Source organism: Desulfogranum marinum, from assembly GCF_963675105.2.
Lineage (GTDB): Bacteria > Desulfobacterota > Desulfobulbia > Desulfobulbales > Desulfobulbaceae > Desulfogranum > Desulfogranum marinum.
Genome location: NZ_CAXXRO010000002.1, coordinates 122,843 through 180,513, shown reverse-complemented (window position 1 = coordinate 180,513; position 57,671 = coordinate 122,843). Strand labels below are relative to the sequence as shown.

Sequence of the window (57,671 nt, the reverse complement as noted above, 5' to 3'; positions counted from 1 at the left end):
AAAAGGTTGCTGTATCGCCCTCGTGGTCAAGTATTTCTCTAAAACTCACACCTGAAAGAGCCTTGGCACAATTTTTCAAAAGAGCCTTGTTCGCTTTCTGGCCGGCAATCATATCATCAAGCTTTGCTAACTGTGCCAGGCCGATAGCTCCCTGCAACTCCATCATACGAAAATTAAAGCCAACAAAGGACCGTCCTTCGCCACCTCTTCCACCAGGGTTGGGAATATGATCGTGTCCATGATCATGGTACTCGGACATGCAACGCCACGTCTGTTCGTCGTTGGTGATACACATCCCCCCCTCGCCAGTGGTCATGGTTTTGACGGAGTCAAAGGAGAATGTCCCGCAGGCTCCAAAGGTGCCAAGATGCTTGCCGTGCAAAGTGCCGCCCGCAGACTGCGCAGTATCTTCTATGACCGGGATATTGTGGGCATCGGCAATGGCTTTAATTTGCTCAATCCGGGCCTGAGCACCAAGCATATGTACGACTATAATCGCTTTGGTATCTGCCGTTATCTTCTTTTCCAGATCAACCGGATCCATATTCAAGGTAGTGTCAATTTCAGTAAATACGGGTACCGCGCCAATATCAAGGATCGCCTCCCAAGTGGCCACAAAGGTAAATCCCTGTGTAATAACATGATCACCGGCTCCAACGCCCAAAGCTGTTAAGGCAACCTTCAAAGCTGCGGTCCCTGACGTCACAGCCTGCGCGTATTTCGCACCGGTATATGTGGTAAAAGCTTTTTCAAATTCCAGAACCTTATAGGTACCCTTGCGCTGGGCATCGAACTCATATCGAAACAGAACCCCGGTGTCTAACACATCCAGAACCTGTTTTTTTTCTTCCTCACCAAAAACTTCAAAGCCAGGCATATGCCCTCCTTATTTCTTTCACCATTAAAGCTGCCTCAAATCCACCTGTAAATAGACACGTTCTCAATGCTTTTTTATCAAAACGTATATTTCAGGCGACCAAGAAGCAGGTACACTTTCCGTACTAATGGGATTTTTTTTATCAGTTTGTTTGCAGCATTTTTAAACGAGACTCTATCACCTCTCGTGCCGGATCATCCTGTCCATTTAGCTGTGATACTTTCTGCTGCTCAATATATTGCTGGTACATGGACACAGCCTGGTCTTTATTACCAAGTGATTCTTGCACTCTGCCCATGGCTTTATATGCGTCCGCTTCAAATCCCTGCATTCCGGAAAGTACAGTATAAGCACCAAGCGCTTTTTCCATGGCTCCCTGTTCTTCATAAAGAGCTGCAAGTTTATATGTGACCAAAGGTTTTACCAATGAATCAAGGGAGGAGTCTGCCTCTATCTCAACCAGTAATGCAACGGCCTTGTCATATTGCTTTTGCTCCTGATACAGTTTTACCAGCGCAATTTTCGCCCAGGTTGCAGAAGGAGTGGAACTGAACTCTTCCACCACGCCTTTCAACATTTGCTCTGCATTCTCTGTATTTTGAAGCGCCGCATCAAGACTTGAAGCTGCCTTGTCTAATGTATGGGCTCTGTAGGTATCGTATAAAGAGGCAGCCACCACCACGACCGCCACACATGCAATAATGATCCAAATTATCTTACTGTTATTGCGTAAAAATTTAATAAAAGCAGGCGGCAAATTAAATTGTTCCAGCAGACCTTCACTTTCGGTCATTGTGTTCATTTCAATTGTCTTTCTATCAAAGGCGTTTTGCTCTGCCATATTTTTTCTCTCAATTTGAACTTAGAACGTATTTGGGGATGAATTGACATTACCATAATGTAAGCCTAACTCATCGACATAAAAGACCATAAGAATACGATTATACTGTAGGACAAAAAAATTGCATCAACCAATCATGATGGATCCGTAAAAAGTCCACACCATTCTGAAAGGCAATAAACCTGGATATATCAACCGTTCAGACGGTGCCATGCTCATTTTTTTTAATTGTGAATGGGAAAACAAAGAATCCAGGTAACCGGAGACTCCAATAATAGATTATATCCATAGGCGAAATACTGCACAAAATGATGCCGGATGGAGCCACCTGTATAAAAAAGTATTAAGAAAATAGAGGCAAACGATGATCAGGTCTTATAACAAAACGTCACAGACTCCTGGATCATTGGATTTATGATTCTATCAATCATCTTTCAACAAACGAAACAAAATCTGCTTTATAGAGCTCTAAAAAAATGGTAGGGACGCCTTACCTTCTCAATTCAAGGTTAGCCCGAGACATCCAGGTTCGCCTGCCTACAGGAAATATCCCTTTGGCCTATTGGCAGGTAGAGAAAAACACGCCACATCAAGCAAAAAACAGCGCACTCTATTTTCTTACTATTTTCAAAATGTATTATGGACAGACCTTCACATATTTACACAGTCTCAGAACTTAACAAACAGATCCGCTCCCTCCTGGAAGGTCGTTTTCCATTTATAAGCGTCTCAGGAGAAGTTACGGACCTGCGTAAACCCTATTCCGGCCATATCTATTTTACTTTAAAGGACGGACAAGCGCAGGTAAAAGGCGTGCTTTTTAAAATGCAGCAAAGATACCTTGCAGAACCATTGCAAAATGGAAAACAGGTTATCTGTCGCGGCAGAATCTCTGTGTATGAGCCTCGTGGAGATTATCAACTTATGGTTGATGCCGTTGATTTTCATGGAGCAGGTAACCTGCAAGCTGCCTTTGAGCAACTTAAGAAAAAACTGGCAACAGAAGGACTGTTTGACGAAAAGGTAAAAAAAGAACTTCCTAAATTCCCAAACAACATCACTCTGATCACATCACCTGATGGAGCTGCTGTCCATGACTTCATCAAAATTGCAAAACGGCGATATCCGAATACCACTCTCACAATCGTTCCCGTGGCAGTACAAGGACACCAGGCCCCAGCTGAAATAATAGAAGCACTCAGCACTGTCAACAATCTTAAAGCAACGGATATTGTAGTTCTGTGCCGAGGTGGAGGTTCCATAGAAGATTTATGGTGCTTTAATGATGAGCAGCTTGCTCGAGCAATACGCCGGTCATGCATTCCGGTGGTCAGCGCAGTGGGGCATGAAATTGATTTCACCATTGCAGATTTTGCAGCTGACCTCCGTGCTCCTACTCCTAGTGGGGCAGCTGAAATGCTTTTACCGGATGCAATGGAGTTACAAAAAAATATAGCGGCCTTTAACAATGCATTGTTGCAGGCTTTACAGAGAACTATCAGGGAATCTGAACATCGTTTCCGTTACAGTCGCCAAAGGCTGAGCCATATGGCCCATCCTGTCGACACATTACTCCTCAAGGTAAGTCAGTTAGGCATGACCCTTGAAAACAATATTTTCACGGGGTTGGAAAGGAAAAGGCTGGCTCTGCAGGAACAAAAAACTCGCATAGAACGTCACAACCCTACGTCGGTATTATCTGCTCATAGCCAAAGAGTCGCTTTATTAGAGCAACGCATGACGCATGCTGTATTCATGTTGCTTCAGGCAAAAGATTTACAGTATAAAAATCTAGTGGGTGTTCTTGATGCAATCAGCCCTCTTGCTACCCTTGCCAGAGGCTACGCGATAGCCCGTAAAAAGGATAGAGCAAGAACTATTATTACCGATGCCGGTCAAGTAACTGGAGGGGAAAAAATAGAATTACAGGTTCAACATGGCCACATTCTTTGCCGTGTTGAACCTGCAATTGAAAACGAGGAGACTGTAACCAAATAAATGTATCAATATTGCGCCGAATTTTGTTTATTTTCAAGGCGCAAAAAGACTTGCGTGCATTGCCTAGGTTAGTTTTTCGCTACACAGAAAAAAGGCGCCAAGGCAAACGCGATGTGAGTAAAAATTTATTCGCTATTGATTGAGCGAATCCAGTTCATTACTGATTGCGACCAGAACAGTCTCAAGATGGTCAGGATTCTTCTTCGCTGTATTTTTCAGCTGTTTACCCCATATTTTAAGCATGTCGGTATCAATTTTACGAATATCGTTGTCTTTACACCATTCAGTCCCGATTTTATTACCTAATTCGGCTAGCAGTTTTTTTTGTTTCGGTTGCTCGGCAACAGGGGTTTTTTCTAAAATGCTTATAGTGATATCCTGCCACCCATCAACAAAAAAATTCCCTTCCTGAAATTTAATAAACCACTGCCGTTCATTTTTTGTCAAACCAGCCGGGATAGTGTACTGCTTTTGGTCCATGGCTGAATCCAGCAAGGATGCTTGAGCATCCTGTGCATCAGCACCAGAGATTCCAAAAGTTGTCAGCGATAAAAGAAAGAAAAGGAATAAAAATATTTTTTCCACGTTGGCACCATTCAATGCGATTCAAATATAGTAATTTTTCTTATTAAAATAGCATTTTGATTTTAAGGTGTCAAGAGTGCCTTGTTTATAAGTACAATTTTTTGTACAAAATGACCCGGCTACTCTTTTTGACTCACTCCTGCTTCTGCAAAAGTGCTCACATCGGTAAGAATAGCTGTTGCTGCTTCTAATGCATGCATAGCGAATGCTGCACCTGTTCCTTCGCCTAATCTAAGATTAAGATCAAACAAGGGCCTCAAATGCATTTTCTGCTGCATAAAGCTATGACCAGGCTCTACGCTTTTATGGGCACAAATTATATAATCACGAACAAAAGGTTCTATCAAATAAGCGATTAACGCTCCTGCAGTTGAAATAAACCCATCCACCACCACTGGCTTTTTCAACGCAGCTGCACCAAGAATTAAACCAGCAATCCCACCGATTTCATACCCACCTAATTTTGTCAACACATCGATACCGTCTTTGGCATCCGGTTTATTGACAGCAATTGCCTGTTTGATAACACCTACCTTGTGCGTCAACTGTTCATCGTCAATACCAGTCCCTTTACCAGTAACCTCCTCAACAGTTTTCCCCGTAACGACCGCTGCAATAGCACTGCTCGGTGTTGTGTTGCCGATTCCCATTTCTCCTGTACCGAACACATCAACATCTACGGCAAGTGCAGAAGCTATTTCAATACCTGCTTCAACAGCCATAACTGCCTGGGTTTTGGTCATGGCTGGGCCTACCATTATATTCTGTGTACCTTGAGCAATCTTCTTGCTTAAAAAACCTGGAGCGTTTTTGATTCCTTCAAATGTATCCATAGCTCCCATGTCAACCACCAACACCTCAGCCCCTGCCTTGTTGGCCAACGCATTAATGCCTGCCCCTTTGTTCATAATGTTGTGCACCATCTGGGTAGTTACTTCTGCAGGGTAGCCTGACACTCCCTCCGCAGTCACACCATGATCCCCTGCCATAACCACCATTTTTTTCCTGGCAACAGGCGGCGTCATGCTCCTGGTCATTCCCGCAAGATCTACGGCCAGATCCATAAGATCTCCCAACGCCCAGTGCGGCATGGTCAGTTGATCTAAACGAGCCTTTGCTTTATCTCTATAAGATGAATCCTGGGGATATATATTGCGGCAAGTAGATTCCAAATACCCAATTTTCTCTTTTTCCTGCATTCTGCTGTCCTCCTGACAGTATGTATACAAATTTTATGCGTTGCCCAGGCGATACACCTCGGGAATTTTTTTACAATTAAACACCTTCAACCAATGATCTATCATACAACTTGCCAACTCCATACTCACGGCGACGTTGAAATTTTTCAAGGGGTGGCCCAATGAGCTGCATTTCAGGATTTTGCTGGAGCATCTCTATGGCTATATCCATTTCCTTGGTACACCCGGTAGAGTAGGTAGCATCTTTACCGCTCCATTCCGGGGGTACCATTTTCTCCATGAGGGCAAAGGATTTTTCCACATCAGCAACACTTTGAAAACGCCAAATGTCTATGGTCCCTGATCGCTGAAAAATCTCCCACATATACATGATGTCATCAGCATCCATCCCTTCTTCAAAATGTTCTGCCGGGTTGATTATTATCACATTGTGGAGGGTCGCACGAAGATGCTTAACAAACACGCTCAAAATGTCTTTTGCTGTTTGCAGTTGACCGGGAATAGAGCCGACTATGGCTGAATAAAACATCACCTTCTTCCCCTGTTCTTTTTCTTTTTTCACCATACTGACCATCTCCTCTGCTTTCCTTCGCAGAGCAGACTGGGGAAAACGAATTGTCGCGGCATGGTGTGGCTTCAGCTGCATGTCAATATGTCCATCATCTCCAGGAATTATGGAAATAATATCGCGTGTAAACTGAAACCTGTTATTGATAGTTTCTCGGCAACCAGGACTGCGACTGATCAAAAGGTCAGCCTCTTTAAACGACCGCGCAAAGGTAACCGACATTAAAAGCGGATTAAATGGCTCACGAGTCCCATCGGAAACCACCAGTAACCTGTTATCGCTGTCAAGATGCTTAAGTAGCTGATTTTTTGAAATAGCCGAATCATAAATAAAAGTAGCGTCATCCAACAAACTTTCAAGGGTAGTGTCTTCCAGGAGATCGATGAATGAAACTCGGTGGTAATAAAAATCCTGCTTCACAGCCAAGATAATCCGTATCCCCAATTTCATGAGATTTCTGATAATCGCTAAATCAAAAACTATCTCCCCAGACCTGCCTGCGAGCCATAGTATACAGGGACGCCGTCTTCCGGAAAGTACATCCCGAAGCCAATGCTTTAGCCAATCCCATTGACTCCCCTGCAGAGCTTTATTCATGACCTTTTTCAACGTCTGTTCATCCGGCGGCGTATCATGTTTCCAGATAGTGCGCATAGATGACAATAATAGAAGACGTTTTAGGCGCAGCAGGTGAAGCTGCAAGTCGATATCAAAAAGCGTGGTTTCTTTCTCGATTTCAAGCCCTTCAAGGGATTCAAAGGCTGTCTTGAAAGCTGCTGATTCCATAAAAGCCAATACCCGCTTATTTTCAACCTCCTTTACTTCAGCTAATGGACGATCAATCTCACTGATGGTGGTGAAAATACCCAGCAACCGTTTTTCAAGCCTTCCTGGAAGGTGGACTTTGTTGGAAATTTCGTTGTTGTATTTTATAGAAAGAAGGCTCAACAGATATTGTTGTTTGTAAGAATCCGTTATAACCTCACGCACCAACCGCTCCAGCCTGCTCCAGATAGTGATGTATGCCGAGGTCAGCATTGTCTCGGCACGTTTTTCAATAATCGCGCTAAAAAGAGCATCTGAACAAGGGTAATAGAACTGTTCGCGCTCGAGGTGAACCATAAAATTCAACTGCTCGGGAGACGCGACCATGTCGGGAAAAGTTTCGTATGCCAGGTGGTTCTCCGTATAAAAATTTGTCACCCATGCGTCTCTGTCGGCATTCAAGCCCCTCTGATAAGGGATCATTTCCGTCATTACCCTCTCCTTTCCAGCTTGAGCAATCTTATAATTTCACTAGATATTTGCGCAACACTCTTGCCTTCAACATCGATAATGTGATCTGCCGACTTGCGATACTGCGGCAGCCTACTGTCAAATAGTTCTTTGGCCTTTTTTATATCGCTTAACAATGGCCGTTTTTTTATTTTTTTGGTTGCATTTGGATGCGCCATAATTTTCTCCACAATGTATTCAACGCGCCCATGAAGATAAATAACAATTCCAATATCACGTAAATTTTCAACTTGATGGAAGCCGCCACCAGTTGAAATAAGAGTGCCGGTAACGTGTTCATTCAGCCAATCAGCTACCTTCTGTTCAAGTCCCCGAAAAACGGGTTCCCCTTGATCGGCAAAAATTTTGCGTATTTTCTTTTTTGCCATGGATTCGATGAGATCATCTGTGTCAATGGCAACTAAACCTGTATCCTCGGCAAGTGCTCGCGCAGTTCTTCCCTTGCCGACTCCCATAAAACCAATGAGTATAATGTTGTCCATACACCTGTATCTCCATGCTTTCAGTATAATTTGTATATACAAAAACGGGGCAAAATCCGTCCTTAAATGGTATTTAACGCCACCCTGCGTTGCGCAGCTATCTCTTAGAATTTTTCATGAACTTTTTGTTTACAAACTCAATTAATTGATATTTTTGCTTAAAAATAAATTGCACGATTAACAGTCTTTTTTTGGTTTTCAAACAAAAAGCTCCCCCTTCGGGTTAAGGTTACTTTTATAGGGCGACAATTAACAGTAAACAATAATCCACAGCTGGCTTTCTATAAACTATCACCACAAAAAACCAAGAAAATCTTTATTAAATATGACTGGTTACCATTGCTCTTGAAGAAAAATAGATTATTGTTTTTCTGTAAGCTGATATGGTATCATTTTTTGCAACTACTCTTTATATTCGTTGCGGTTAATTACATCCAAGTACATTTTTTTTAAAAGGAGATCAGTAGCAACGGCTACCGCACAATCCCAGCATTCGCGCTTACCGGAAATAACAATCGCTCTTTCAACTTCAGCAGAGGCAGATTATGACCACATTTATTTATGGAATTCTAGAAAGCGTCGGCTTTACCCACCCTCTTCATCCTGCAGCAACTCACATTCCAATGGGTATGGTTATGGGCTGTTTTTTCTTTGGCCTTATCGCCTGGTATTTCAACAAGCAGGACCTGCGAAAAACGGCCTTACATTGCTCTGTTCTTGCCCTGATATTTATTTTTCCAACCATCATAGCCGGCATTCTTGATTGGCAATATTTTTACGGCGGCACCTATCAACCGCTCATCGTTATTAAAATGGTTTTAGCAGCAGTACTTGTCATACTGCTCGGTCTTTCTATCAAAATGAATAGGGGAGGTACTGATCCCAAAACACTGTTTATTGTTTATGTCTTTTGCCTTGTCTGCGCTACTGGTCTCGGTTTTTCAGGCGGCGAACTTGTATATGGCGGTTAACAACACCATAATAAAAAAAAGGAGATTTTTCATGACGTTATCCAAATATGCCTCTGTCTTGGTGTCACTGTTTGTCTGTACATTGCTCTTTACTGCCCAGTCTTCAGCAGCAGATTACCAGCATTCCGTCACTGCCGACAAGATGCGTTTCGATTGGTCGATCAATGGTGATGTGCTTGCAGTAAAACTGACGGCACCCACCAAGGGCTGGGTTGGAATTGGGTTTAATCCCAGTAAAAAAATGAAGGACGCAGATTTTATTGTCGGCTATGTCAAAGGCGGCAAAGTTTCCATTTTTGATGAATTTGGGACCCAGGCCACCCAACACGGTCAAGACACGAAAAGAGGCGGTAACAATGATGTGACAGTCGTCGGAGGCTCCGAACAGGGCAAACAGACAACACTGGAGTTTACCATCCCTGTCAAATCAGGGGATTCCCTTGATGCAACCCTTGACCTTCAGGGAGATACGGTGGTGCTTTTGGCCTACGGCCCTGACAGAGATTCAACCCGCATGAAACATACATATCACAAAGCGATGATAGTCAATCTTAGTAATGGCAGTGTAAAAGAGTGACAACTCCTGCGTATGCAATTTTTCCAGTGAAAAGAGTGCACCACCTCCTCATCGTGGTGTACTCTTTTGTCATCTCCAACATAAAACCAACAAACGGCATGCAGCTTATATTGAGATTGTGTTTTTTCCTAGTACTAATGCTTGCGCTTACCTCGCCCAATATGCCTCTGGCAGAGGAAGGGCAGATGCACAAGAACCATCAGCAACATGAGAGTCCAATTGAAATGGACCATAGTGAGCACGCTGCTCATGACCAACAAGGCCTCTCTCTTCCTGAGCAGCAATCAGTGGCTCCTGAAGAATGGGTGACGGAAAAAACAGGTCAGTTTGTTCCACTGGAAGCCACTTTTAAAGATGAGAAAGGCAAAGTCATAACCCTTGCCGAACTTGTAGATCGGCCGACGTTACTCCTCCCTGTCTATTATTTTTGTCCAAGGGCATGCTCATTTGACCAAGCTAATCTGGCAGAGGCAATAAAAAAAACAAGCCATCCGAAGGGTTCATTCCGAGTAATTTCAATGAGTTTTAACGAAGTGGAACCACCTGAAGCCGCTGCTATTGCAAAACCAAATTATACAGAGTTACTTGGCCCAGATTTCCCAGAGGATGGTTGGGTATTTCTCACCGGCGACAAAGAAAACATTCTTCGTGTTACCAATGCTATCGGCTATACCTTCAAAAAGCAGAGTGATCATCTATTTATCCATCCTTCTGCACTGGTGGCCCTGAGTAGCGAAGGACAAATTATCAAATACATTTACGGGTCTTTCCTGCATGGCGATGTTGACCTCGCCCTTGCAGAAGCTGAAAAAGGAACACCGGCTACTTCCATTCGCCGTTTTCTCTCTTTTTGTTTCAACTACAGCCCCAAACAAAACCAAACTATTTTCACTATTCTTAAACTCTCAACAGTAACCCTGCTAGTTGCAGGTTTTTTCTATTTTGTTTTCTTTTTCCTGCGCAAAAAAAATAATCAGGATTGAAAGGTGTTTCCATGCCAACTATACACTCTTTTTTTGATACCCCCTCCCCTGCTGGACTCACAGGAGTCAAGGCATGGTTACTAACCCATGATCATAAACGGTTGGGCATCATGTATTTATGGGCCGTGCTGTTCTGGTTCACAGTTGCTCTAACCGTAGGTTTTCTTCTCCGCATCGAATTAATGACTATCGGAAAAACCATCATGTCGGCAGAGATCTACAACTCTGCATTTACCCTGCATGGCGTTATCATGATATTTCTGTTTGTCATCCCTGCTATTCCCGCTATCTTCGGCAATTTTTTTCTTCCGATCCAACTGGGCACCAATGATGTTTTTTTCCCGCGGTTAAACCTTCTTTCCTGGTATCTGTATATGTTTGGTGGTCTGCTGGCAATCATATCGCTTTTTACAGCTGGGGGTTTCCCGGATACCGGCTGGACCTTCTACGTGCCTTTCAGCGTCGGTACCAACAACAATGTTCCCCTTACGGTTTTTGCTGCCTTTATTCTGGGGATGTCGTCTATGCTTACCGGGCTTAATTTTATTACAACGGTCCACCGGATGCGTCATAAAGCCATGGGCTGGATGCAAATTCCTCTTTTCACATGGTCTTTATATGCAACGGCCTGGGTGCAGCTATTGGCCACACCTGTTATCTCCATCACTCTATTGCTGGTCATCTTTGAAAGAGCATTCAATATCGGCCTTTTTGACCCTGACAAAGGCGGAGATCCCTTGCTGTACCAACACCTCTTCTGGATGTACTCCCATCCAGCGGTTTATGTGATGATTCTCCCCGGCATGGGTGTCATCTCGGAAATTATTCCCACCTTTTCTCGAAAGGCCATCTTCGGTTATAAAGCCATTGTTATCTCTTCATTGGGGATAGCGGTTGCCGGCTCACTGGTATGGGCACACCATATGTATACCAGCGGCATGAGCGATACTGCTGTATTTGTCTTTTCATTGCTTACCTTCCTGGTGGCTATCCCAACGGCAGTCAAAGTATTTTCATGGGTGTCGACGATGTACAAAGCATCCATTGAGATGACGCCACCTCTCCTCTATGCGCTTGTATTTATATATCTTTTTTCAGTTGGAGGACTAACTGGACTGGTTTTGGGAGCAGCGGGTACGGATATCCATGTCCATGACACTCATTTCGTAGTTTCCCACTTTCACTTTACCATGTTCGGCGGTACCGGGTTTGCCTTCTTTGCGGCGCTTCACTTCTGGTGGCCCAAAATGTTCGGCATCATGTACAACTTCAAACGTGCTTACATAGCTGCGACCTTGGCTACAGTAGGTTTCATGTTCCATTATGTTCCAATGTTTATTCTTGGCATGCAGGGTATGCCGCGTCGGTACTATGACTATTTGCCGCAATTTGCACAAGGCAATGCCCTTGCCGCTGCTGGTGGATTGCTGCTCTTTGTCGGCATTATGTTGATGTTGATAAACCTTGTTTTAAGTTTCAGAAAAAGGGAGATTTCTTCCATCAACCCTTGGGGTGGGGTTACCCTTGAGTGGACAGTCCCTTCACCGCCACCATTACATAACTTTGTTGCTGAACCCAACGTAAAAGAATATCCCTATGATTTTTCAGAAATCCTGACCGCTGAAAATGCAGGCAAAAAAGGACAGGTTACCCCCTAAGCCACTTATCACTATTCAATTCGGTTAGGAGAGATTTTTATGGAAAACAAGAGTGACTTTACTGGCATAAGAATTGGCATGTGGCTTTTTCTTTACACAGAAATCATTCTTTTCGGAGGGTTGTTTGTTCTCTATGCCGTGTACCTGCACATGTACCCCGATGATTTCGTATCCGGGGGCAAACAGCTCGACAGGGTTATCGGCGCCCTGAACACGGTCATTTTGCTCATCTCGAGTTTTACTGTGGCAGCCTCCATTACCGCGATCCGAAAAAACAGCAAAAAGCTTTCCCTGGGGTTGCTGGCTTTTTCCTTTCTATGCGGTGTTGTCTTCCTGGTGAACAAGTATTTTGAATGGGGATATAAATTTCACCACGACATTTACCCTAACTCTGAAACCTTGACCAGCGGCCCTCCTGGTGAAAATATCTTCTTCGGTCTCTATTATGTGATTACAGGCCTCCATGGCCTCCATGTTATTATCGGCATGACCCTACTTGCTGTCAGCTTTATATGGGTGGCTAAGGGCAAAATAGAGCATAATAACTTTGCCATGCTTGAAAATTCAGGCCTTTACTGGCATTTGGTCGACCTTATCTGGATATTCGTTTTTCCTCTATTTTACTTGGTGTTATAAGATTGTAAGGAGTGGTTATGCAAAATGATGCACCTCAGCATTTGATGGGATACAAAACCCTGGCAGCTGTTCTTGCAATCCTGCTTATGCTTACAGGGATAACCGTAGGCGTCAGCTATGTTGACCTCGGCATTATGAATGTTCCCTTAGCTCTTGGGATTGCTTCGACCAAAGTTACATTTGTCCTTTTATTTTTCATGCATCTAAAATACGAAGGCAAAGCCATTAAAGTTTCTTTTCTATGCACCATTTTTTTCCTGGCAATAATGATAAGCTTTACATTCTGGGATGTAGCATTCCGATAATATTGGAGAAAAGGTATAAAATATGGATCCTGTATTAGGGGTAGATCGCGCATTCTGGTATATATTCATTGTTTCTGCGATATTTCTGGCGGGCATAACCGTCGTCATGGTCTATTTTGTCTTTCGGTATCGCCGCGCTAAACACCCTCAACCTGCAGATATTAGAGACAACTGGAAACTCGAACTTCTATGGACAGTCATCCCCACTATCATTGCTCTTTCAATGTTCTGGGTCGGCTGGCAGTCATACACGGGCCTACGTAATGTTCCAGCCGGCGCAGTGCAGATAGAGGCTTTAGGGCAGATGTTTTCCTGGATTTTTATTTACGACAACGACAAAGAAACAGAAAATGAGTTGGTTGTCCCGGCCCATACACCTATCAAGCTCAATATTGAGTCTCTGGATGTGTTGCACAGTTTCTATATCCCTGCTTTCAGAGTCAAAGCAGATGCCGTTAAAAACTTTCCTACTTATGTCTGGTTTAGAACCAACGAGCCCGGACAATACGACATTTTATGTGCCGAATACTGTGGATTGGATCATTCTCAAATGGTTGCCAAGCTGACTGTCCTCCCTAAAAATCAGTACCAGGAATGGCTCGATCAAGAAGATGAGTAGCACGATCAAGGCAAGCTCCCCTTTTTTTGCCTTTATAGTGCCCTGGCTGCAGCTAATAAAAGGGGTACTTTGTATACCCATCGCTCTTTCAGCAGGCTTTGGTTATATCCTGTATACTCGCACGATAAACGGTACTCTAGTCCTGCTCACTCTGGCTATGTTTCTCCTGGCCTGCGGATCTGCGGCGCTCAACAGTCTGCAAGAAAGAAAGATCGACAGGCTCTACCAAAGAACGAGCCACCGCCCGCTTGTCACGGGTCAACTCTCGCCCGCTATGGTTATACCTTTTCTCGGCAGTCTGATAGCCGTCGCCTTTTTATTGCTATTAACAATCGATGCAACGGCTAGGACTTTATTACTGGGCATACTTGGAGTTATCATCTACAATGGCCTGTATACTCCGCTCAAGCATCGAACCAGCCTCTCTCTTCTGATTGGTGGCCTGGCAGGATCACTTCCACCTGTCATCGGCTGGTGTGCCGCTGGAGGCTCGATAGCTGATTACAGAATAGCAGCCATTGCCACTTTTTTTTATCTCTGGCAGGTTCCTCATTTTTTCCTCATATTATTAGTACACAAAAATGATTATATCCGTGTCGATCACCCTAATTTAGCAGTTGCCCTCTCTGAAAACAAACTACGGCGGATAACGTGGATTTGGATTTTTGCCTATGCATCAGTTGGTCTCATCATTTCAAGCTTACCCGGATTTCTCACCATTTTTTCAAGATGTTCCACCGGCACAATCGCCCTCCTCACTGTGGGGCTGCTTTCTTTTCACCTCGTGCTTCGTCCTTCTCCATCTCATTACAGCCGTCTCTTTCAAGTCCTTAACATTTCTTTTTTCTTCAATATTTCACTGATTGCAATTCTAGAAATCTTGTAACTGTTCTGCAATTCTCCAGATACGCGCAAGCAGGCTGGTCAACCATGGAGTAATGGACTATTTTGGGCCATACTATGTTCATTGGCTATGTGCAGATTGAGTGTTGCTGAAGGGTCACGATCTTTCTTCCTTCCTCAATGCACTTAGCCAATGAACATACTCTGCGCCCACAGTTTTCCATGAATGGGGTGTCGTGAGAGCCTGACTTTTTTCCTGGCTCATCTGCTCATTACGATCGATCAGATCACCCAATCTTTTTTTCAACTGATTCTTTTTGTAGCGAAACTCCACAGGAAAAAGTTCTTGATATGCCAAGCGATCAGGCACCAAAGGCACACAGCCTGCCCGTACGGCTTCAAGTACAGACATACCGAAAAATTCATGGATGGCTGTTGAAACCACAATGGTTCCTCTTTGTAACATTTTATAATACCGGGTCCGATCAGGAACATAACCAAAATGGAGCAAATGCTTTGCAAGCCTGGTCTTTGCCTTGTCAAATATTTCCGGACTATCCTGGAACGTTTCCCCTAAAACCAAAAGCTGAAAATCAGCCCCTTGCTCGGAAAGCTCAAAAAGCGTAGAGAAAAAAGAGTTCGGATTCTTATCATGCTCCCAGCGATGATTCCAAACTACGACAGGACTGGTTGGCCTATCTGTTCCTTGCCCAAGGGCATCAATAGGCGAGAAGTCCATTCCAGGAGAAATCACAGTCGATTTTTCAAAAAGATCATTGACTAAATGATGCAAATTTACATCAGCAGCTTTTTTAAGGTAACGCCTAATTCCAGATAAAAAAGTTGATCGATTATACTCACTATTAAAGGCCAGGCTATCTGCACACAGCGCTGAAGTAAAATTAATGGCCGTGAACTGAAAACGCGCCTGATCCTGGGGCCTGGAAGGATAGGCAAATTGATTCTCATGAAAATAGATGGCAACAGGAAGCAAGATGCCCCTGCCGGCCAATAAGGAGCGCAATACAGCAACATCTATAAAGGTAGACGTGAGTATTCCATCGAATCGGTACCCGTTTTGAATAAACCCAATTATCTGTTCAGCCATCCAGGGAGCAGCAAGCTGCATTCTCATTTTCCACTTTCTCGCCGGGAGGGTTAACAAAGTGAAATCCTGATCACGTAATTCTTTTTGCAAGCCCTGGATAAATATTTTGTGGGAACCGCCGTAATAAGGCTCAATAATAAGGTAATGTTTTTTTAATGATTGCATGGTTTACACTCAAGACCTTTCTAAAAATGACAAAGCAGAATAACGCTTCAGGAGCACTCTACGGAGCCTACGCTTACTTTACGCACCACCATGCTGTAAAAAGGAGCATCCTTATCATTATCCAGCCTGATTGCATGTACCAGGAGCACTGCTTGACAAGTTGCAAAGCAAAATATACAACCCGGAAAATCAAGCTTTTCTTTTTCTTCACTTTTTCTATTTAGAACTGGCTGTTCTTGACTGACATCTCTCAAAAGCCTCTGCTCTCACGATATTTTTTATGCGCAGTTAAAATATTTTTGCAAAAATAGGCTTGGAAAAGTTCTTTTGCACCTGTACATCGTCATTTTTTTGCCGTATATTTGCTTGATACACAACTTATTATTTTCTGCTATCATCATGTATTCCAATCAGGCATCAACACATACAGCGCTTTTACCCTCTCTGGGTGGTGGCTATACATCAGGCCAACTCAAATCGCAACCAGCTCGAGAGATCAGTGTACCTGTGCCGGCGTCACAGGCTGATCTTACTAAAAATACAGGCACTAATGAAACGCTTGATCGTATAACACTGTCACCACAAAGCAGACACTTGGCTGCCGGATTGGCGCAAAACAAAGATGATGCCCAAGGGGAGAAACAGGACACAGCTGAAAACCAACCTCGCCAAAACAACCAGCAGACAGCACAACTCAACGCTGAAAAACAACGTGCTGTTGAACAACTCAAACAGCGAGACATGGAAGTTCGCAGTCACGAACAGGCGCATCTGGCAAATGCAGGCCAGTATGCTGCAGGCAGTGCACAATATACCTACCAAAAAGGACCCGACGGCAAAAGGTATGCCGTAGGTGGCGAGGTGCCGATAGATATAAGTAAAGAAAGTACCCCAGAAGCCACTCTTCAAAAAATGCAGACTGTTCGAAAAGCAGCACTGGCCCCGGCAAACCCTTCTTCAGCAGATCGACAAATAGCTGCCACCGCCACTCAGAAAGAAGCCCAGGCAAGACAGGAAATGCAAAAAGCCAGTGCAGATGAATCAGCTGCCCGCCCTTCAAAGGAACTTGAAACGACTGTCGAGTCAACAGAGCCTGAAAACAGTGCAACTACGCCCTCATTATCCCGACAAGCTTTTACAGCTGTTGCGTGAACAGTCATCTTACAACTTTGCAACATAGTACTTAAAGCTCGTTTAACATTTATCCGCTACCCTTGGCTTCTTGTACAGGGTATTCTTTTTTGACCCCGGAAATATACAATGCAACCAACAGAATTTGTACAGGGACTCTTCCAATACATCCAGGACTCCCCCACCCCCTTTCATGCTGTGAAAAACAGTGAGGAAATCCTCTCCCTCAACGGATTTCAACGACTTGACGAGGCTGCCTCCTGGCAGGGACTTGAACCTGGTGCCTATTACGTAACCCGTAACCGCTCCAGCCTCATTGCTTTCAACCTGACCCAACCACCTCACCCACACCAAACTTTACGAATGGCAGGAGCCCACACAGACAGCCCCTGTTTAAAAGTAAAACCCCAACCACTTATTACAACTCAATCCTGCATTCAGATTGGGGTCGAGGTCTATGGGGGAGCGCTGCTCAATCCATGGTTTGACAGGGATCTCTCCTTGGCAGGCCGCCTGACCTGGAAGCCTCAACAGGGACCAATACAGTCTGGGCTCATTGATTTCAAAAGACCGGTCGCCATTATTCCCAGTCTGGCCATTCACCTTGATCGAGAAGCAAACGACAACCGTTCGATCAACAAGCAAAATGACATTGTTCCGCTGGCATTAATGGCTCACGACGACATAACGCCGGATTTCCACGCCCTGCTCAAAGAACAGCTTGATATGGATTGTCCTGCCAATCAAGCGACCTCCATACTTGACTTTGACCTGTTTTTTTATGATGCACAACCACCTGCTCAAGTCGGTTTTAATAAAGAATTTCTGACCAGTGCAAGGTTTGACAACCTTCTCTCCTGCTATGCACTGATAAAAGCTGCAACAATGACCGAAGCACCACAGGATTTTATGATTGTACTCAATGATAACGAAGAAACAGGTTCTGTATCCACCACCGGTGCCCAAGGCTCGTTTCTGCAATCCGTCCTTGAACGCCTCTACCCGGAGCCGGCTCATCGCACCCGGGTGACCAGCAGGTCGCTGTTTATCTCCGTGGACAACGCCCATGCCGTGCACCCTAATTTCCCAACCAAATATGAAGGGAACCATTTACCAAAACTCAACAGAGGACCAGTACTCAAAAAAAATGCCAATCAACGATATGCATCCAACAGTGTCACCAGTGGTCTGTTCAAATTGATATGCGAGAAAGCAGAAGTACCTGTGCAGGAATTCGTTATGCGAAATGACATGGCGTGTGGATCAACCATCGGCCCCTTAACCGCTGCAGCCATCGGGGTGCCTACAGTTGACATCGGGATCCCGTCCCTGGCCATGCATTCAATAAGGGAAACCGTAGGTAACCTGGATGGCTGGTATCTTTCCGAAGTACTGTCCGGATTTTTCCAGGAACAGCAGGAACAGCTTCGCCGGCAGGATGTATAATGCAGAGATATCTTTCCCGCAGACTCTCCTATCTGCTCATATTCAGCTTGCTCTATCTCGTGTACACTGCAGATGCCAAAGCAGCGCTGTCACAATATGTTAGAAAACACAGGAACATATCCGTTACTAATCAACAGGCCGCCAATGTGGCCAGGTTTAATCATCTTATTGAATATTTCAGCTCTTTTTCTTATTTCAAGCCTCGTCACAAGGTAAATGCAAATTTCATCCGTGCGCTCATGCTGGCTGAATCCAATGGCGACCCAAGGGCAACTTCCAGTAAAGATGCGAAAGGACTCTGTCAAATAACATTTCCTACAGGCAAACAGGCGGCCAGTGAATTAGCCAAAAAAGATATAAATTTTCGGTATGTCAGCAAGCGTAGACTGCTCAATCTTCGCCCCCAGGATCTGTACAACCCATCCATAAATATCCTGCTTACCTGTTACCTGATATCCAAATACAATTACAATTTTCAAGGCAAGCTGGATTTGGTCGTAGCAGCCTGGAATGCAGGTGAATACTCGATCACCAACAATCGCCCTCCCCAGTATAAAGAAACCCTCAACCTCATTGGCAAGGTCAACGGCTATTTTATTTATTTCCTAAAAAATAAGCGCTGATTACCAGCTTTTTTTTAGACAGATCAGGATCTATCATCGTCAACGACATGCCAGTTTCACATACAAACAGTGTATAATTGAACAACCCGAATTTCTCATGAACCTTTTGATTTCAAACTCAATCAATTGATATTATTGTTTAAAGAGTAATTGTACAATTAACAACCTGTTTTCAGTTTTAAATCAAAAAGTTCCCCTTCGGGCTAGACACAATGCTCTCATAAGCAATCTTAACGAAGTTAACAACTGGTCAGGATTTTACCCGCATACAGCCTTTCCTGCGACCCAGCCGGTACTGAAAGCTGCCTGTAAATTATATCCTCCTGTATCAGCTTGTATGTCCAGCAGTTCGCCGACAATATACAGGCGCTTACTCTTTTTCGACTCCATGGTACATGGATCTATCTCCGCTGTTTTAACCCCTCCTGCAGTAACGATGGCTTCTTCAAGGGAACCATAGCCGGTAATCTCAAATCTAAAATTTTTAAGCCAGTGTCGTATTTTTTTTCTAGCTTGAGCAGGCAGCATAACCGCAGTCATATTGTGATCGATCTGAGCATAATCAAGGCAAGGCTGGATTAACTCGCGAGGCATAAGTCCCCTAAGAAAGCTACTCATAGGATCATGGGGTCGTTTTTGCAGGTCTCTCTGCATCCGGGCTTCAAGCTTAGCATCGTCAAGCGCAGGTTTAAGATCTAAAATGACAGCCACCTGTGCTCTTGAACGTAGTGCATCTACAACAAGGGAACTTAGAGTGAGTATAATCGGACCGGAAAGGCCATTTTTGGTAAAACTGAGTTCACCAAATGCTTGGGTTTTTCTCTTTCCATTGATGAACAAACGGGCATTGATATTTTTTAATTGCAGTCCGGCTAAACCGTTACCAATCCTTTCCGCGGTACGGAGTGGGACCAGCGCTGGGCGAGTAGTAACGATGGTGTGACCAACAGATTGTGCTAAACGATACCCATCTCCAGTGGAACCGGTGCGCGGATAACTGGCTCCACCAGTTGCCAGAATAACGGCATCAGCATATATTTTTTGGTTATGGCCGCACACCACTCCTGCAACTTGTCCTTTTTTCACCAGAAGGTCTACAACCGAAATCTCTGTGCGTAAATCTACTCCCGCCTCTTTGACCCAATCGACCAATAGGCGAGCAACAAGGGGCGCATCACCATCTGCTGGAAAAACGCGTCCTCCTCGTTCAAAGCCGATTTTTAAGCCACGCTTTTCAAAAAATGCTATAAGTTCACCTGAAAAAAACCGGCCAAATGCTTGCCTGAGAAAACGGCCTGATTTACCAAAATGATCGATAAATTCGACAATGGGAGCCGTATTAGTAATATTGCAACGCCCCTTGCCGGTTATCCGAATTTTTCTGGCCGGAGTTTTCATCTTTTCCAGTAAAATGACATGCGCACCGTTAGTTGCGGCTACACCAGCAGCCATTAGTCCGGATGCACCTCCGCCTATGACAATTATTTTTTTTTGAGCCATTATAAAATGTGTTAAACGAATAAAGGGGAAAATAAAGAAATCTAAGGGAGCAACTTTTTTTGGGAACGACGCTCATGCGCTTGCATTGCAAAAAAAAACTTATCTGCAGGATAGAGCACTCTTTATCACATCTCCTTGTTTACTGTTACTCTTTTCTGGTTAGAGGGCGTCTTGAATAATTAAATTTTTCGTCCACAATTGAAACAGACGAAAAAAAAATAGCCACAGGCATATACATTGGTTACCACAGTGCCCCTTACCGCAGAAGATAAAATTTTGGATGTTACAAGGAAGTTGGATGGATTAGCAATTTTTCAAGATAGCTTTATTGTTTGTTACGAGTAAGTCATCCCTGTCTTGACTTCATCAAGTACAGACCTCACCGAACGACCTAAATCTTCCATAAGGACAGGTTTTGCAAGATACTCGTTAACGCCTAAAGCAGAGGATTTATCAATATCGAGCTGCTCACTGAACCCGGTCGTAACTATAACCGGAATTTGATCATTAATCTGCCTCACCCGTGCAAGCAGTTGCAGTCCTGTAAAATGAGGCATGGTAAGATCAGTTATGACTAAATCTATCCGGTCATGAAGGTTACGAAATGCCTCCAATGCTTCAAGACTGCTCACTCGCATGGTTACCTTATAGCCCATTCTTTCAAGCATGTTTTTGGTGACTTCTGCAACAGATTTCTCATCATCAACCAAAAGAATATGCTCGTCACCTCTGGGAATTGGCCCATGCACATTCTTATTGGTGGAACTCTTTTTCTTCATTTCAATAACAGGAAGATACACAAAGAAAGTGGTTCCTTTTCCCACCTCACTTGTTACTCGGATACCTCCACCATAGCCTCGCAAAATACCATGTACTACGGACAACCCAAGGCCGGTTCCCTTGTTCCTTGCCTTGGTACTGAAGTAGGGATCAAAAATCTTATCAATGGTCGTTGTATCCATCCCATGTCCGGTATCTGCAACGGTAAGACAAAGATACCGCCCGGGTGAGAGTGTTTCATGGTCGCAATCATCAACCCCTAAAAAAACTTCGCTAAGTTCAAGCTGTAAAGTACCCTTTATATTTTCCATGGCGTGAAAACCATTGGTAATCAAATTCATGATCACTTGATGTAACTGGGTGGTGTCAGCCATAACCAAAGGCAAATTAGCCGGGATTTCCTGGGCAAGCGTAATAGTCGCAGGCAAAATAGGACGAATAAGCTGCATAACTTCTTCAATAACCTTTTCCATGGAAACCGGTCTTATTTCCTGTTTCACCTCTCTACTAAAGGTTAGAATTTGCCTGACAAGATCACGCGCTCTTTTGGATGCATCCAGTATCCGATGACAATGCTCCTGCATTACTTCATTATTGCCGGCTTCAAGTAACATTAACTCAGCTCTCCCCATAATGGGAGAAAGGATGTTATTGAAATCGTGAGCAATTCCACCGGCGAGACTTCCTATTGCTTCTAATTTCTGGGTTTGCTGTATTTGTTTTTCATACTCCTTTTTTTCCTGCTTGAGTTGGGTCTGCTCCGTAATATCAATAACTGAGGCGTATACTTTCTCCCAGTTTTGCTCGTAGCCAGCTGCAACAACAGCTCTTAATTCAATGGTCAGATTTCTACCAGACAACGTACGATCAGAAATTGTCACGTCAAAGGAGCCGCAATCGAGAAACCCCAATATTTCTTCTTTGATAATCCACTCTGACCCCTGAGGTAAAATATCCTTTATTCCTGACAAATCGTTTTTATCGTCAATCTCATATAAATCAAGCGTGCGCGCATTAACATCTGTAACCTTTATCTTATCAGCACACACTCGCAAGGCCTCTGGGTGCATTTCAAAATATAACCCAAAATCCTGTACACCCTCAGCCTGAAGGTCATCAATGTAGCTCTTTACCTCTGAAAGGTCCTCCTCCCATAACGAAATAGGCGATTGTTCAAAAATAAGATGATATCGCGCTTCAGCCTTTTTTAATTCTTCATTTTTTGTAAAAATAACTTTCTTGTTTCGATAGTTGAGAACAAACAATAGAATCAAAAGAATGATAACAATGGTGAGTCCGCCTGTGACGAATGCAGGTCTGTAAGACAAATCAATATATTCGGTGAAGTTCCTTAGTAAGGAAAGAAAAAAATCACCGACAGAATTATAACTCATTGTTTAGTTGTCTTGTTTCGTTGCTAAAAAAAAATAACCGATTCAACCTTTGTAACTCCCTCAAAGCAGCTATCGAACGCTGCATACCTCTTGTCTTGTTGGATTGGAAAAAGTTGATCCACAGAACCGGCACAAAGAGAACTTCCCAAAAAGCAAAAAAGGATGAGTATCAAACAAATCCTATGCAGATGGAGCACTGTTGAATTGAGAGAGATCGTGTTCACAATAGTACGAACCACAATATAAATTGAAAGAAATCAAGTAAAAGCATTCTCTTTTATCCTAGGACGGAAAGGCATTTTTTGTCAAAATTAAAAACAGGAAAAGTTGCTATTTAAACAGCAATTTTTACGTAATAAAAATGGAAATACAAAATGAGTGATGACAGAAAATACCACGTTACCCTCTTTGTCTTTGCATTTCGACAAGGCATAACCTTTCCCCACCAAAAATAACAACAAACACACCTCCACCTTTCCCTTTTCCCCTGTACAGCTAACGGCCCCGTGGATAATGAGAATTTTAGGGCACGATTGAGGTATGGAAAAAAATACATGCGATAATAATTGTTTTCGGATTATTCGCTTACATCCGTAGTAATTTCCTAAGCATAAAGGCGTCAGCACTAGGCTCCGAGATATTGGACAAAAAGGCTATCAGGTAAAATGACCTTATACCTGTGCTCTGCTTTTCAGTCAGATAGTGCGCAGGTAGGATGTTGCTGAATAGTTACCTATTTCTTTTTGTTTTTTTCCTGTTATATTGTAGACAAAGAGTTCATCTTTACGTTCTTTCATTTCAAGACCCCTTTGTCTATATATGGCCCTCATGTTGTAAGGAGAAAAAATTCATGGCAATTTTCAAATACCAGGCAAAAGACCTTTTTCAATGGCTTACCGAAAAACAGGATATCGTTGTCCTCGATGTTCGTAACGATAAAGATTTCAAACGATTTCAGGTTGAAAGTCCTTATTCTTTTGAAATGCTCAATGTCTCCTATTATGACTTTATGGAAATAGAAGAAGAGTCGGTCAATCGGGTACCAAAAAACAAAAAAATAAAGATAGTATGTGCTAAAGAAGGGTCAGCCAAATATGTCGCTGAAATTTTAGAAAAAAATGGATTTAAAGATGTTGGATACCTTGCAGGCGGCATCAAATCCTGGGGCAATCTTCTGGTCCCCAAAATAATCGAAAAAAATGACACCTACGAGCTCTACCAGTTTATTCGACCAGGTAAAGCATCGTGCAGTTACGGGCTCATAAGCGGCAAGGAAATCATGTTTTTTGATCCCTCACGAGCTATTGATTTTTACCTGGATTTTGCAAAACAAAAAGGATGCACAGTTGTCAGGACCTTTGAAACCCATCTGCAGGCAGATTATATTGCTGGAAGCCGTGATATAGCAAATACAACCGGCGCTATCTTTCATGCCAACGAAAAGGACTTTCAAGGATCTAAAAACCCCTATAAGCCTTTGGTGGACGGGGAAACATTCACCTTCAGCAATGGGGGAGCGCAGGTGAGAGTCTTGTTCACTCCAGGGCACACGCCGGGATCGACCTGTTTTATCATTGATGAAAAGTATATCATCTCCGGTGATATGATTTTTATCAATTCTGTCGGAAGACCCGACCTTGGCGGTAAAGCAGAAGAGTGGGCACACCTGCTTTATGATTCAATCCAGCTCATCAAGCAACTTGATCCGGAGCTCAACGTCCTTCCTGGTCATTATATTGACTGGGCTGAAGCCAATGATGATCTTGTATTTACCCTCCCTTTACAACAGGTGTTAGCTCGAAACAAAAACATATACGATATCAAAGAGTTAAACGAATTCATTCAATTCATCAAAGACAATATGCGTCCCCAGCCGGAGGAATATGCTAAAATCCGCCTGGTAAATGCCAACCTTGAACAGTTTGAAGACGATAAACAAGAAGAACTTGATCTCGGAAAAAATGAATGTGCGGCATCTGCCTATGCCAAAACGCAAGCGCAGTAACAAATGTGGCTATTTTTATTGAATAATTCACGAGCGATCAAAACGCGGTGCAGATACCGAGCGGCAACGCTGTTGATCAGACTTCAATACGTTGCCGACACAGCAGGTCGTGGCTTATGGCTAGCTTGTTTTTCCCTTGATTACAGGGATAAGAGTGAATTGCAGACAATAAACCATGTTCAGGCTCATGGCCGCCAAGGATGCTGGTTCGCCTGAAAACTCTTTTGAGATAAACACACGTTGAGTACGTGGTGCCGGCTTAAGACTAACTACGCTTGTTACCGATAAAGCTAGGCCGAGTTTCTTATGAACTTTTTGATTTTAAACAAAATGAATTGATATTATTGCTTAAAGAGTAATTGAATAATTAACAGTCTGTTTTTCGTTTTTAATCAAAAAGTTCCTCCCCCGGGCGAGACTCAGCCACTTGCAGAACAAGTTCCACAAGTGAGTTAATCGAAACAATGCCGAAAAAGATGCCGACGTGAACCGCCTGAACTTTTTTTTCACCCTGCTTTTGTTGCTGGTAGCGTCGCCCATAGCGCCTTGCAACGCGACCGAGGCGAGCCCAACCGGTGGCAAGGCTGGACATTTTTTTTCAGCCATCCAAAACGAGGTAGGTCATAAACTCAACGCCCGAGGACTTACCCTCGGTAATCAGGTGTTTATCCGCATCCTCAAATTGCCGGGCATTCTTGAATTGTGGGTCAAAAAAGACACAACATTTGAGCTTTTTTCCTCCTACCCTATTTGTACCTATTCCGGATATCCTGGTCCCAAATTAAGAGAAGGCGATTTGCAAAGTCCGGAAGGTTTTTACCATGTCCGACGTAACCAACTCAACCCCACATCGAGTTACCATCTTGCGTTTGACATTGGCTATCCAAATTTATACGATCTCAATAATCATCGGGATGGAAGTAACATAATGATCCATGGAGGTTGCTCTTCCACAGGATGCTTCGCCATGGGTGATAAAAAGATGGAGGAAATTTACGTTACAGTGCAACAGGCATTACTCGCTGGGCAACAAAAAGTAGAAGTACATATATTTCCATTTGCACTTACAAAGCCCAATCTTGAACGTTTTTCCCAATCACCCTGGATCAACTTCTGGAAATCAATGGCGCCAATGTATATTTTTTTTGAAAAACGAAAACAATTACCGATAATAACCGTGGTCAAGAACAGCTACTCTCTAAACTGAGAGCCACAACTGAATATATCTGACTCTCCTTATCAATCAACAACTTGGCAGCTACACCAATGAATAACGAACGCCGACAAGCACAACGTATACATTTTACATCCACAGCACTGGTCCATTTTGACTCCGGGCAGACACTCTCGGCCGCAGTTAAAACCGAAAATATCAGCCTTAAAGGGCTGTTTATTATAACAGAAACCAAAATACCCCTACAGACGGATTGCTCCGTTGACATTACGCTGGAAGGGAAAAGCAGCACCTTGCAATTCACAGTTGTCGGTACCGTCTGTCGCCATGAACCAGAGGGTTTTGCAATGGCTTTTTCTACACTTTCACCTGACAGTTATGCTCATATTACCAATTTGATGCACCTACGGGATCAATCTGACAAATAAACGCAACCTTACCTATCCAACATCACCCCATGTTAGAGACATGATCCAAGAGCAGACACCACTCTATCGCCCCAGCATTAAGCTCTTTTTTATCCTGTTTTTCACAACCGGTGCGATCCTCAGTGTTCTCCTCACTTTTTTTTATCAAAAAGAGACAAGAGACTTAACACACTTCATTAAAATCCAGGAATCATACGGTCTTGAATTACGGAAAAAGAGGATCAGCTCTATTTTTAAGGATATCAAGGCAGACATCTTTTTTCTCCGAGACCAAAACGAACTCCACCAATATCTGCGTACCGAAAAAAAACAACAACTCACCCTGATGGGGCAGGAATATATTTCTTTGGCAAAAAGCACTCGTATGTATGACCAGATTAGGTACATCGATAAACAGGGGATGGAAATCTTACGGGTAAACTTCAATCAAGGTGAACCGCTCATTGTCCCGGACGACCAGCTACAGTCAAAAGCTGACAGATATTATTATAAAGAATGTGTTTCGCTGAAGAAAGAAGAGGTCTTTGTCTCTCCTTTCGATCTGAATGTGGAACATGGAACGGTTGAGCAACCCTTTAAGCCCATGATCCGATTATGCACACCGGTTTTTGATAACCATGGTACAGAACGTGGGGTACTCGTTTTAAATTTTCTAGGCCAGGATATACTCACGAGCCTGCTTTCCATCGAGCGGGTATCACTTGGTCAAACTATGCTGGTCAATAATCAAGGGTATTGGCTCAGGCACCCTGACCCTGCATACGAGTGGGGTTTTATGTTTCAGGATAAAGCAGATGTTTCATTGGCGATCCAATCGCCTGAAGTCTGGAAAGAAATACAATCATCCGCCAAGGGACAAATAGGTACCCCGGAAGGTCTTTATTCATTTAACACTGTGCTGCCTATGCTGGATGAGGCTGAACCAAGTCAATATGCATCGCCGGCAAAAGGAACCATCGGGCAATACAGATGGCATCTGATATCATTTCTTCCACAACAAAAAATTGACCAAAAGTCCCATGCCATTTTTATGCAATTTTTGATTCTGGGTGCTGTTCTTTTCATTTTGACAGCCATCGGATCGTGGAGCATGGCCTATGCTGTTACCAAAAGAAAAATTGCTCAAAATAGATTAAAAACAATGGCCTATTTTGACACTTTGACAAACCTGCCCAACAGGCGCCATTTTTTCGACCGCCTCGAAGAAGCGATTTCGCATGGAAATCGGTACAATAATACGTTGGCGCTGATGTATGTTGACCTCGATGGCTTTAAAAACATCAACGATAGTTTAGGCCATGACGCTGGAGACACGCTCCTCCAGCACGTAGCATATTGCCTGCGAAAAACATGTAGAAAATCTGATACGATCGCACGCCTTGGTGGTGATGAATTTGCCATCCTTATCCCGGAAGTTGCCTCCCAGGAAGACATTGCAACCATTGCTGCTAAAATTATAGCTATCCTTTCTCAGCCAATCACCATCAACAATGCCCAAGCTCAAGTGGGCGCAAGTATAGGGATAGCTCTTTTCCCGGCAGACGGTGATGAGGTGAGTCAATTACTCAACAATGCTGACTCAGCAATGTATCTGGCTAAGAGCCAGGGAAAGAATCAGTACCTCTTCTTCAGCGATACCCAACCCCCAAAAGATTAATCAACATTGCCTGTTCATTGAAAAATATTTTTTCTATACATACCATGGATAGACCTCTCATCGCTCACGAAGACGCTCCAAATCAAGCAGACAAATGGTCTTGCCTGCGACCTTGATCAGCCCTTCTTCGCTCATTTTTGCAAAAATTCGAGACAACGTTTCCGGAGTTGTTCCCAAAAGGCTTGCCAACTGCCCTTTGGGAACATCGAGCACCACCTCGTCTTCCCTGTTTTGCTCCTCTATAAGATAAAGAAGGTAAGAGGCAAGCCGTCCAGGCACTTCTTTCAGGGTCAAATTTTCAACCTGGGTTGTAAATCTTCGCAATCGCATGGACAAGACAGCTAACATGCTCATAGCCAGTGAAGGGTTGGCTTTGAGTAAATTAATAAATTCCAACCTTGGGAAAAAAAACAACTCCGAAGCTGCGAGGGTAGATGCCGAAGCAGGAAAAGGAGTCCCATGAAAAACAGGCACCTCGCCAAAAGGCTCGCCAACACCGAATATGTGCAGGATCTGTTCCTTGCCGTCGGTTGATAATTTGAAAATTTTTACCTTTCCGCTAGCCACCATATAAAACCCATTGCCAGGCTCGCCGTCATGAAACACAGCCTGCCCACGCTGATATTTTTTCGAAACGGAAATACTACACAGAGCATTGAGTTGCTCGTCAGGCAAACCGTTAAAAAGCAGGCTTTTTTTGAGAATTTCTTTTTTTTTCACTTTTTTTAATAAAAATGTATTTTTTGACCTAGATCAATGGAAGAACCACTCTTAGGTGTATGATGTGTGCATTCAATATGACACACAACCTACAATAACTCACTTGAGGAAAAACTACTATGTTCTGTAATCAATGCGAACAAACTGCAAAAGGAACAGGCTGCAACGTAGCTGGAGTATGCGGCAAAAATGAAGAGGTGGCCGATCTTCAGGATCTCCTTATCCACGCATTGCAGGGACTGGCTCTTTACGCAAACGAAGCTCGCCAACTTGGGATCGTTGATGAAGCCACAGACTTGTTCACCTATGAGGCTATTTTCTCCACCCTCACTAATGTTGATTTTGATCCGGATCGTTTTTTTGCGCTGATTAACAAAACCATTGAATATCGTGAATCAATCAAGGCCAAGGTGGCAGCAGCCGGCGGGAAAACAGATTTTCCCGAAGCGCCTGCAACCTTTCTCCCTGCAGATACAATCGCCGGCATGGCTGATCAAGGACAAGCATTACACCTGATAGAAAATCTTGATACTGATGAAAACATTCGTTCGCTGAAACAAACCCTGCTTTACGGTCTAAAAGGAATCGCAGCCTATGCAGACCATGCCGCCATACTGGGACAAAAAGACCCTGCTGTTGCGGGATTCTGTTACGAGGCCTTATGCGCATTACAGGCTGAAGGGCTGACTGTAGAACAATGTGTGCCGGTTGCCATGAAGGCTGGAGAAATAAACCTTCGTGCAATGGAGCTTCTAGACGCTGCCAACACCGGTAATTACGGGCATCCTGTTCCCACTCAGGTGCCACTTGGCCATCGAAAGAATAAATGTATTCTTATTACCGGCCATGATCTCCATGACCTTGAGCTACTGCTTAAGCAAACAGAGGGCAAAGGGATTGATGTGTATACACACGGCGAAATGCTGCCCTGCCATGGATATCCTGAGTTAAAAAAATACGACCATTTTTACGGCCATTTCGGGACTGCCTGGCAAAATCAGCACAAAGAATTTCCGAATTTTCCCGGACCAATTCTTTTTACCACCAACTGTATCCAAAAGCCCAAGGATGACTACAAGGATCGCATCTTCACCAACGGTCTGGTCGGCTGGCCTGGAGTTAAGCACATTGAAGACAAAGATTACAGCGCAGTAATTGATATGGCCCTGAGTATGGAGGGTTTTACCGAGGATGCCGATCAGGGTCATGTTATGGTTGGTTTTGCCCGCAATGCAGTGTTGGGCGTTGCCGATACAGTTATCGAAGCTGTTAAATCCAAGGCTATCAGACATTTCTTTCTTGTTGGCGGTTGTGACGGTGCAAAACCCGGCCGTGATTATTTCACCAAATTTGTCGAACAAGTACCTGACGACTGCATGGTTCTTACACTTGCCTGCGGAAAGTTCCGTTTCTTTGATAAGGATCTTGGCGCTATAGGTGGAATTCCACGACTGCTGGATGTGGGCCAGTGCAATGACGCTTATTCCGCCATTCAAATTACCGTTGCTCTGGCAAATGCTTTTGAATGTGAAGTCAATGACCTTCCCCTGTCAATGATTATCTCCTGGTATGAACAAAAGGCAGTAGCGATTTTGCTCACCCTGCTCTACCTTGGGATCAAAGATATCCGTCTTGGACCATCCCTTCCTGCTTTTATTTCTCCAGCTGTATTGCAATTTTTGGTCGATACATTCGATATCAAACCTGTTGCAGCAACACCGGAAGAAGATCTGCAGGCTATCCTAGGCTAGCAGGTACCTCTTTACCCAACAATAAAAACTCTTCCGGTCGGATCTCACCGACAGGAAGAGTATTTCAAACAACATGACCAGAGAAAATCACAAGACATATATTGTTATGCCGGATATGGACGCAGGCATGCTCTCGCCTGAAGATCTCGAAAAAATTACTGACGTGGTCAAAAGATATAATGTGCCCCGCACAAAAATTACAGGCGCCCAGCGTATAGCCTTCCTCGGTATGGAACCGCAACAGCTGGAGAGTCTTCAAAAAGAACTAAACACACCAGCAAAACCACCCCACAAAAACGGTCGTCTCCATTACATTCAGGCCTGTCCGGGAAATACCTGGTGCAAATATGGGGTTGGTGACACGCTGCACCTGCACGACAGGTTAAAAAAAATAGAGTTAAAAAATCCTCTGCCCAGCAAAGTAAAAGTTGGTATTTCAGGATGCAGGATGTGCTGCTGTGAATCCTGGATTCGCGATGTCGGTCTGGTTGCTGAGAAAAACGGCTGGCGATTCACCTTTGGCGGCAATGGAGGGGGAAGGCCGAGAATAGGCGATATCGTTGCCGACGGACTTTCAGCAAACGAGGCAATTACTCTCATCGAAAAAACACTCCATTATTATAGTACAACCGCCAAATTTAAGACACGCAGTGCCCGGTTTATGGAACGAATTGGAATAGAAGCTTTGCAAAAGGCAATCCTTTCCTAGCTTCATAAGTACATGTCTCTGCCGAAAACAAGTCACGATTGAGAATAAATACAATGAAAAATATGCGAAAAATTATAGAAATTGATGAAGAACTGTGCGATGGCTGCGGACAGTGTGTTCCTGACTGTGCCGAGGGTAGCTTACAGATCGTAGACGGTAAAGCCCGTCTGGTCGCCGACAAACTGTGCGATGGTCTTGGCGCCTGTCTCGGTTCCTGCCCCACCGGAGCTCTTCGAATTATAGAACGGGAGGCAGACGAGTTTGACGAAGAGGCTGTGGAGGAATACCTGGCCGGCATGAAAGCTGGCAACACCCAACAAGCCAAACAGGCTCCGAGTGGATGCCCATCCGCGCAACTGCAATCACTGCAACCAGCTTCGCCCTGCCAAAGTACCAACACACCAAGTGCGCAAACAGGATCAGCTCTCTCGCACTGGCCGGTACAAATTCGCTTGATCCCGGCAACGGCGCCTTTTTTGCAAAAAAGTGACCTGCTCGTTGCGGCAGACTGCACCGCAGTTTCTTATCCTCATATCCAGCAGGATTATATAGCGGGAAAAGTAGTGATGATGGGGTGCCCTAAATTCGACGATCAACAGCTCTATATCCAGCGTTTTACCGAAATATTTGAGACTGCTCAGCTAAAGTCACTCACCATTTTAATCATGGAAGTACCCTGTTGCGGTTCGATGACGCACATTATTAAAAAGGCTTATGATGCCGTTAAACCGGATATCCCTGTAAAGCAGGTCGTCATATCTACCCGCGGAACAGTGTTGGAAGAGTGTGCCTGGTAAGATTCTTCACGCTCTAAAGGTCTCCTAGGAGCCGGTCTGATTGAGCAATTTTTTCTTCAAATAAAGGCATTAAAGGAAAAATAGGCACAGCCATATACTTAATATCGGAGTCTACGCTTACCCGTGAGTATTATTTTTTCTGTAATAACGACGAGTTGAGGAGAAAGGGTTCAGTCCGACAGACTCCTAGCCTTTAGGGCATTTTTGATGCTGGGTCAATGGATTATATACTGTTATCTCATGCTTCTTTTACCCAAGGTTGAGACGACGGACTTGCTTGGCACCTACTTATCCGTTATTACTAATAGCGCTGTAACCACCTCATTATTGAACATTACCTTTTGGGTCAAAACACGCTTTCATGAAAACAAACCTAACCCTGATAGGCATGCCGGGAGCCGGTAAGAGTACAGTAGGCATCATCCTTGCCAAGACTCTCTCCATGGGATTTATTGATACGGATGTCCTCATCCAAATCAACCAGCAAAAGTCCCTGCAGGAAATCATCGATGCCGGCGGCTACATGCATCTACGACGCATAGAAGAAAATGAGATATGCAAGCTCAATATCACTAATCATGTAATTGCCACCGGAGGCAGTGCAGCCTACAGCGAACCGGCAATGCGTCATCTACAGATGATATCTACCCTTGTCTTTCTTCATGTAGACTATGAAGAAATAACACGACGAATCAAAAATTTTGATACCCGCGGTATTGCCAAGGCGGACAACCAGAGCTTTCAGGAACTTTTCGCCGAACGCCAGATTCTCTACCGCAGATATGCGGACACCATCATCACCTGCTCTGACCTTGACCAAGAGGAGGTCGCAGAAGAAATTGCCTCAACCTACCGAAATAAGATGTGAAAAAGACGAATCGACATAGGTGTCGCAGGTATCAATTAGTCAACAAGACACTTCCCACCCACGATCGCCTATCTATCCCCCCTAAATATAATTAAAGCGGCTGTAAACAAACATTATTATATTGTCTCCTTATTATTAATGCGCTGTTCTGCAGAGCAAAATGCTTTGCATGCACACTCTCCTTAATCCTCTCTTGCAGAAAAAACACACATGATCACAGAGCAGGTTCATACAGCACTGCAAAATGTAGTCGGTAAAAACAATGTCTACACCGAAACTGCAGATTTAATTACTCACAGTTACGATGCCACTCAAAAAGAATATCTTCCGGATGCGGTTATCTATGCAACGACCACCCGAGAGGTAAGCGACGTTGTCAAGCTCGCTAACCAGCACGGCGTCCCCATAATCCCGCGCGGTGCCGGTAGTGGCTTTACCGGCGGTACTCTTCCTATACAGGGGGGGATAGTTCTCGTCTTAACAAAAATGAACCGTATTCTGGCCATTGATGAGGACAATCTCACTGCGACAGTTGAACCTGGAGTGGTAACCGCCTCTCTGCAAAAAGAAGTTGAGAAACTCGGGCTTTTTTACCCACCTGATCCTGCGTCAAAAGAGTTCTGTACACTTGGCGGCAATGTGGCTGAATGCGCCGGTGGTCCAAGATGTGTAAAATACGGAGTGACCAAAGACTACATTTTAGGTTTGGAAGTAGTTACTCCGACCGGTGATATTATTCATACGGGTGGAGCAACGATAAAAAATGTGGTCGGTTATGACCTCACCAGGCTGTTTGTCGGCTCAGAGGGGACTCTTGGAATTATTACCAAAATTATCATCCGGCTCTTACCCAAGCCTGCTGCAAAAAAGACCATGCTGATCCAATTTGCATCCATAGAAGGTGCAGCGCAGGCAGTTTCTACGGTAATCCGTGGCAAAATTATCCCCACCACCCTGGAATTTCTCGACGCGACCACGCTTGCCTGCATCCGCCATAACTCGGCCTTAGATATACCTGAAGAATGTCGCGCCCTGCTCATCATTGAAGTGGATGGAGATGCCGACATCCTTGAACGACAGGCTGCAACTATTATTCAATTGGTGAGTGAGCTTGATGTACTACACACGGAAATTGCAGAGACAGAAGAACAGTCAGAGGCTATTTGGAGTGTACGTCGCAGTGTGAGTCCTAACATGCGAAAAATCAACCCTGACAAATTCAACGAGGATATAGTCGTGCCCAGGTCCAAAGTGCCGGACATGATACGTGCTCTTGAAAAACTTTCTGCTAAATATAATGTCCCGATTGTCAATTTCGGCCATGCAGGTGACGGCAATATCCATGTTAATGTTATGGTCGATCTCAAAGAACCCGGTATGCCGGAGACAGTTCAACGGGTGCTCCAGGAAATTTTCCAGACAACCGTTGATATGGAAGGTTCCATCAGCGGCGAACATGGCATCGGCACAGCCAAAGCGGCCTATTTGCCCATGGAAATAGATAGTGCTACCCGGAAGTACATGCAGACCATAAAAAAAGCACTGGATCCGCTCAACATTCTTAACCCAGGCAAAATTTTCCTAGAATCAACTACTTGATGGACTCGTAAAAAGTCCATCACACACTAAAGATGGCTAAATACAAAAGTTCGATATACAAGGCGCAGTGTTTTTCCCGAGGATTTGACTATACATATGGTATGTCAAGGCCTCGGGAAAAACCTGCAACACCGTAGATCGGCCTTTTTACGACGCCATCACCATTTAAAAAATCATCATACCACCAACCACTGCATGACTGATTATAACGAACTAACCCCTTATAAGGATGCCATCAATCAATGTGTTCGCTGCGGTGCGTGTCAGGCTCATTGTCCGGTTTATGACCAAGCGCGACAGGAAGGAGCCGTTGCCAGAGGTAAACTAGCCCTGGCAAAGGCCCTGCTCGAAGAATCCGTAACCATTGACTCGCGTCTGGAAGAGGATGTCAGCCTTTGCCTTATGTGCGGTTCATGTGTCGTTAAATGTCCGAACAAGGTCCCGACCGACAAAATAGTCGGTGCGATGCGACGTGAAATCAGTAACAGAAAAGGACTCTCACTCACCGGTAAAACAGTGGCAGCACTCACCGGACATCCCCCCCTGTTAAAAGCTTTGGTGAAAACGGCTGATGTTTTGTCTCCGGTACTCTTTAAAAAGGTGCCACAAACAAGCGGTCTTCGGCTCAGGTTTCCAGTTTCCGGTCACGCGCAGCGCACCCTTCCTGCAGTGGCTTCCAAAAATCTTTTTACAGAACTGCCGGAATTTATACAAGGCCGGCCCGACAAACCGGTTGTCGGCCTTTTTGCAGGATGTGCCATTACCTATATTTACCCCAAAATCGGGGTGGCAATGGCCTCCTTGCTCAATCATCTAGGGTATTCAGTGTTTACACCACGTACCCAGGGTTGCTGTGGCATTCCAGCCCGCTCTACCGGTGACACGAAGCTTATAGAGCAGTTAAACCGTACAAACCTGGAAGCCTTTAAAGCTCACGAGGTTGCTTATATTATAACCGGGTGCGCTTCCTGCCATTCCGGTATTGGTGAGACTGATCCAAACAGTACTGAAGAGCAAGCCGACTTTGCAGGCAAGGTCAGAGAAATCCATCAATTTCTCTATCAGGAAGGACTGGCCGATACCTTGGCAGCATTGCCCACAACAAAAGAGCGTACTCGCATAACCTACCACGATCCTTGTCATCTTAAGACAAAGGGCATTATTAATGAGCCTAGGGCCCTGCTTCAATCACTGCCTAATACACATTATGAAGAGATGGAAAACAGCGATCTTTGCTGCGGCCTTGGTGGAAGTTTTTCAGCACATCATTATGCATACAGTAAAGCTATTGGTCAACGAAAGGTTGCCGGCATTAAGGCGAGCAAAGCAGAGCTCTTGGCAACAGCCTGTCCGGGTTGCATGCTGCAATTGCAGGATTCGATTAATCACGCCATGCTCAATGTACAGACAATCCATATCCTTGAGCTCATCAGCAAGGCACTGGCTCTGGATCAAAAGTGGAAGTGAAAGCAAGAAAGAACCAAAAAGATAGCGCCAACCGGTGAATCTATGACAAGGACTGCTTTACTACCAATATGGTCTTGGCTAGCGCTTACGTCCTCATCCCCGATACCCGTTGCGACCAAACAAGTAATTGCGATTTTTACCCGGATCAGCTAAAAAACATGCGCTGTTGTGCAAAATGATATATTTTTTAGCTCTTTTCCACCCGATCATGCACTACCATGTATGCCCATTTTGTATGCATGATATGCTTCCCTTGAAAATGGATAATGCATTCAATGACGAAATCTACTAAAAACCCGATCCTGGCTTTTTTCTCTTCGGTGCAATTAGCCCTGTTCCTGCTGTTTGTTTTAGCAGCAACATCCATCATTGGTACGATCATTCCTCAAAATTCTCCAGCCTCCTTTTATGCCAAGCAGTATGGTCCGCAAATGGCAAGGTTTTTTGAGTTGTTGAAGCTCACCGACATGTATAATTCATGGTGGTTTCTCCTGCTGTTACTACTGTTTGCCATCAACCTTATTGTCTGCAGCATAGACCGGATTCCCCAGGTCATCAGGATCATAAAAAAGGATAATCTGGCAATCAGTCCCGAGCGTTTGCAAAAAATGTCGCTCAGTTCTTCGTTCACCTGGCATACAACCATAGAAATGAGTGTAGACAGAGTCCACGCCATACTGACAAACGAAAGGTGGAAAACAACTCAACGAGACAATGAACAAGGCACCTTGTTTTTTGCAGAAAAAGGCCCATGGACACGGTTTGGAGTCTATGTTGTCCATATTTCTATCCTTATCATTCTCTTAGGCGCTGTTATCGGCTCCTCAATGATAGCCAAAAAGGTTCTCCACAAGCCGTCCTTCGCGTTTAAGGGGTCTGTTATGATTCCGGAAACCAGGGAGTCTGAAGTCATATATAGTTTCAAAAGCGGCCAGCCTATTGATCTTGGGTTTACAGTCCGCTGCGACTTTTTCGACATAGAATATTACAGTAATGGGATGCCCAAGACCTATCTTTCCAAGGTCACAGTGCTCGAAAACGATCAGGAAATTTTATCAACAGATATTGAGGTCAACGCACCCTTGACCTATAAAGGGGTGACGTTCTATCAATCAAGCTATCAGCCTTATCAGGATTTTGTTGTTTCGCTGCAAAACAATCGGACCAACAAGCAGATCAAGAGGGTTGTTCCCCCCGCAAAACAGCTGGAATGGCAGGAAGGCGGAATATCTTTTGGTATTATTAACCAAGAAGCCAAAGGAAAGGTTACGCAGAGGGTAAAGGTCTGGTTGACTGACAACCAAGGGGATCCTTCCACATTTTGGGTCAACATGGGGCAGGAAGCTATGATAGAACGTCCTTCCGGCACCTATACATTTAACGCCAAGCAACTTTACGCTACAGGACTACAGGTAACCAAAGACCCAGGTGTATGGTTAGTCTACTGGGGCTGTATTTTAATGCTGGTCGGCCTTTATATTGCTTTTTTCATGTCCCATAGAAAACTTTTTGTTTTCATACAGCAAAAAGGAAAAAACACAGAAATCATTGTTGCCGGTAATACCAATAAGAACAAAATCGGTTTTGAAAAAACCTTCAACAGACTGGCCACCCGCTTTGAAGCAACAGATGAGTAATTTTCAATTCTGTGCATACTGCTCCGATAATGACAAACAAACCAGGTAAGCTGCAGAACTTTTCCTGACCATATAAGAGTGGTTTAAACGTAACTCTATCAGCCAACGGAATTTTCATGAACAGTTCACAACTTTTCGGCATCACAATGATAGCATACCTGCTATCAACGGCTTTTTATCTCGCGCTTTTCCTTTTTAAAAATAAGAAAATCGGTTTCATCGGTATGCTCCTTGCCGCCGGTGGTTTACTCATCCAAACTATCGGCATCGGCATGCGTTGGTATGAGTCCTACCAAATGGGAATTGGACATGCCCCCCTGACCAACATGTACGAATCACTTATTTTCTTTTCCTGGTGTACAGCGCTGTTCTACCTCTTTATGGAGATAAAATATAAAGCAAGAATCATCGGCGCTTTTGTGATGCCTTTTGCCTTTGTTTCCATTGCCTACGCCTCTTTTTCAGACCGAATAAACGATCAAATAAGTCCGCTTATTCCTGCATTGCAATCAAATTGGCTTATCGCCCATGTTGTTACCTGCTTCATTGGTTACGGTGCATTTGCGGTCGCAGGCTCTCTTGGATTTATGTACTTGTTAAAAGCAGGCGCTGAGCAGAAAAGAACGGCAGCACCCACATTATTTTCTTCTTTACCGGAATTAAAAATTATTGACGACCTGACCCACAAAACCATTGTATTTGGGTTTATGTGGTTATCAGCAGGTATTATTACCGGAGCCATTTGGGCCAATGAGGCCTGGGGAACGTACTGGAGTTGGGATCCCAAAGAAACCTGGTCGATTATCACCTGGTTTGTGTATGCCATTACCCTTCATGCCCGGTTCACTAGAGGATGGGGCGGCAAACGCATTGCCTGGTTGGCCATCATCGGCTTTGTTGCCGTATTTTTTACCTACTTCGGCGTTAACTTTTTTCTTTCCGGTCTTCATAGCTACGGCTCCAGTTAATGCTCCCACAGGCAACTTTCAGCAAGAATGTAACTCTATTTGGTACCTACTTACAGGTACAGGTTTTAGGTATAATAAATCAAAGAGTTATCACCCCCGTGAAGAGGTACTCTATTTGAGGAGGTTACAGTCTCTCTTTACCCGGACATCTGTTGACAAGGCCAGGTTTAAGAGCTATACAATTAACGTTTGATAGCTGTTTTTGTTCATATACTAAAAATATCAAAGGAGGATTGATATGAAGAAAATTTTAGCATGCTGTACAGCTTTAGCACTCATGGGCATGGTCAGTTTCGGCGTCGCAACTGCCAGCGACAAAGGACCTGCAGACATGACACTGGAATCAACCATTGACAAGGCCAAAAAGCCAAAGCCAGCTATTTTTCCACATGCTGCCCACCAGGGTCGTCTGGAGTGTGGCGAATGCCATCACGCAAAAGATGATGCTGGTAAGCAGGTAGCCTATGTGGAAGGGCAAAAAATTGAAAAATGCGAGTCCTGCCATAATAAAGGCGAAACAATGCCGAAAGAACTCGCAACTTACAAAGGCGCTGCTCACGCTCAATGTAAGGGTTGCCACGCTAAGACATCAAAGGATCTTGCAAAATGCGGAGTATGTCATCCTAAACAGGGATGATATCTATTACTCATAATGCATAAAAAAAGGCTGCTCACGTTGAGCAGCCTTTTTTTATTCTATAGAAGAGTTATGCGTTACTCTACATGCATCTTTGAAATGTCTCCTACCTGCAGCACAAGCTCACCCAATGCGGTGAGTAAATTCAATCTATTTTGCCTGATCCGGGCATCTTCCGCCATAACCATGACATCATCAAAAAACCGATCCACTGGTGATTTCATTGCCAGCATCTCCAGCAATGCTTTGTCATATTGTTTTTCGTCCAGCAATGGTAAAGCTTTAGAACGAACGGTTTCCAGAGTCGCATAAAGATCCTTTTCTGCCGCATCACTCAACAGATTTGGCTCTACCTGAGTCTCAGTGTTGTCTTTGATAATATTCCTGATTCGTTTAAATGCACCGGCAAGGACGGCAAAGTCTTGTTGGTTCTGAATTGCATCCAATGCCTGAATCCGCCCCAGACAATCAAGAGGATTATCAAAGCCGGTTGCTGTTGCAGCATCAACAACCTCCTGTAAAACACCTGAGGCCACCTGCTCATTTTCGAAACGAAGGCGTATAAAATCTAGAATCTCATCTGCGGTGTGCTCCTGGACCTTGATCTGGTCTCCATAGGCAGCCAGAGCTGCCTCTATAACTGCAGACAATGACAGATTAATATTGAGCCCTTTTAAAATATTGAGCAACCCAATCGCCTGCCTGCGTAAACCAAAGGCATCTTTATTACCGGTGGGCCGTTCGCCTATGGCAAAGCAGCCGGCCAAAGTATCAAGGCGATCAGCTAACCCTACAAAAGCACCGGGTAGTGAGGCAGGCAGTTGCCCCCCCGCACGGACGGGCATGTAGTGCTCATGGATGGCCTGGGCAACCGTTTGATCTTCGCCGTCATGCAAGGCATATTCGCTACCGATAATCCCCTGTAAAGATGGGAATTCGCCAACCATTTCTGTGAGCAAATCGGCTTTTGCAAGCCTGGCAGCTCTCATGGTTGCATCTTTGAGTGCTGGTTGTATCTTATCCGCCAGCATGGCAGCAATCTTTTCCATTCTCCTGCTCTTCGCAAGCATGGTCCCGAGCTGATGCTGAAAAATAATCCCGTCTAGCTGGTCGAGTCTGTCGCTGAGTTTTCTTTTTTTATCCTCATTAAAAAAGAATAAACCATCCTCAAGCCGAGCTCGCAATACTCTTTCATGTCCGCTTGCAGCAAGATCGATGTCCTTGATATCGGTGTTATTAACAGCCACGAAACGGGGAAGGAGTGTTCCGTCCTTATCGGCAACAGGAAAATATTTCTGGTGTTCTCGCATGGAGGTTATTAACGCTTCATCGGGCAATGTAAGAAATTTTTCATCAAAACTTCCACAGACACCGTAAGGTTTTTCAACAAGATTAGTAACCGTATCTATTAAACCTTCATGGAGAACAGGTTGTGCGTCTGCTATCCCTGAATGTTCTTGTACAGCACGCTTTACCTCACTGATCACGAGTTCACGCCTTATCTTGTTATCTGCAACCACATATTTTTCGGCCAAAGTGGAGAGATACTGCTCGGTACCAGTAACATCAAAGGTATCAGGAGACATAAAGCGATGCCCACGGGTGGTCGTACCGGCAACGATCCCTTCAAAAACAAGATCGACCTTTTGCCCACCATAAAGAGCAACCAACCACTGAATCGGGCGGACAAAAGCCGTTGCAGTATCTGCCCAGCGCATGGACTTTGGGAAAACCAACTCACGAATAAGAGATTCAAGCACATCGGGAAGTAAAGAAAGGGTATCTTTGCCCTGTACATCCTCAACAGCCATTAAATATTCTCCCTTGGCTGTCTTGATCACCTGAAGATCACTTGGATCCATGCCTTTGGAGCGGGCAAAACCGATGGCAGCCTTGGTTGGATTACCGTCACCATCATAGCCGGCAACGGTCGAAGGACCAATATGTTCTAAAGTTCTATCAGGTTGACGCTCTTCAATAAAATCAACCGAGAGGGTCAGTCTCCTTGGAGTGGCAAAAGTCTTAAAACCACTGGAGTTGAGGCCAAGTTCCTTCAGCTTCTTTTCTGCTTCTGCTTGTAAAAAATCAAGTGCCGACTGAATATATCCAGCAGGTATTTCCTCGGTCCCAATTTCAAATAGTAGCTCGCTCATTGCTGTCCGTAGATGTAATTAGCTAAAATGGTAAATAAAACGGTATTGCAACACATTTCAAAATAATATTGCGACACAATTTCTATAGCCTCTTTTCAAAGGCTTTTCAAGAAAACAAGACCTGAATCGGTCTGACGGGATACAACCTTACCCTAATGAGAAAATACCGGCAATAACAGTTACCTTTTGGCAAGAAAACAAGAACCTAAGAAATCAGCAATAATTGCAAGATTCTGAGGGCATCTTGAAAATGTCTTTTCCTGGAAATTTCGATATTAAGCTTATGATTGGAGCCTTGAAGGTAGCCTATACTCCAAAAGTGTACATATGCCTGTGGTACTATTATCGGCATGCATTGGCCCAGAATAGGGACCGGAGGAGCGTAGTTGAACGATATCACTTTTCAAGACAGGTTACAATCAGGGGAAAGGGTCAATTTTTTTCGTCTACAGCCATTGGCCCTTCAACAGAAGCAGAGGTGGTATATCCGCATGTAACATTTTCTACCACTACCTTATACCATGAAAAAGCGGAATGGTTGGCAAGGGCTGTGCCAAGTTTGCGACAAATGGTTTCAGCGCTACTCTTGAGATCAGTCGATCGTGCAGCACTGCTTTCAATAAGCTCAATCAAATCCTCAAGCCACAAAAAATGGCTTAATCTAACAGAAACAATGACTGTACCCCAGAAGCCTGCATAACCGTTAGTTGCAATTGTCGCATTTTCGTTGCCGTTGAGCAGTGGGACAGGTACCTCGACCTCTACCACCAAATCAAGTTCCTCTTCAAGCGAACCTATCATTTTGCAATCGTACCTTTGTGACTTAAACAGGGCTCTTAAGTTGGTAGAAGTAAAAAAATAAGGAAATGCGATTTCAATGTGGGAAGCCTCGGCTTGGAGGCGAGTTTTCATTTCTTGCAAAATGAGATGGAGTGTTTCAAGATTGAATCGCCCATGAAAGCGATTAAGGATCTCAATGAATCTACTCATATGAGTCCCTTTAAATTGATGGGGCAGGTTCACGTACATATTGACAATAGCAACTGTCTCCTGCGTTTTTCTCGACTTATCCAGGACGGTAACCGGATAAGAAATATTTTTTACGCCTACCTTACGTATATCTATTCGTCTGGTATCCTCCAGGCTCTGAATATCTTTCATTAGGAATCTGCAAAGCGGGGGTCAGGCTGTTGAGGCAAGTGGAAACATAAAATCAAGCAGAGTTCATGTATTCGAAATATTTCCAAAAACATCAGGAAAGATATTTTTTTACAGTGGCCTTCAACTCATCAATGTTGGCGGATTTGACAATATACGCCTCTGAAGCCCAGGTACCGAAGTCCTGTTTAAACTCAGGATAAGCAGAGCAAAGAATAACCGGCAACCGTGAATTGAGTTCTTTCATCTGCCGAAGTACCTCAATTCCGTTCATGCCCGGCATATTAATATCAAGAATCACTAAATCGGGTTTTTCTTCACTGAATTTTTGCAGCGCCTCTTCCCCATTATAGGCAGAGATCACCTCATATCCTTCATCTTCGAACTCTCCCCGATAAAGCAACTGGATGCCCTGTTCGTCATCAACAAGCAAAATACGTTTTGGTTCCATTTTCCCACCTACAGTTCGACTTCCTTGAGGTATTTACAGGTCTCTTCCGGCGGCATTGGATTAATATAAAATCCGGTTCCCCACTCAAAGCCTGCAATGGAGGTTAATTTGGGGACAATTTCAAAGTGCCAGTGATAGTGATCCAGCTGTGGAGAACGAAGTGGCTGGGTATGCAAAACAAAATTATACGGCGCGTTTGGTATGCAGGCATCCAGCCGCCTCAGACTTTCTGAAAAAATATCTGTAAGCGCCTGAAGAGAGTTTTCATCTTGGGCCGCATAATTGGAATGATGATAACGTGGTATTATCCACATCTCAAAAGGCGAGCGAGGCGCATAAGGAGTGATGGTTACAAAATAATCATTTTCGCAGACCCTACGTATATCCTGCTGTCTTTCCTGTCGAATGATATCACAGAATATGCACCTGTCCTTGTATTTGTAATACGAAAGGCTTCCTTCAAGTTCCGAAGAAACCCTGCGTGGTACAATGGGAAGGGCTACCAGCTGGGAATGTGAATGTTCAAGGGAAGCTCCAGCCGCTTTACCAAAGTTTTTGAACACCATCACGTATCGAAATCTTTCATCTTGTGCAAGGTCTCGGATACGGTCCCGAAAAGCCCTGAAGGTGAAGATCATTTCTTCCGGGGACAAGGCTGCAAATGTTTTTTCATGAGAAGGATTTTCAATGATCACTTCATGGGCACCAATACCATTCATCCGATCATAAAGCCCTTCACCCTGTTTCTCCAATTCGCCTTCGATGACAAGGGCCGGGTATTTGTTGGGCACGACCCGTGTTTGCCATCCGGAAGAATTTGCCGGCCCCTCATTGCGCCCATAAACAAGGACTTCGTCAGGCGTTGTTTTTTCATGACCGGGACAAAGAGGGCAAAATCCTCCCTTAACCTTGTATTCCTCAACCATAAAATCAGTCGGCCGCTTCCCCCTTTCCTGGGCAATAATGATCCATCGTCCCAAAATGGGATCTTTTCTTAATTCAGGCATAACTCTTCTAGCGCCCCTGTGCCTTTTCCCGTTGTTCTAATTTGGTTTTACAATCGATACAATAGGTAGCCACAGGCCTGGCCTTAAGCCTTTTTACAGAAATATCCTCGCCGCAACCTTCACAGATGCCATAGGTGCCTTCTTCGATACGATTAAGAGCTTCGTCAACTTTGTCCATAAGCTTCCGTTCTCTTCCACGAATACGGAGTTCAAACGTTCTGTCAGACTCCACACTTGCTCGATCATTGGGATCAGGAATATTACCTTCTTGATGCGCTATTTCTGTTAATGTCTGTTCAACATCAGAGGAAATATCGTTCTTAATCGCTTCAAGTTGCTCTTTTAATTGCGCCAAATCCTTTTCATCCATATCAGCAGACTCCGGCAAACTGGTTTAATAATATTTTCTGTAGTATATCATTCTGTTACTGATCTTTCAAATAACCCGCTTTTACCACCACTTTTTTTCAACAACCTAATATCAGAAATCTCCATACTTTTATCAACCGCCTTGCACATATCATAGATTGTCAAAGCGGCCACGGAAACGGCAGTAAGCGCCTCCATTTCAACCCCTGTTTTTCCGGTAATCGACACAGTAGCCACTATATGGATTGCTTTCTGCTTATCATCAAGAGAAAATTCTATATCAACACCGGTAATCGCAAGAGGATGACAAAGGGGAATAAGCTGATCTACTTTTTTTACTGCCATTACCCCGGCAATCCTAGCCACCCCCAGCACATCTCCTTTTTTGACATTGCCTTGGCGCACTAATGAGTACGCCTGATCAGACATGGATATGGTTCCCTCAGCCGTAGCCTCTCGTCGCGTATCATTTTTTTTCCCCACATCCACCATCCGGGCATTGCCGGCCTCATCGAAGTGGGACAGAGGATTTTCATCAACCATTGGCAACCTTGTCTGTTTTATCTGCTTTCTTTTTCTGTTTGCTTATATGGGTATGGAAAAGACGGGCGAAAAAACCTTCCTCTTCCCGCTCTTTACTCATCTCATCGAAATCTTTAAGTAACTCTTTCTGCTGTTTTGTCAATTTGACGGGTGTCTTCACCTGGGCTTCGACGATCATGTCCCCTTTACCTCCACCACGGAGGCTAGGCACACCTTCCTTGCGCAGAGTAAAACGATCACCTGATTGGGTCCCGGCAGGAATCTTTAATTTTGTAGTACCATGGATCGTAGGCACGTCCACCTCACACCCTAAAGCAGCCTGTACCATCGGCACAGGAAGGCTCAGGTAGATAAGCTGACCATCACGCTGAAAATATTCATGCTCTTCAACATGAATAATGACATACAGATCGCCTGATTGACCTCCACGGCGGCCACCTTCTCCTTCTCCGGAGAGCCGCATTCTTGACCCGGTATCGACACCGGCTGGGATACGAATATTGACGGTCTTGCTCTTGTTGACCAATCCTGACCCGTGGCAATCATTACAAGGTTCCTTTATCACCTGACCGGCGCCATGACATTGCGGGCAGGTGGTGCTTACCTGAAAAAAGCCCTGAGACCGTACCACCTGTCCCCTTCCGTGACAACTGGGGCAGGTTTCCGGCCGGAACCCTGGCCTGGACCCGGTACCATCACAGGTTAGACAGGTTTCTTTTTTTGTTATTTCAACTTCACGGTTCACACCGTGTACAGCATCCATAAATGATATCTGGATATCATAGCGAAGATCATCACCTTGGACAGGTGCATTTGGATCACGTTGACGGCTACGCCCTCCAAATCCGAAGATATCACCAAACATATCGTTAATGTGAGAAAAAATATCATCGTTGTTTCCCGGGCCACTGTACCCGCTACTCCGCAGACCTTCTTTCCCGTAAGTGTCGTAAATTTGGCGTTTTTGAAGATCGCTGAGCACTTCATACGCCTCGGCAGCTTCTTTAAACTTTGCCTCGGCCTCTTTATCATCCGGATTGCGATCCGGATGATACTTCATTGCCAATTTACGATATGCCTTTTTTATGTTCTCAGCAGATGCGTCTCTTGATACACCGAGAAGTTCGTAATAGCTCTCACTCATAACTAAATGTTTCTATTCGTTATTGTCGCTGGTTTCGACTTCGGATTCAGTAATTTTGGATCTGCGCTGTCGTGGAAGATCGTGAATATTGTCAAAGGTTACCTTTCCCGCAGCGATCTCACGCAACGTCATTACCACTTCCTTATTTTTCCCAGCAGCAAGAAAAGGTTCTCCATTGCGGTGCTGGCGAATTCTCTCCACAGCGAGATGAATCAGGGAAAAACGATTATCGTCTCCCACTTTTTCAAGACAGTCTTCTACGGTGATTCGAGCCATCTTGTAGCCTCCATAATAAAAACTTCCGGAATGAAATATTCGGAATATTGAATTTAAGGTTGCGGATTCCAGATATAAGCGTGGAACGTAGGCTGGAATCCAGCAATGAATTTTGTAAGCATTCTGAAAAAAATGGCAAGGGGAGCGAGACACTCCCCGATCAGATCACCACTTATTTTTCAAACGGATTTCTCAACAGCAATGTTTCATCCCGATCAGGACCGACTGAAACAATCGCAGGTGCAGTTCCGGTAAACTCTTCCAGACGTTTGAGGTATTCCTTTGCTGCACGGGGCAGGTCATCATAGGAACGAACATCTGTAATTTCTTCGGCCCACCCTTCTACTTCCTCGTACACAGGTTGTACCGATTGAGCGATTCGCATATTATCAGGCATGAAATCATATTTTTTCTGCTCTACCTGATACTGCGTTGCTATCTTCAACTTTTGCAGGCCTGACAAAACATCAAGCTTGGTAATTGCAAAACCAGTCAGGCCATTGAGGCGAACGGCATCATTTGCAACCACTCCATCAAACCAACCGCAACGTCTTCTTCGCCCTGTTGTTGCACCGAACTCATGCCCTTTCGTCTGTAAAGTGTCGCCAACAATGTCACCTTCCGGCAATTCTGTTGGGAAAGGGCCCTCTCCGACTCTGGTCGTGTAGGCTTTAAGAATACCAATAACTTCATCAATATGGGCAGGACCAAAACCAGAGCCGATGCAAGCGTTGCCGGCGATGGTATTGGAAGAAGTCACAAAAGGATATGTTCCGTGATCAATATCAAGCTGGGTTCCCTGTGCACCTTCAAAAAGAATATTTTTCCCAGCTTTGCGAGCCTTATCAAGGACAATGGAAACATTATCAACAAAAGGCGCCAGTTTGTCCGCAAAAACTGCAAACTGCTCAATTACCAGTTCCGCATTTACAGGCTCTGCGTCATATTGTCGGGTAAGGATAAAGTTTTTTTCATCAATCACGGCCTCAAGTTTCGCCTTAAACAAAGCTGGATCAAGCAGATCACCGACCTTTAAGCCAACTCGACCGACCTTATCAATATAGCAGGGACCTATACCGCGACCGGTTGTGCCTATTTTTTGCCCTTTAGAAAGAGACGCCTCTCTGGCAATATCCAGACTCTGATGATATGGCATTATCAAATGCGCATTGCTGCTGATCAGAAGCCTCTCCGGAGTAATGGGCAATCCTCTGTTATTGAGTTCTGCAATTTCATGCAGCAAAACCTCTGGATTGATTATTACGCCATTACCTATAACACTGGTTTTTTCCTGATATAGAATTCCGGACGGGATAATATGAAAAATATACTGTTCTCCGTCGACCACCAATGTATGACCGGCATTATTTCCGCCCTGGAAACGGACAATATAGTCTGCATATTCAGTAAGCAGATCAACGATTTTCCCCTTTCCTTCATCACCCCATTGGGTGCCGACCACTACAACACTGGTCATGATATCTCCTGGAATTGAACTAAATAACAAAAGAAAAGGCCGACCACGATTAGGTGCCAGCCTCACTTGAACCGGATTAATATAGCAAAAAATAACACCTCTGTCAAATCGGGGTTAACCGCCCTCTACATAACAATCCATCTCTTCCCTGATTTCAACAACCTGCAGACATTACAACAGTCTATTTCCGGGGAATGTCGCGTCGTAAAACCTATTACCAGCGGGTTAGAGATCTATCCAGTTTGATTTGATATATATCAAGGAAAAAAGAGAGGTTTCTAGTATAAAATCAGGGAAAAAGAGTAATACATCATGCCTTATCCAATACAAAATATAGAAGTGATAAATAACGATTATGAAATTCACCTCCAAAAGGATGCAGCGGGAAGCCGACTGCGTGGCCCTGATGATCAATCGTTACTGCAAAGATCACCATAAAGCACAATCGCCTCCCTGTGAACAGTGTGAAGAACTTTTGCACTACGCGCTGCAACGACTGCATCATTGCCCTTTCCAGGAACAAAAATCAACCTGCGGCAAATGTCCTGTGCACTGTTACAAACCTGATATGCAAAACAAAATTCGCAAGATCATGCGCTATGCGGGGCCACGCATGGTGTTCACGAACCCAATCATGTCCCTTCACCACCTCATCGATGGTCTCAAGAAAACACCCGAGCGGCAATAACCAGACCGCTTGACACGTCTTTTTAAATCCCGTAAGGTTGGACCGTTTTCGTAAGCCGGAAGTGTAACTGCTCAGCGAACAACAAATACCCTTGCTTTTTCAGCTCGATCTGTATTGGTTCGGCAGTACTCCAGATGGGTATAACCAGTCTGGATTGCTGGAATAACACTCTACCTTCCTGCCTGATCATGTGCAGAGGTAAACACAGATTCCGAGCGATACTGCTGAACAGTTACCCTGAAGTTATAAAAAATTCACCAGTTGAGCCTACTCTTATGTTTGGAATTGGTCTTCCTGAAATGATAGTCATCTTCGCTGTCGCTCTGATAGTGGTCGGACCGGACAAACTCCCGGACCTTGCCAAATCACTTGCGAAAGGGTTGATGGAGATGAAAAAAACCGTCAACCAGTTAAAAGAAAACTTGTCTGAAGAGGACGACACACTCAATGAAGTGCAGCGTGAATTGAAACAAACAGCCGCTGACCTCAAGGAACGGGTCCTTGATAACGAAACCCAGACCTGGTCGCAAAAAGCCATTGAAGCCCCTGTTGACAAAGGAGAGGCAGATAAGGATAAACCAATCGATCTCTCTCCGGAAAACCTACGCCCTTGGGAAGAAGACGCTGAAAGTACACCACAGGACAAGGACAACGATTCTCCTGTGGCGGATAGTTCGCCTGAAACAACGCCTGCCGATGATACTGACAACGCGGAGAGCAAAACTGCCAAATGATATCCGCATTTGACCACTTTCGCCCCCATCACGAAGAACTGAGAAAGCGCCTCATCCGCATTATCAGTGCAGTATTTCTCTGTACCCTTGTTGCGTATCTCGGCAAGGATTATATTGCTGCATTTTGTATGCAGCCATTATTTACCGCCGCACCAGAGCTTGAGAAACTTGTTTACACCAAACTTACCGAGGCATTTATAAGCTATATCAAACTATCACTGTTGGCAGGCATCCTGTTCAGCTTTCCCTACATACTCTTTCAGATGTGGATGTTTATCTCCCCAGGGCTTCTTGCAGGTGAAAAAAAAGCAGCCCGCCTGATTGTACTCTGGGCCACGTTCTTATTTCTTGGCGGGGCTTGTTTTTCTTTTTTTATTGCCCTACCAAAGATCCTTTCTTTTTTTATGAGCTACGCCGGGCCAAACCTCACCCCCATGCCCAAGTTTGGTTTATACCTGACCTTTGTCGGCCGAATGGTACTGGCCTTTGGCATTGCCTTTGAAATTCCGTTTCTTATGGTCATGGCGATCCGTACGGGAATCGTTGCCCCTCATTATTTCTCCAACAAACGCACCTGGTTTTATATAGCAATAATGGTGCTTTCTTTTTTACTGGCCACTGGAGAACTCACAGCTACCGTGCTCCTTTGTCTCCCTCTGTTTCTGCTTTATGAAGCAGGTATCCTTGCCGGGCGTGTTTTCAAAGGTAAGAGCAAACCAACAAGCAGCAAATAATACTTAAACGACCTTCCTCCTCTTTCTCCAACCCAATTCCATCGGCTTTTGGGTAATTTATTATAACTCTACATTCGATTTCATACCGCACGAACCCCTTCTCCTGCTAATGCTTTTCTAATAGCATTCTATCATTTTCTTCATTTTCACCCTTGACTTGCTCATTTTAGGCCCCGATAATACAAGCAGCTTAAACTGCGCCTCAACTTTGAAATAATAATTATTACTAAAGGTTGGACACAAAACGCTTAAAAAAGAGAGGAAAAATGAAAAATCTTAAACTTGGGGTAAAGCTGGTAGGCGGTTTTATTCTTACCGCAATGATTGTACTTGTTGTAGGCTTACTGGCCATGCAGCAACAGAATAAACTTCATGAGCAAGCCGAAATGCTCACGGAAGACGCCCTGCCCGCAGTACAAAACATGTTGATTATCAAAAGTGAGGCCAACTACATTGCCTCCCTCATGCGGACTTTGCTCACCCCTTTTGCCGACAAGGAACAAAGAAAAGCCGTTCACCAAGGCCTTCTTGATTCAAGAAAAGTGTACGGTGCTGCCAAGACCAAATTCATGGAACTGGCTTTTTTTCAAACCGTTGAACCCGAATGGAAGGCATTCGGCGACCATATAGGCAAATGGGTAGTTGCCAACAATCAAGCAGTCAAATTCTCCAAAGAACTCGTTGCCAGGGATTTAACCAATCCAGTGCAGTTGAATAATCACATGCAACAGTTCGAGATTGCTCACCTCACCCTGCTGGCGAACACCGACAAACTCATCTCCAATGGCACCGCCTTTACAGGCGGGACTGATGAGAACGCCTGTTCGCTCGGCAAATGGCTCAACAACATGGATACAACGAACCCGGAACTGGTTGCGCTTGCATCCAAGGTCAAACCCAGTCATGCCAGGCTTCACCAGGCAGTCGGCAGGGTTAAACAGTACGTGGCCAATGGGCAGATCTTGCAGGCCGAAGAAACAATGAAGGATGTTGTCTACCCTGCATCAGAAGAGGTTTTTGCAATTGTACATGAAATGGAAGCAATTATAACCACCGCGTATGACGCGTTTAGTAACATGAACACGCTGCTGCTCGTGGAAGCGGCCACTCACCAAAAAAATACCTTTGACGCCATCGATACCATAGTCAACAAAGCGGTGGAAGGCTCCCACGCAGTTGCAGAAGAGGCTGAAACTGTAGCCAAAACAGCACGAACCATAAATCTTGTCGGCATAGTTGTCGGTATTACCCTCGCCCTTGCCCTTGGGTTCTACCTTACTATTATCATTACCAAACCGCTGGCCAAAGGGGTCGACCTCTCCAAAGCCATGGCTGATGGCGACATGACCCAAACCATGGACGTAGACCAGAAAGACGAAATCGGTGTACTGGCCAAATCATTGAACAACATGGCAGGTAATTTACGAACCATTATCACCGACGTCAATAAAGGCGTATCCAGCGTTGATGAATCCTCCTCACAACTTGCAGCCATTGCCAACCAGATGTCCAGCGGCGCAGAGGATACCGCCAACCGATCCAACCAGGTGGCGGCAGCTGCCGAAGAAATGAGCGCCAATCAAGACTCTGTGGCAGCAGCCATGGAACAGGCTTCAGTCAATATAAATATGGTTGCCTCAGCGGCCGAAGAGATGAACGCTACCATCACTGAAATTGCGCAAAATTCAGGTCGAGCCAAAGAGATTACCTCGCAGGCGGTTGATCAGTCTGAAAAGGCTTCCGACCGGGTCGACGAACTGGGCAAGGCTGCCAATGAAATTACCAAGGTTACCGAGGCGATCACCGAAATTTCCGAACAAACAAATTTACTGGCACTCAATGCCACTATTGAAGCCGCCAGAGCCGGCGAGGCAGGTAAAGGTTTTGCGGTTGTTGCCAACGAAATTAAAGACCTTGCCAAGCAGACCGCGGAAGCTACTCTGGATATCAAAACCAAGATAGAGGGTATTCAGCAGGCTACCGGTATTACGGTAAAAGAAATTAATGAAATCAGCACGGTCATTGCCGATGTGGACCAGATTGTGGCAACCATCGCCACTGCAGTGGAAGAACAAACCGCAACCACCAGAGAAATTGCGGAAAACGTTAGCCAGGCTTCAACCGGTATAAGTGAAGTTAACGAAAACGTTTCTCAGAGCTCGGCAGTAGCTTCAGAAATTGCGTCGGATATAGCCGAAGTTAATAATAGTGCCAACGAAATGAATAGGGCCAGTAGCCAGGTTACGGATAGTGCCCGGGAACTTTCCGCTGTCGCTGACAAGCTTAAGAATATGGTCGCTCAGTTTAAAGTCTGATAACAGCCGTTCAAATTTCTTCCCCTTAAAAAAGGCGTCTGCTTCGTGCAGGCGCCTTTTTTGGGTCTCTTCTTTTTCACAACAATCAACACGTAACAAATTACTCACGCTCCAAAGCAAGAGTACCTTGAATCATGAGCGAGTAAGTAGAGCAAATTGTTATAGCGCCCTCAAAAAATAGACAAGCCCCTTAACCTCGCCGCCCTTTTCCTGCCTCAACGCTACCTGTTCAAAATGGCAAACCTGGAGGTCATTTTCTTTTGCCACAGCCAAAATATAGTCATGGGAATGTGAATACCTGCCATTTGCATGAAGCATCCAGTCCTCACCTTCTCCAGACTCTATTGAGAAACAAATATGTACCTCATCCCGACATCCCGCTGTTATAGCCTGAAAAACAGGTTTGAGATCGCCCAGATAGATAAAAACATCGGCAGCGAGAACTAAATCAAACGGAGCCGGGTCCTGATGATGTTGATGAAAATACGCGATCAGTTCAGCCTCTTCCAAGGTGTCATAGATTTGCTTTTGGCGCGCAATGTCTATCATCTTTGGCGAAAGGTCTATCCCGGTCAGCTTATCTGAACACTCTCGAAAAAGTTCTCCGCAAAGGCCGGTACCACATCCAAGATCTATACAGTGTTCATATTTTTTTTTGCGTGGCCCGTGATTAAACAGATTCCACAACCTTTCCGGTGCACGATAGTCAAGATCACCCACCAGACTTTCTTCAAAGGTCTCTGAATAGCTATCAAACAGGCTCCGCACATATTCTTCCGGGGGCTTAGCAGGAGACGTTTCTCCCTTGAGCGCAGCAATCATATGTTTTGCCCCGGCATGATCCGGATCAATTTCAAGCAACTGTTGGTAATTTTGCACCGCGTTCTCATGGTCGTCGTGCAAGTGAAGCAGGTATGCCAAATTATTCAGCGCCGGTGCATAGGAAGGATCGAGCTCGAGAACATGGGAATATACCTGTACCGCTTCTTCTGTCGCCCCGCACTCTTTACAGCAGCAACCAAGACTGTACAAAATTTCCACATCATCGGGTCTAAGCGCTAACGCCTGTTTGTAAGCGGCAACAGCCTCTGCAAACAAATGCAGTTTGTTGCAGGTAAGCGCCAGGTTAAACCAATAGTCAGTCTCGGATTTGTTGACGGCAGCAGCCTGCTGAAAACACTCTTTAGCCTTTTCATATTCCTCTTCATGGTAGAGGGCAAGGCCAAGGTTGTACTGCACCGTGTCGGCATCGGGTATCTCTCCGGTAACCTCCTCGTAGAGTGCTATTGCCTGGGAAAATTCTCCAAGGCTGTGGAGGTCCAGAGCCTTGGTATATAACTGTTGAAGTTGTTCTAGTCGTTTATCTACTACCATGGATCACTATTTCTTTGTTGGCCTCATTTCCTGCTTCAGTAAACAGCAGGAGATCCGGTGTTCTGGTTTACCATCATCTTGATAGCTGATGTTTTCCGGTTGCAGGAGTTTGTTCATCACACATCCTTCCGGGATGGAAAGAGGAAAAAAACGATCTTCATTCAGGCCTGAACGATGACAAAGCTTACCTGCTTTTATCTCATAACTGTGGATGGGGTGATCTTCACACAGTGGACACTGATACACCCTTCCGTTGGGAAACACAAAATAGTTTTCCGCAACCATACCTGCACACTCAAAGGTTTCTTCCGGTTCAAGATATACCTTGGGATACACGACATGGATGCCCTTGGCTGCAGCATCGGCCGCAACCCCGGGAACAATATCCAGCCAACGTTGAGGATCGACCTGCCAGCTCCCCTCATCACCACTGCTCGGAGTAGCGGATTTTCCACGCAGGCCGATAACTTGAATGAAAAATCGATCAATACCAAGCTCCTCTACAAGTCCAGGCATCCGATAAAGGTGATCAATATTAAGACTGGAGACCGTATAGATGAGACTGGTGGCAAATTTACGGTTTACCGCCTTCTTGATATTCGCTGTACAGGTAGCAAAAACCCCTGCCCCACGAATAGGGTCATTCACAGCCGGTTCCGGACCGTCCAGGGAGAAACTCAAATAATCAAGCTCGCTGGGCGTCACCTTGTCCAGCAAATCGTGGAACAAAAAGCCATTGGTATCAACGGTAACAGCAAATCCCATTGCCTTGGCGGCCTTGATAATTTGCGGCAAATCCGGATGCATGGTCGGCTCGCCACCAAGTAAAATAAGGTTTGATTGTTTTTGTTCGTCGCTAAAAAGCCGCAGCCACTGGAGGACTGTCTCAAGCTCGAGAGTTTGCACCCCATGTTGATCGGGGTTAATATAACAGTGGCGGCAGGAAAGGTTGCAAGCGGTTAAGAGGTGAAAAAAAACATTTCGTTCACCGGTCTTAAACCCGACGGTACGTGCAAGAGGTTGCGTATCCATGGACATCATTCCTCAATGACTTGCTCAAGAGTATATCGTGACAGCAGGCTATCCTGCCAATAAGAGTAGTTGCTAAAAAACTGTTGAAAAAGCTTCAAACTTGCTGTTCGCTGCACCTTTTCCACCAGGGTAATTTGCATCTGTGCATACAACGCATTCAAACTCTGCAAGGGAAGATTGGTGCCGCCACCCATGATATCTTCATAGGCCCATACAAAAGAACGAATACCGGAAAGAAGCATAGTGGAATAACACATCAGGCAGGGTTCCATGGTGGAGTACACAACCACTGAAGAAAAATCATAATCAGGATGCTCGGCCAGGAATGCCCGCAGGGTGACAATTTCAGCATGATCAATTTCATTGCAAAACTGTTCGCTGCTGTTTCGCCTCCTGCCCCTGGCCAGTATTCTATTCCTATCAACAAATACACAACCAACAGGAAACTCTCCCTCATCAAGGGCTACGCGCGCTTCTTGAAGCGCTTCCTGCATGAACTTTTCGTGATTATTTTGCAACACCATGGGTCTTTGTAATGCTAGAGTAAAAATGGGTCTATACCATGGAACGACTATGCTGTCAAAATTACATTCGGCGGCCAAAGCGCAGGATATTTTTACCTATTGTCACGCCGGTGTGCGGCTGCACCCAGTCATGACCCTGGTCGGTAAAAGGTAAATAGACAAGGCCCATTCCCATCACAACAGCCTTTACTTTTGGTAGATGCGGGAAAATAGCTTTGGGGCTGGTTGTTGATGCTGCAAGTATAATTTTCATCGCTTGCTTTGCTTCTGTTGACGACAACGTCACAGGAAAAAAAGGATCTCTTTTTTTTCCTTTACCTTGTGGCAGCTTCCACTGCCCCAATGTAGACTGGCGCCCTGCCTGGATAAATACTTTTGGTCTCACCTTAAAGGCAGGCACTAGAAACTGCATGGGTTTCTTTTCCCAATCAGCCTGGGGCAAAATCGGCTGATTGGTACGAGCTATAAAATCAGCAAAACTTGAAATATTAAGCTCTGTGACCGATGCTTGCAGCTTCCAGAAAGGGATATACAATGCCGTATGCTGGTCACCATCCACAACCTGAAAAACAACTTCTTGCATATCTTTTTGATCCATTCTCCAACAGCGATCACAAACAAAACAATGCACTATCAGGGAGTCGGATGCTCCTTGCACCTCTGCCCCGCAATGGGGGCACAAAGAAGGCAAAAAGCTGGGCTGCCACTGGGGATGGTAGGAGGATGACTTGAGCGCTTTACTCCTGAGGCGGGTGCCTGTTTCCGCAGTCAGGGGGTATTGATTAACGGCATCCAGCAAACCTTGATCAGTGTGTATCAATGGAAGATAAATCACACTCAGTGTTTCACCAATATAGGCGCGATGAAAAAGATTTTTCCCTGCCTTGGCAGTAAGGTGAGATATCTGTGCCGCTTTATGGAGAATGGTGTTGGGCTCAAGGGTTCGAACTAAAAATCGAGCGTTGGTGGCAGGATTAAGATGCTGCAACTGCATTGCCTGTGCCCTGACGCCAAGGGATGGCGGCAAGCCTGGAACATTCACGGCCAGCTGAGTGGTATCAACTACTTTGTGCGAGAGTCCTTTATCCGTTACAAGAAAAATTGTCCCCTTAAAGCGAATGTAGGGGACCAGCAGGTAAGCAGTTTCTTCTTCCTTTATCGTCGGCGGGAGCAGGTAACGAAAAATACCGGCCGGCTGCAAAAAATTTTTAACGCCACAATAGGAGCAGGTCAGCAGTCGATCAGATTCATTCAGCGTTGCCGCGGCACCGCATTGCGGGCATTCCTGAGCAACCTTGATGTTCATTTTTTGTAATTACTCACAGGGTGCTATAACTCTTTGCTGTATCATATCTAGAACCTGCAATTGCTCCATCCATCACAGTTTCATCCCGCATTGATTACAGAAGTGCGCACCGGGTAAATTTTCATTGCCGCATTCTCCGCACTGAACAGCTTTTGGCTTGTCCTCGGTTGAATGGCCGCAGCGGGAGCAAAACCGAGCACCAGGTGTTACATTCTTTCCACAGTGGGTACACTGAGCAATAATAAGTTGCTGGTGGCCGCAATAAGGGCAAAATCTGGCGTCGCCTTGCACGGCATTGCCGCACTCTTCACAAACAGTTGTAGCTCCACCTTTTGCTGCGTCTCCCTGCCCTTGCCCTGTCTGTTGCATACTCCCAAACAAAGCCGGCATCATCATCCCCATGCCTAATCCCATGCCTGCTGCGGCTTCCCCCGTGCCGAGCGCGGCCTTTTCCATGGCCATGCCCGCCTTCATCCGTACGAATTTATCCATATCCTGAATAACATTCATACGTCCACTATCATCAATGGCCTCCTGCACCTCTGGTGGGGGCGTAATCGAGGTGATATATAAATTATCCAGTGCCAAGCCAAATCGTTGAAAATCCTTTACCAGCCGCTGCTGAAGGCCTATAGCAAGCTCATCAAAACTGCCTGGCAGGTCAAGAAGGGAGTCGAGCGTCTCGCCGAGATAATCATTGAATCTGGAAACAATCACCCTGCGTAAATAATCTTCAATCTGCCGGGTTGTATATTTTCCCATGGTACCGGCAAGTGTATTAATAAACAGTATCGGCTGCACCACCCGAATATTAAACACGCCGTGAGCTCGCAACCTGACCAGACCAAGCTCTGAATCACGAAACGCCACCGGATCTTTGGTCCCCCACTTGAGATTGGTAAAAACCTTGAGGTTGACAAAGTATACTTCTGCCCTCAAGGGACTGGTCATCCCCCAGGGAAGAGAAAGGATCTTGGTTAGAATGGGAATATTTGCGGTCTTTAAGGTATGTCGTCCCGGAGGAAAGGCATCGCAGGCACGCCCCTTATAAAACATCACCGCTGCCTGATTTTCACGCACTGTTAGCTGGGCGCCAAACTTAATCTCCCCTGAGCCGTGCTCAGGTAAACGGTGCAACAGTGCCTCGCCGGACTCATCAAACCATTCCAGTGATTCTAAAAAAATAAGATTATTTGCTTCCATAGGTCCTTTCCCTCGTAAAGGGCATATTGAACTTGCCTCCGACTATAAACGATTTTTTCAATCAATCTCAACATCATGCTTACAAAATTTCTGCAAAGGTAAGTAAAAAAAAACCTTGATACACCATTGAAGGCGATGATATTTTTTGGTGCTTTTTTTGTTGTTGATCAACTCACATCTT

Annotated in this window: 53 protein-coding genes (1 of these 53 cut by a window edge); 29 read left to right on the top strand and 24 right to left on the bottom strand. The window is 44.8% G+C overall.

Annotated features, from left to right (window positions below):
• Positions 1 to 877 carry the 5' portion of a DegT/DnrJ/EryC1/StrS family aminotransferase gene (locus ACHZCY_RS01580; RefSeq protein WP_205223173.1) on the bottom strand. Its footprint begins 323 nt before the window's first position, so the window shows 877 of its 1,200 coding nt (coding positions 1-877); it begins with the start codon at positions 875 to 877; the stop codon falls past the left edge of the window.
• A gap of 142 nt (positions 878 to 1,019) precedes the next feature.
• Positions 1,020 to 1,718 (bottom strand): YfgM family protein, encoded by a 699-nt coding sequence (locus ACHZCY_RS01575; RefSeq protein WP_319547608.1) that lies wholly within the window; start codon positions 1,716 to 1,718, stop codon positions 1,020 to 1,022.
• A 639-nt stretch (positions 1,719 to 2,357) separates the two neighbouring features.
• Here ACHZCY_RS01575 and xseA point away from each other — a divergent pair.
• Positions 2,358 to 3,716: an exodeoxyribonuclease VII large subunit gene (xseA, locus tag ACHZCY_RS01570; RefSeq protein ID WP_319547607.1), complete on the top strand. Its 1,359-nt coding sequence runs from the start codon at positions 2,358 to 2,360 to the stop codon at positions 3,714 to 3,716.
• Between the two features lie 132 nt (positions 3,717 to 3,848).
• Here the strand turns inward: xseA and ACHZCY_RS01565 are convergent, their stop codons facing one another.
• The 4 genes from ACHZCY_RS01565 to ACHZCY_RS01550 all read right to left on the bottom strand — a co-directional run bounded on the left by ACHZCY_RS01565 (position 3,849) and on the right by ACHZCY_RS01550 (position 7,846).
• Positions 3,849 to 4,301: a hypothetical protein gene (locus ACHZCY_RS01565; protein WP_319547606.1), complete on the bottom strand. Its 453-nt coding sequence runs from the start codon at positions 4,299 to 4,301 to the stop codon at positions 3,849 to 3,851.
• 119 nt (positions 4,302 to 4,420) lie between these two features.
• Positions 4,421 to 5,500, bottom strand: a complete 1,080-nt coding sequence (gene cobT / locus ACHZCY_RS01560) for a nicotinate-nucleotide--dimethylbenzimidazole phosphoribosyltransferase (protein WP_205223255.1) — start codon at positions 5,498 to 5,500, stop codon at positions 4,421 to 4,423.
• 76 nt (positions 5,501 to 5,576) lie between these two features.
• Positions 5,577 to 7,325 carry an ARMT1-like domain-containing protein gene (locus tag ACHZCY_RS01555; protein WP_205223256.1) on the bottom strand — a complete coding sequence of 583 codons (1,749 nt, stop codon included), beginning with the start codon at positions 7,323 to 7,325 and terminating at the stop codon, positions 5,577 to 5,579.
• Entirely contained in the window at positions 7,325 to 7,846 is a 522-nt protein-coding gene (locus ACHZCY_RS01550) for a shikimate kinase (protein WP_319547605.1), read from the bottom strand. The genes ACHZCY_RS01555 and ACHZCY_RS01550 overlap by 1 nt, the downstream gene beginning before the upstream one ends.
• A 545-nt stretch (positions 7,847 to 8,391) precedes the next feature.
• On the opposite strand from ACHZCY_RS01550, the gene ACHZCY_RS01545 reads away from it, so the two are divergent.
• From ACHZCY_RS01545 to ACHZCY_RS01510, 8 genes are all read left to right on the top strand, one after another.
• Positions 8,392 to 8,817 (top strand): DUF2231 domain-containing protein, encoded by a 426-nt coding sequence (locus tag ACHZCY_RS01545; RefSeq protein ID WP_205223258.1) that lies wholly within the window; start codon positions 8,392 to 8,394, stop codon positions 8,815 to 8,817.
• A 31-nt stretch (positions 8,818 to 8,848) separates the two neighbouring features.
• Positions 8,849 to 9,394: a DOMON domain-containing protein gene (locus tag ACHZCY_RS01540; protein WP_205223259.1), complete on the top strand. Its 546-nt coding sequence runs from the start codon at positions 8,849 to 8,851 to the stop codon at positions 9,392 to 9,394.
• A gap of 185 nt (positions 9,395 to 9,579) precedes the next feature.
• Positions 9,580 to 10,377: an SCO family protein gene (locus tag ACHZCY_RS01535; protein WP_319547604.1), complete on the top strand. Its 798-nt coding sequence runs from the start codon at positions 9,580 to 9,582 to the stop codon at positions 10,375 to 10,377.
• A gap of 11 nt (positions 10,378 to 10,388) precedes the next feature.
• Positions 10,389 to 12,035, top strand: coding sequence for a cytochrome c oxidase subunit I (locus ACHZCY_RS01530; protein WP_319547603.1), 1,647 nt, complete (start codon positions 10,389 to 10,391; stop codon positions 12,033 to 12,035).
• 39 nt (positions 12,036 to 12,074) lie between these two features.
• The gene (locus ACHZCY_RS01525; RefSeq protein ID WP_319547602.1) at positions 12,075 to 12,671 is read left to right on the top strand and encodes a cytochrome c oxidase subunit 3 family protein; all 597 of its coding nucleotides are present in this window, start codon (positions 12,075 to 12,077) and stop codon (positions 12,669 to 12,671) included.
• 17 nt (positions 12,672 to 12,688) lie between these two features.
• Positions 12,689 to 12,976, top strand: coding sequence for a cytochrome C oxidase subunit IV family protein (locus ACHZCY_RS01520; protein ID WP_205223263.1), 288 nt, complete (start codon positions 12,689 to 12,691; stop codon positions 12,974 to 12,976).
• A gap of 22 nt (positions 12,977 to 12,998) precedes the next feature.
• A complete protein-coding gene (gene coxB / locus ACHZCY_RS01515; RefSeq protein ID WP_205223264.1) occupies positions 12,999 to 13,595 on the top strand; it encodes a cytochrome c oxidase subunit II in 597 nt (198 codons plus the stop codon).
• Complete coding sequence (locus ACHZCY_RS01510) at positions 13,588 to 14,481, top strand: protoheme IX farnesyltransferase (protein ID WP_205223265.1); 894 nt, start codon at positions 13,588 to 13,590, stop codon at positions 14,479 to 14,481. Before coxB ends, ACHZCY_RS01510 begins: the two co-directional genes overlap by 8 nt.
• Positions 14,482 to 14,595: 114 nt before the next feature.
• Here the strand turns inward: ACHZCY_RS01510 and ACHZCY_RS01505 are convergent, their stop codons facing one another.
• Positions 14,596 to 15,711, bottom strand: a complete 1,116-nt coding sequence (locus ACHZCY_RS01505) for a tRNA-queuosine alpha-mannosyltransferase domain-containing protein (protein ID WP_319547601.1) — start codon at positions 15,709 to 15,711, stop codon at positions 14,596 to 14,598.
• Between the two features lie 366 nt (positions 15,712 to 16,077).
• Here ACHZCY_RS01505 and ACHZCY_RS01500 point away from each other — a divergent pair, with 366 nt between their 5' ends.
• From ACHZCY_RS01500 to ACHZCY_RS01490, 3 genes are all read left to right on the top strand, one after another.
• The gene (locus tag ACHZCY_RS01500) at positions 16,078 to 16,863 is read left to right on the top strand and encodes a putative metalloprotease CJM1_0395 family protein (protein WP_319547600.1); all 786 of its coding nucleotides are present in this window, start codon (positions 16,078 to 16,080) and stop codon (positions 16,861 to 16,863) included.
• Between the two features lie 108 nt (positions 16,864 to 16,971).
• The gene (locus ACHZCY_RS01495; protein WP_205223268.1) at positions 16,972 to 18,288 is read left to right on the top strand and encodes a M18 family aminopeptidase; all 1,317 of its coding nucleotides are present in this window, start codon (positions 16,972 to 16,974) and stop codon (positions 18,286 to 18,288) included.
• A complete protein-coding gene (locus ACHZCY_RS01490; protein ID WP_205223269.1) occupies positions 18,288 to 18,911 on the top strand; it encodes a lytic transglycosylase domain-containing protein in 624 nt (207 codons plus the stop codon). The genes ACHZCY_RS01495 and ACHZCY_RS01490 overlap by 1 nt, the downstream gene beginning before the upstream one ends.
• Positions 18,912 to 19,169: 258 nt before the next feature.
• Here ACHZCY_RS01490 and ACHZCY_RS01485 read toward each other — a convergent pair whose 3' ends face one another.
• Positions 19,170 to 20,411, bottom strand: a complete 1,242-nt coding sequence (locus ACHZCY_RS01485; RefSeq protein WP_205223270.1) for a BaiN/RdsA family NAD(P)/FAD-dependent oxidoreductase — start codon at positions 20,409 to 20,411, stop codon at positions 19,170 to 19,172.
• Positions 20,412 to 20,746: 335 nt separating this feature from the next.
• Complete coding sequence (locus ACHZCY_RS01480) at positions 20,747 to 22,585, bottom strand: hybrid sensor histidine kinase/response regulator (protein ID WP_319547599.1); 1,839 nt, start codon at positions 22,583 to 22,585, stop codon at positions 20,747 to 20,749.
• An 850-nt stretch (positions 22,586 to 23,435) separates the two neighbouring features.
• Here ACHZCY_RS01480 and ACHZCY_RS01475 point away from each other — a divergent pair.
• From ACHZCY_RS01475 to ACHZCY_RS01460, 4 genes are all read left to right on the top strand, one after another.
• A complete protein-coding gene (locus ACHZCY_RS01475) occupies positions 23,436 to 24,590 on the top strand; it encodes an MBL fold metallo-hydrolase (protein ID WP_205223272.1) in 1,155 nt (384 codons plus the stop codon).
• Between the two features lie 484 nt (positions 24,591 to 25,074).
• Complete coding sequence (locus ACHZCY_RS01470; protein ID WP_319547598.1) at positions 25,075 to 25,797, top strand: L,D-transpeptidase family protein; 723 nt, start codon at positions 25,075 to 25,077, stop codon at positions 25,795 to 25,797.
• 59 nt (positions 25,798 to 25,856) lie between these two features.
• On the top strand, positions 25,857 to 26,192 hold the full coding sequence (locus ACHZCY_RS01465) for a PilZ domain-containing protein (RefSeq protein ID WP_319547597.1): 336 nt from the start codon (positions 25,857 to 25,859) through the stop codon (positions 26,190 to 26,192).
• 40 nt (positions 26,193 to 26,232) lie between these two features.
• Complete coding sequence (locus tag ACHZCY_RS01460; protein ID WP_319547596.1) at positions 26,233 to 27,849, top strand: sensor domain-containing diguanylate cyclase; 1,617 nt, start codon at positions 26,233 to 26,235, stop codon at positions 27,847 to 27,849.
• A 57-nt stretch (positions 27,850 to 27,906) separates the two neighbouring features.
• Here ACHZCY_RS01460 and ACHZCY_RS01455 read toward each other — a convergent pair whose 3' ends face one another.
• Entirely contained in the window at positions 27,907 to 28,569 is a 663-nt protein-coding gene (locus tag ACHZCY_RS01455; protein ID WP_319547595.1) for a Crp/Fnr family transcriptional regulator, read from the bottom strand.
• Positions 28,570 to 28,688: 119 nt separating this feature from the next.
• Here ACHZCY_RS01455 and hcp point away from each other — a divergent pair, with 119 nt between their 5' ends.
• From hcp to ACHZCY_RS01410, 9 genes are all read left to right on the top strand, one after another.
• Positions 28,689 to 30,320 carry a hydroxylamine reductase gene (gene hcp / locus ACHZCY_RS01450; protein ID WP_319547594.1) on the top strand — a complete coding sequence of 544 codons (1,632 nt, stop codon included), beginning with the start codon at positions 28,689 to 28,691 and terminating at the stop codon, positions 30,318 to 30,320.
• A gap of 73 nt (positions 30,321 to 30,393) precedes the next feature.
• Positions 30,394 to 31,029, top strand: a complete 636-nt coding sequence (locus tag ACHZCY_RS01445) for a nitrite/sulfite reductase domain-containing protein (RefSeq protein WP_319547593.1) — start codon at positions 30,394 to 30,396, stop codon at positions 31,027 to 31,029.
• A gap of 53 nt (positions 31,030 to 31,082) precedes the next feature.
• Positions 31,083 to 31,826: an ATP-binding protein gene (locus ACHZCY_RS01440; protein WP_319547592.1), complete on the top strand. Its 744-nt coding sequence runs from the start codon at positions 31,083 to 31,085 to the stop codon at positions 31,824 to 31,826.
• A gap of 361 nt (positions 31,827 to 32,187) precedes the next feature.
• Positions 32,188 to 32,694: a shikimate kinase gene (locus ACHZCY_RS01435; RefSeq protein ID WP_319547591.1), complete on the top strand. Its 507-nt coding sequence runs from the start codon at positions 32,188 to 32,190 to the stop codon at positions 32,692 to 32,694.
• A 210-nt stretch (positions 32,695 to 32,904) separates the two neighbouring features.
• The gene (locus ACHZCY_RS01430; RefSeq protein ID WP_319547590.1) at positions 32,905 to 34,293 is read left to right on the top strand and encodes an FAD-binding oxidoreductase; all 1,389 of its coding nucleotides are present in this window, start codon (positions 32,905 to 32,907) and stop codon (positions 34,291 to 34,293) included.
• Positions 34,294 to 34,488: 195 nt separating this feature from the next.
• On the top strand, positions 34,489 to 35,760 hold the full coding sequence (locus ACHZCY_RS01425) for a (Fe-S)-binding protein (protein ID WP_319547589.1): 1,272 nt from the start codon (positions 34,489 to 34,491) through the stop codon (positions 35,758 to 35,760).
• 275 nt (positions 35,761 to 36,035) lie between these two features.
• Positions 36,036 to 37,397, top strand: coding sequence for a cytochrome c biogenesis protein ResB (locus ACHZCY_RS01420; protein WP_205223283.1), 1,362 nt, complete (start codon positions 36,036 to 36,038; stop codon positions 37,395 to 37,397).
• Positions 37,398 to 37,513: 116 nt separating this feature from the next.
• A complete protein-coding gene (gene ccsB, locus ACHZCY_RS01415; RefSeq protein WP_319547588.1) occupies positions 37,514 to 38,365 on the top strand; it encodes a c-type cytochrome biogenesis protein CcsB in 852 nt (283 codons plus the stop codon).
• A gap of 238 nt (positions 38,366 to 38,603) precedes the next feature.
• Positions 38,604 to 39,002 carry a cytochrome c3 family protein gene (locus tag ACHZCY_RS01410; protein WP_205223285.1) on the top strand — a complete coding sequence of 133 codons (399 nt, stop codon included), beginning with the start codon at positions 38,604 to 38,606 and terminating at the stop codon, positions 39,000 to 39,002.
• Between the two features lie 77 nt (positions 39,003 to 39,079).
• Here ACHZCY_RS01410 and glyS read toward each other — a convergent pair whose 3' ends face one another.
• From glyS to ACHZCY_RS01365, 9 genes are all read right to left on the bottom strand, one after another.
• Positions 39,080 to 41,155: a glycine--tRNA ligase subunit beta gene (gene glyS / locus ACHZCY_RS01405; RefSeq protein ID WP_319547587.1), complete on the bottom strand. Its 2,076-nt coding sequence runs from the start codon at positions 41,153 to 41,155 to the stop codon at positions 39,080 to 39,082.
• Between the two features lie 432 nt (positions 41,156 to 41,587).
• A complete protein-coding gene (locus ACHZCY_RS01400; protein ID WP_319547586.1) occupies positions 41,588 to 42,316 on the bottom strand; it encodes a GTP cyclohydrolase, FolE2/MptA family in 729 nt (242 codons plus the stop codon).
• Between the two features lie 91 nt (positions 42,317 to 42,407).
• Entirely contained in the window at positions 42,408 to 42,764 is a 357-nt protein-coding gene (locus ACHZCY_RS01395) for a response regulator (protein ID WP_205223288.1), read from the bottom strand.
• A gap of 8 nt (positions 42,765 to 42,772) precedes the next feature.
• Positions 42,773 to 43,771: a galactose-1-phosphate uridylyltransferase gene (gene galT, locus ACHZCY_RS01390; protein WP_319547585.1), complete on the bottom strand. Its 999-nt coding sequence runs from the start codon at positions 43,769 to 43,771 to the stop codon at positions 42,773 to 42,775.
• 7 nt (positions 43,772 to 43,778) lie between these two features.
• Positions 43,779 to 44,141, bottom strand: coding sequence for an RNA polymerase-binding protein DksA (gene dksA / locus ACHZCY_RS01385; protein WP_205223290.1), 363 nt, complete (start codon positions 44,139 to 44,141; stop codon positions 43,779 to 43,781).
• A 47-nt stretch (positions 44,142 to 44,188) separates the two neighbouring features.
• Complete coding sequence (gene moaC, locus ACHZCY_RS01380; protein ID WP_319547584.1) at positions 44,189 to 44,683, bottom strand: cyclic pyranopterin monophosphate synthase MoaC; 495 nt, start codon at positions 44,681 to 44,683, stop codon at positions 44,189 to 44,191.
• Positions 44,676 to 45,827 carry a molecular chaperone DnaJ gene (dnaJ, locus tag ACHZCY_RS01375; protein WP_319547583.1) on the bottom strand — a complete coding sequence of 384 codons (1,152 nt, stop codon included), beginning with the start codon at positions 45,825 to 45,827 and terminating at the stop codon, positions 44,676 to 44,678. Before dnaJ ends, moaC begins: the two co-directional genes overlap by 8 nt.
• A gap of 12 nt (positions 45,828 to 45,839) precedes the next feature.
• Complete coding sequence (rpoZ, locus tag ACHZCY_RS01370) at positions 45,840 to 46,103, bottom strand: DNA-directed RNA polymerase subunit omega (protein ID WP_205223293.1); 264 nt, start codon at positions 46,101 to 46,103, stop codon at positions 45,840 to 45,842.
• Between the two features lie 172 nt (positions 46,104 to 46,275).
• Positions 46,276 to 47,580: an adenylosuccinate synthase gene (locus tag ACHZCY_RS01365; protein ID WP_205223294.1), complete on the bottom strand. Its 1,305-nt coding sequence runs from the start codon at positions 47,578 to 47,580 to the stop codon at positions 46,276 to 46,278.
• Between the two features lie 355 nt (positions 47,581 to 47,935).
• On the opposite strand from ACHZCY_RS01365, the gene ACHZCY_RS01360 reads away from it, so the two are divergent.
• From ACHZCY_RS01360 to ACHZCY_RS01345, 4 genes are all read left to right on the top strand, one after another.
• A complete protein-coding gene (locus ACHZCY_RS01360) occupies positions 47,936 to 48,268 on the top strand; it encodes a nitrous oxide-stimulated promoter family protein (protein ID WP_205223295.1) in 333 nt (110 codons plus the stop codon).
• Between the two features lie 275 nt (positions 48,269 to 48,543).
• A complete protein-coding gene (locus ACHZCY_RS01355) occupies positions 48,544 to 49,002 on the top strand; it encodes a twin-arginine translocase TatA/TatE family subunit (protein WP_319547582.1) in 459 nt (152 codons plus the stop codon).
• The gene (gene tatC, locus ACHZCY_RS01350; RefSeq protein ID WP_319547581.1) at positions 48,999 to 49,736 is read left to right on the top strand and encodes a twin-arginine translocase subunit TatC; all 738 of its coding nucleotides are present in this window, start codon (positions 48,999 to 49,001) and stop codon (positions 49,734 to 49,736) included. Before ACHZCY_RS01355 ends, tatC begins: the two co-directional genes overlap by 4 nt.
• Positions 49,737 to 50,002: 266 nt before the next feature.
• Positions 50,003 to 52,051: a methyl-accepting chemotaxis protein gene (locus tag ACHZCY_RS01345; protein ID WP_319547580.1), complete on the top strand. Its 2,049-nt coding sequence runs from the start codon at positions 50,003 to 50,005 to the stop codon at positions 52,049 to 52,051.
• A gap of 159 nt (positions 52,052 to 52,210) precedes the next feature.
• Here ACHZCY_RS01345 and ACHZCY_RS01340 read toward each other — a convergent pair whose 3' ends face one another.
• The 5 genes from ACHZCY_RS01340 to ACHZCY_RS01320 all read right to left on the bottom strand — a co-directional run bounded on the left by ACHZCY_RS01340 (position 52,211) and on the right by ACHZCY_RS01320 (position 57,490).
• On the bottom strand, positions 52,211 to 53,425 hold the full coding sequence (locus tag ACHZCY_RS01340; RefSeq protein WP_319547579.1) for a tetratricopeptide repeat protein: 1,215 nt from the start codon (positions 53,423 to 53,425) through the stop codon (positions 52,211 to 52,213).
• Positions 53,426 to 53,431: 6 nt separating this feature from the next.
• On the bottom strand, positions 53,432 to 54,457 hold the full coding sequence (locus tag ACHZCY_RS01335) for a radical SAM protein (RefSeq protein WP_319547578.1): 1,026 nt from the start codon (positions 54,455 to 54,457) through the stop codon (positions 53,432 to 53,434).
• A 5-nt stretch (positions 54,458 to 54,462) separates the two neighbouring features.
• A complete protein-coding gene (locus ACHZCY_RS01330; protein WP_319547577.1) occupies positions 54,463 to 54,981 on the bottom strand; it encodes a nucleoside deaminase in 519 nt (172 codons plus the stop codon).
• A 61-nt stretch (positions 54,982 to 55,042) separates the two neighbouring features.
• Positions 55,043 to 56,287, bottom strand: a complete 1,245-nt coding sequence (locus ACHZCY_RS01325; RefSeq protein WP_319547576.1) for a TFIIB-type zinc ribbon-containing protein — start codon at positions 56,285 to 56,287, stop codon at positions 55,043 to 55,045.
• A 72-nt stretch (positions 56,288 to 56,359) separates the two neighbouring features.
• Positions 56,360 to 57,490, bottom strand: a complete 1,131-nt coding sequence (locus tag ACHZCY_RS01320; RefSeq protein WP_319547575.1) for an SPFH domain-containing protein — start codon at positions 57,488 to 57,490, stop codon at positions 56,360 to 56,362.
• Positions 57,491 to 57,671: the final 181 nt, after the last annotated feature.

Bases quoted from the DNA above. Each gene is read 5' to 3' on its own strand.
- xseA (WP_319547607.1), top strand. From the start codon at position 2,358: ATGGACAGACCTTCACATATTTACACAGTCTCAGAACTTAACAAACAG.
- ACHZCY_RS01335 (WP_319547578.1), bottom strand. From the start codon at position 54,457: ATGGATACGCAACCTCTTGCACGTACCGTCGGGTTTAAGACCGGTGAA.
- ACHZCY_RS01495 (WP_205223268.1), top strand. From the start codon at position 16,972: ATGCAACCAACAGAATTTGTACAGGGACTCTTCCAATACATCCAGGAC.
- ACHZCY_RS01360 (WP_205223295.1), top strand. From the start codon at position 47,936: ATGAAATTCACCTCCAAAAGGATGCAGCGGGAAGCCGACTGCGTGGCC.
- ACHZCY_RS01345 (WP_319547580.1), top strand. From the start codon at position 50,003: ATGAAAAATCTTAAACTTGGGGTAAAGCTGGTAGGCGGTTTTATTCTT.
- ACHZCY_RS01365 (WP_205223294.1), bottom strand. From the start codon at position 47,580: ATGACCAGTGTTGTAGTGGTCGGCACCCAATGGGGTGATGAAGGAAAG.
- dksA (WP_205223290.1), bottom strand. From the start codon at position 44,141: ATGGATGAAAAGGATTTGGCGCAATTAAAAGAGCAACTTGAAGCGATT.
- cobT (WP_205223255.1), bottom strand. From the start codon at position 5,500: ATGCAGGAAAAAGAGAAAATTGGGTATTTGGAATCTACTTGCCGCAAT.
- ACHZCY_RS01325 (WP_319547576.1), bottom strand. From the start codon at position 56,287: ATGAACATCAAGGTTGCTCAGGAATGCCCGCAATGCGGTGCCGCGGCA.
- ACHZCY_RS01340 (WP_319547579.1), bottom strand. From the start codon at position 53,425: ATGGTAGTAGATAAACGACTAGAACAACTTCAACAGTTATATACCAAG.
- ACHZCY_RS01395 (WP_205223288.1), bottom strand. From the start codon at position 42,764: ATGGAACCAAAACGTATTTTGCTTGTTGATGACGAACAGGGCATCCAG.
- rpoZ (WP_205223293.1), bottom strand. From the start codon at position 46,103: ATGGCTCGAATCACCGTAGAAGACTGTCTTGAAAAAGTGGGAGACGAT.
- ACHZCY_RS01555 (WP_205223256.1), bottom strand. From the start codon at position 7,325: ATGACGGAAATGATCCCTTATCAGAGGGGCTTGAATGCCGACAGAGAC.
- glyS (WP_319547587.1), bottom strand. From the start codon at position 41,155: ATGAGCGAGCTACTATTTGAAATTGGGACCGAGGAAATACCTGCTGGA.
- ACHZCY_RS01445 (WP_319547593.1), top strand. From the start codon at position 30,394: ATGACCAGAGAAAATCACAAGACATATATTGTTATGCCGGATATGGAC.
- ACHZCY_RS01410 (WP_205223285.1), top strand. From the start codon at position 38,604: ATGAAGAAAATTTTAGCATGCTGTACAGCTTTAGCACTCATGGGCATG.
- ACHZCY_RS01545 (WP_205223258.1), top strand. From the start codon at position 8,392: ATGACCACATTTATTTATGGAATTCTAGAAAGCGTCGGCTTTACCCAC.
- ACHZCY_RS01420 (WP_205223283.1), top strand. From the start codon at position 36,036: ATGACGAAATCTACTAAAAACCCGATCCTGGCTTTTTTCTCTTCGGTG.
- ccsB (WP_319547588.1), top strand. From the start codon at position 37,514: ATGAACAGTTCACAACTTTTCGGCATCACAATGATAGCATACCTGCTA.
- ACHZCY_RS01480 (WP_319547599.1), bottom strand. From the start codon at position 22,585: ATGAGTTATAATTCTGTCGGTGATTTTTTTCTTTCCTTACTAAGGAAC.
- ACHZCY_RS01575 (WP_319547608.1), bottom strand. From the start codon at position 1,718: ATGGCAGAGCAAAACGCCTTTGATAGAAAGACAATTGAAATGAACACA.
- ACHZCY_RS01425 (WP_319547589.1), top strand. From the start codon at position 34,489: ATGACTGATTATAACGAACTAACCCCTTATAAGGATGCCATCAATCAA.
- ACHZCY_RS01430 (WP_319547590.1), top strand. From the start codon at position 32,905: ATGATCACAGAGCAGGTTCATACAGCACTGCAAAATGTAGTCGGTAAA.
- ACHZCY_RS01530 (WP_319547603.1), top strand. From the start codon at position 10,389: ATGCCAACTATACACTCTTTTTTTGATACCCCCTCCCCTGCTGGACTC.
- ACHZCY_RS01550 (WP_319547605.1), bottom strand. From the start codon at position 7,846: ATGGACAACATTATACTCATTGGTTTTATGGGAGTCGGCAAGGGAAGA.
- ACHZCY_RS01355 (WP_319547582.1), top strand. From the start codon at position 48,544: ATGTTTGGAATTGGTCTTCCTGAAATGATAGTCATCTTCGCTGTCGCT.
- ACHZCY_RS01540 (WP_205223259.1), top strand. From the start codon at position 8,849: ATGACGTTATCCAAATATGCCTCTGTCTTGGTGTCACTGTTTGTCTGT.
- ACHZCY_RS01440 (WP_319547592.1), top strand. From the start codon at position 31,083: ATGAAAAATATGCGAAAAATTATAGAAATTGATGAAGAACTGTGCGAT.
- moaC (WP_319547584.1), bottom strand. From the start codon at position 44,683: ATGGTTGATGAAAATCCTCTGTCCCACTTCGATGAGGCCGGCAATGCC.
- ACHZCY_RS01535 (WP_319547604.1), top strand. From the start codon at position 9,580: ATGCACAAGAACCATCAGCAACATGAGAGTCCAATTGAAATGGACCAT.
- ACHZCY_RS01520 (WP_205223263.1), top strand. From the start codon at position 12,689: ATGCAAAATGATGCACCTCAGCATTTGATGGGATACAAAACCCTGGCA.
- ACHZCY_RS01490 (WP_205223269.1), top strand. From the start codon at position 18,288: ATGCAGAGATATCTTTCCCGCAGACTCTCCTATCTGCTCATATTCAGC.
- galT (WP_319547585.1), bottom strand. From the start codon at position 43,771: ATGCCTGAATTAAGAAAAGATCCCATTTTGGGACGATGGATCATTATT.
- coxB (WP_205223264.1), top strand. From the start codon at position 12,999: ATGGATCCTGTATTAGGGGTAGATCGCGCATTCTGGTATATATTCATT.
- tatC (WP_319547581.1), top strand. From the start codon at position 48,999: ATGATATCCGCATTTGACCACTTTCGCCCCCATCACGAAGAACTGAGA.
- ACHZCY_RS01330 (WP_319547577.1), bottom strand. From the start codon at position 54,981: ATGGTGTTGCAAAATAATCACGAAAAGTTCATGCAGGAAGCGCTTCAA.
- ACHZCY_RS01460 (WP_319547596.1), top strand. From the start codon at position 26,233: ATGATCCAAGAGCAGACACCACTCTATCGCCCCAGCATTAAGCTCTTT.
- ACHZCY_RS01465 (WP_319547597.1), top strand. From the start codon at position 25,857: ATGAATAACGAACGCCGACAAGCACAACGTATACATTTTACATCCACA.
- ACHZCY_RS01525 (WP_319547602.1), top strand. From the start codon at position 12,075: ATGGAAAACAAGAGTGACTTTACTGGCATAAGAATTGGCATGTGGCTT.
- ACHZCY_RS01400 (WP_319547586.1), bottom strand. From the start codon at position 42,316: ATGAAAGATATTCAGAGCCTGGAGGATACCAGACGAATAGATATACGT.
- ACHZCY_RS01485 (WP_205223270.1), bottom strand. From the start codon at position 20,411: ATGGCTCAAAAAAAAATAATTGTCATAGGCGGAGGTGCATCCGGACTA.
- ACHZCY_RS01475 (WP_205223272.1), top strand. From the start codon at position 23,436: ATGGCAATTTTCAAATACCAGGCAAAAGACCTTTTTCAATGGCTTACC.
- ACHZCY_RS01435 (WP_319547591.1), top strand. From the start codon at position 32,188: ATGAAAACAAACCTAACCCTGATAGGCATGCCGGGAGCCGGTAAGAGT.
- dnaJ (WP_319547583.1), bottom strand. From the start codon at position 45,827: ATGAGTGAGAGCTATTACGAACTTCTCGGTGTATCAAGAGACGCATCT.
- ACHZCY_RS01320 (WP_319547575.1), bottom strand. From the start codon at position 57,490: ATGGAAGCAAATAATCTTATTTTTTTAGAATCACTGGAATGGTTTGAT.
- ACHZCY_RS01510 (WP_205223265.1), top strand. From the start codon at position 13,588: ATGAGTAGCACGATCAAGGCAAGCTCCCCTTTTTTTGCCTTTATAGTG.
- ACHZCY_RS01505 (WP_319547601.1), bottom strand. From the start codon at position 15,711: ATGCAATCATTAAAAAAACATTACCTTATTATTGAGCCTTATTACGGC.
- hcp (WP_319547594.1), top strand. From the start codon at position 28,689: ATGTTCTGTAATCAATGCGAACAAACTGCAAAAGGAACAGGCTGCAAC.